This is a genomic window from Okibacterium endophyticum, assembly GCF_054780075.1.
Window position 1 is genome coordinate 114,478 of sequence record NZ_BAAGXA010000005.1, and the last position, 56,653, is coordinate 171,130.

A 56,653-nucleotide genomic window follows, 5' to 3' on the forward strand; every position below is an offset into this window, starting at 1 on the left:
CGACACTCGTGGTGAACAAGATCCGCGGCATCTTCAAGTCCGTCGCCGTCAAGGCGCCGGGCTTCGGCGACCGTCGCAAGGCTCAGCTGCAGGACATCGCCATCCTCACCGGTGGCCAGGTCATCAGCGAAGAGGTCGGTCTCAAGCTCGAGAACGCCACACTCGACCTGCTCGGCCGCGCCCGCAAGGTCGTCATCACCAAAGACGAGACAACCATCGTCGAGGGTGCCGGTGACAGCGAGCAGATCGCCGGACGTGTCGCTCAGATCCGCAAGGAGATCGAGAACACCGACAGCGACTACGACCGTGAGAAGCTGCAGGAGCGTCTCGCCAAGCTCGCGGGCGGCGTCGCCGTCATCAAGGCAGGTGCGGCGACCGAGGTCGAGCTCAAGGAGCGCAAGCACCGCATCGAAGACGCCGTTCGCAACGCGAAGGCGGCTGTCGAAGAGGGCATCGTCGCCGGCGGCGGCGTTGCGCTGATCCAGGCCGGAAAGGGAGCGTTCGCGAAGCTCTCGCTCGAGGGTGACGAAGCGACCGGGGCGAACATCGTCAAGGTCGCCATCGACGCCCCGCTCAAGCAGATCGCTCTCAACGCGGGTCTCGAGCCGGGTGTGGTCGCCGAGAAGGTGCGCAACCTTCCCATCGGTCACGGCCTCAACGCCGCGACCGGCGAGTACGTCGACATGCTGGGCGCCGGCATCAACGACCCGGTGAAGGTCACCCGTTCTGCGCTGCTCAACGCTGCGTCGATCGCCGGCCTGTTCCTCACCACAGAGGCCGTTGTCGCCGACAAGCCCGAGAAGTCTGCTCCGGCCATGCCGTCAGACCCGACAGGCGGCATGGACTTCTAAGTCCCGCCTCGGCACACAGTTTCACCAACAGAGGGCGTCTCCGAACGGAGGCGCCCTCTGCTGTCGGTGCCGTGGCTGATCTCGGGTGGCGGTCAGCCCACTCTGAAGAGGTCGGTGTTCACCCGCTCGGCCTCTCGATAGTGTTCGCCGGCCCGAGCGAGTGCCTGATTGATGTTCTCGAGGCTCTCTTCGACCCGATGCTGCGTCTGCCGCCAGTCAGAGATCACGGCCTGGAACGCGCTCGCGGCGTTTCCGGTCCATGAGCTCTGCAGCGACGTCAGCTGATTGAGCAGTGCATCGACATCGCTCTCGATGTTGGCGATCGTCGATCGCACGGTTGCGGTCGCTTGCGAGACGAGGTCGCTGTCTACCTGATACTTCATGTGATCCTCCACTACTGCCGGCGCAGGGAGCGTCGGCCTGTCCCGAGGCTATGAGACCGGCAGAGCGCAGAGCCTCGGGGGAGAAGACCAGTGGAGAACGTCAGAGCGACACTTCCCCTGTGGAGGACTCTTCGACAGGGGAGGTGTCGAGCAGCGGCAGTTCCACTCTGAAGGTCGCCCCGCCGCCCGGTGTCTCGGTGACCGAGACCTTTCCGCCGTGGGCGGCCACGATCGACGACACGATCGCCAGGCCCAGACCGCTTCCGCCGGTTTCGCGCGTGCGAGACGAATCGGCGCGCCAGAACCTCTGAAAGATCTTCTCTCGAATCTGCGGGGGGACCCCCTCGCCGTGATCGATGATCGCGATGGTGGCGATTCCCGTGCGACGCGAGGCTGAGACCCCGATCTCGATCGGGCTGTCGTCCGGCGTGAACCGCATGGCGTTTCCGATGAGGTTGGTGACGACCTGTCGGAGTTTGTTCTCTTCTGCCAGCACGATGGCGGGCACCTCCGGCTCGGGGGCCGGCATGATGAGCCGCGGGTCGACGGTGGGCTGATCGCCCGTATCGCCTTTGCGTCGCCGTGACCTGAGCCTGGCGAATGTCGCCCCGGCGAACGCGATCGGTCCGGTCGGAGCGGAGTCGTCACGTGCGGGCTTGGCCGTCTGGTCAAGGGGGAGAGCCCCGGCGGGCGGTGTGTCTGCGGGCGGTTTGTCCGCCACAACGGTGACGGTGCGGCCTGGAGCCTGGGCATTGGCGTCGAGGGCGGCGTCTCTCGCGATGGGCAGCAGGTCGACAGGTCCGAGCTGCAACGGTTTGGTCTCGTCGAGCCTGGCGAGTTCGAGCAGGTCCTCGACGAGACCACCCATCCTGATGGCTTCCTTCTCGATCCTCTCCATCGCCTGGCCCACGTCATCGGCAGACTGGAGCGCTCCCATGCGGTAGAGCTCTGCATACCCGCGCACGGTGACGAGAGGGGTGCGGAGCTCATGGCTCGCATCGCCCACGAATCGTCTCATCTGCTCGATCGTTCGTGCGCGGTCGGCGAATGCACGGTCGATCCGGGCGAGCATGGTGTTCAGCGAGCGGTTGAGCCTGCCGACCTCGGTGTTCGGCGTCGACACAGACAGCCGCTGGCTGAAGTCCCCGTCTGCGATCGCCGCGGCCGTGTGCTCGACCTCGCGAAGCGGCCAGAAGGTGCTCGTGACGAGGACACGCGTCAACACGGCGCCGATGATGATGACGCCGAGCCCGAGACCGAAGAAGATGGTGAGGTATGTCGCGATGATGGCATCCGTCGCCGATGTCGAGACGGCCACGAGAGCGACGCCCATGCCCCCGTTGAGATCGACGGTGACGGGGGTCGCGACGGCGCGGTATGAGACGTTGCCCGCGGCATTCTGCATGCTGAACGGATGACCGCCTCGTGCGTTCGCCTCTGCCCAGGTGAGTGCGTCCGGCAGCACCGGAAGAAGCCGCCTGTCGACGTGCGGCCAGTTCAAGTCGAGCCGCTCGCCGTCGAGGTCGTAGATCACGACCAGGTACTCCCACGACCTGGACGCCTCGGGGAGGGGTGTGATCCTGCCGGTTTCCTCATCGATCGCCAATGCCCCCGTCAAGGTCTCCGACTGTGCGAACGACTGAAGCCTGGCATCGAGTTGCCCCTCGAGCGCCGGTTTGAGGATCGCCATGGTGCCCACACCGGCGACGAGCAGGCCGAACGCCAGCACGAGCACGGTGACACCGGTGATCTTCGTGCGCAGCGAGATCGAGTTCCACCACTCGTTCGGTCTGTCGTGCATCGAGCCGCCCGCCGCGCCTAGGCTTTGGCGGTTTTGAGCATGTATCCGAACCCTCGTTTGGTCTGGATGAGGGGTTCGGACGAGAACTGGTCGAGCTTGCGGCGAAGGTACGAGATGTAGCTCTCGACGATGCCCGCGTCTCCGTTGAAGTCGTATTCCCAGACGTGATCGAGAATCTGCGCTTTCGACAGCACGCGGTTCGGGTTCAGCATCAGGTAACGCAGAAGCTTGAACTCCGTCGGGCTGAGCTCGATGGGGGTGTCACCGACGAGAACCTCGTGGGTGTCCTGGTCCATCGTCAGTTCTCCCGCCCTGATGATCGCGTCTTCGTCTGCCTGCATCGTGCGCCGCAGGATCGCCTTGATGCGGGCGACGATCTCGTCGAGGCTGAACGGCTTGGTGACGTAGTCGTCTCCACCGACGGTGAGACCCGTTATCTTGTCTTCGGTGTCGTCTTTCGCCGTGAGAAAGAGGATGGGCGCCGTGTATCCCGCGGCCCGAAGGCGCTTGGTCACGCCGAAGCCGTTCATATCGGGCAGCATAACGTCCAGGATGATGAGATCGGGCTCCTCTTCGAGGACAGCCGAGATCGCCTGCGCGCCGTTTCCGACGGCGCGCACGGCGAATCCCGCGAATCGCAGACTCGTGGTGAGCAGGTCGCGGATATTCGGTTCATCATCGACGATAAGGATTCGAGGTCCAGTCATGCGCCCAGTATCTGCGTGTTTCCTGTGGTTCGTCTGAGAGTGACTCGAAGGTCGTGGCGTCGCCGATCGGATAGCGTGGCTATGGCGTCGGCCTGGCGCCAGATCAACCGGAAGGGATGCCGTCGTGACCGAATCGAGGCAGGCGCAGGTGAGACGGATCGGCGACCGGTCCTTCGACTTCTCGCGTCAGGTCGCCGTGATGGCCATCGTGAATCGAACGCCCGACTCGTTTCACGACAGGGGATCGACCTTCTCCCTCGACAGGGCGGTCGCGGCCGCGGAGCAGGCTGTCGCGGACGGCGCGGACTGGGTCGACGTGGGGGGTGTGCCGTTCGGTCGTGGTCCGGCCGTGAGCGAGTCAGAAGAGATCGACCGGGTTGTGCCCGTCGTCGCCGCCCTGGGCGCTGCGTGCGACACCGTCATCTCTGTTGACACCTTCAACGCAGAGGTGGCTCGCCTGTGCATCGATGCCGGCGCCGGCGTCATCAATGACACGAGTGGCCTGTTCGATCCGCGGATGGCCGGTGTGGTCGCTGCCTCTGACGCGACGTTGGTGCTCACCCACAGCCTTCAGCCTCCCCGAAGCGCTCCGCCCCGACCGCACTACGATGATGTGGTTCGCGAGGTGCGCATGTTCCTCGAACAGAAGGTCGAGATCGCGACAGCGGCGGGGATCTCACGGGAGCGACTGATCGTCGACCCCGGGCACGACCTCAACAAGAACACGATGCACTCACTCGAGATCACCCGTCGCCTGAGCGAGATCGCAGAGATCGGCCTGCCGGTGCTCGCGGCCGTGTCGAACAAGGACTTCATCGGTGAGAGCATCGACAGGGCCCAGCACGATCGGGGCGAGGGCTCGATCGCCGCTGCCGTGTTGTGCATCGCCAACGGTGCGAGAATCATTCGTATGCACGACGTACGCGCGGCCGTCGCGGCCACCCGCATGACCGAGGCCGTTATGGGCTGGCGGGAGCCGGCGAATCTTCGACACAATGTCCGGTGAGCACATGCCAGGTGAGCACATGCCCGGTGAGGTGAGGATCGACCTGTCGTGGCCGGCGTCGTCCGGGCCCCTGACCGACGACGAGATCCTCGACCTCTATAAGACGCCAGACAGGGCATCTGAGCATCTGCGGGTGAACTTCGTCTCAAGCGCGGATGGCGCCGCGACCCACAACGGGCTTTCCGGTGATCTCGGCTCGTCCGCTGACAAGCGGGTGTTCGACCTGCTGCGCAGGCTCGGCGATGTTGTGCTCGTCGGGGCGGGGACCGTGCGAGCAGAGGGGTACGGGGCCATGGTGCTCGACGAGCGCTCGGTCGCCTGGCGTCAGAAGCGTGGGCTTGCTCCCCAACCGGTGTTCGCCATCGTCACCGCCTCTGGTGATCTCGACCCGCGCTCGTCGGTGTTCACCGAGGCTCCTGTGCGACCGGTCGTCGTCACGACGGCTCGCGTCGAGCGTCTCGGCGACTTCGACGGTGTTGCGGATGTTCTGGCCTGCGGCGCTGAGACCGTCGACCTCGATGCCATGGTCGCGGCATTCCGTGAGCGCGGGCTCAACCAGGTTCACTGTGAGGGCGGACCGACGCTGTTCGGGTCGCTTCTCGCCGCCGATCGCGTGGATGAGCTGTGCCTGACCCTGAGCCCCCGCCTCGAGGGCGGCGGCGCGCGGAGGATCGTGACCGGGGAGCTGTCACAGCCGCGTGCCCTGGAGCTGGCCCACACGCTCGTCGCCCAAGACGGAACCCTGCTGCTGCGCTACACCCGCCGCTGACGGCGGGTGCGCCCGACAGGCGGTGCAGCTCACAGGCGAGTACAGTGGAATCCGTGCAGGGAAGGATCGTCGCCGTCGCGCGAGATGACGCCCACGGGTTCGCGAAACCGGTAGCTGTCGAGATCACGCTGCTCGAGGGGATCGGCGTCGAGGGTGATGCTCACGCCGGCCGGACCGTGCAGCATCGCTCGCGGGTGCGTCGTGATCCGAGCGAGCCCAATCTGCGGCAGGTGCACCTGATTCACTCGGAGCTCTTCGACGAGGTGGCGGAGGACGGCTTCGAGGTTGCTCCCGGGATGCTCGGCGAGAACGTCACAACGCGTGGCATCGACCTGCTTGCGCTCCCGGAGGGCACGGTGCTCCGGCTCGGGCAGAGCGCCGTTGTGCGGGTCACCGGCCTTCGCAATCCCTGTGCGCAGATCGACGGTGTCGGAACCGGGCTGATGAAGCGGTTGTCGCCTCGAAAGCCAGAGGGTGGCATCCGGCGTCTTGCCGGTGTGATGAGCGTCGTCGTCGCGGGCGGACCGGTGCGGGCGGGCGACACGATAACTGTGGAGCTCCCGGTCGGGGAGCATCGCCCGCTCGAGCCGGTCTGACGCACGAGGCCGAGCCGACGGCGCGAGGAACGGCCGGGGGACCTCGCCGATCTCCGGGGCGAGTGCATCTTTCTCTCAGCCGTTTTCCGGATTCAGGCCGTTTTCGGCATTCGGGGCCGTTCCCACACTCAGGGTGCTGTTCGAACACTCTCGGGTGCTGTCCGGATGCTCTCGGCGTCGAGGATCGTATAGCTGTAACCCTGCTCGGCCAGAAAACGCTGCCGGTTCTGCGCGAAGTCCTGATCGACCGTGTCGCGAGCCACAAGCGTGTAGAAATTGGCCGAGAGGCCCGACTCCTTCGGGCGAAGCAGCCTGCCGAGTCGCTGCGCTTCTTCCTGCCGGGATCCGAAGGACCCTGACACCTGGATCGCCACCGTCGCCTCGGGAAGGTCCACAGAGAAATTGGCCACCTTCGACACCACGAGAACCTGCTCACGACCCTCCCTGAACGCCTGGAAAAGCCGCTCGCGCTCATCGACGGGTGTGGCACCGGTGAGCCGGGGAGCATGGAGTGTGTCGGCGAGCTCGTCGATCTGGTCGAGATACTGGCCGATCACGAGAATGCGCTCGCCGCGGTGCTTCTGAACCAGTCGGCGCACAACATCGAGTTTGGCCGGCGCTGTGGCCGCCAGCCGATAGCGTTCGTCATCGGCCGCCGCAGCGTACGAGAGGCGCTCACCCTGGGGCAGATCGATGCGAACCTCATAGCAGGTCGCCGGTGAGATATAGCCCTGGGCTTCGATCTCTTTCCACGGTGCGTCGAAGCGCTTCGGGCCGATCAGGCTGAACACGTCGCCCTCTCTGCCGTCTTCACGAACGAGCGTGGCGGTGAGACCGAGCCGGCGCCTGGCCTGCAGCTCGGCTGTCAGTTTGAAAACCGGCGCGGGCAAGAGGTGCACCTCGTCATAGATGACGAGTCCCCAGTCCATGGCGTCGAGCAGTGCCAGGTGGGCGTACTCGCCCTTCCGCTTCGCCGTCAGGATCTGATAGGTCGCGATCGTGACCGGCTTGACCTCTTTGGCCTGGCCGGAGTACTCGCCGATCTCATCGGCGGTGAGCGATGTGCGCTTCAGCAGCTCGTCACGCCACTGGCGCGCAGAGACCGTGTTGGTGACGAGAACCAGTGTGTTCGTCTTGGCCGTCGCCATCGCACCGGCGCCCACAAGGGTCTTGCCCGCACCACACGGCAGCACCACAACTCCCGAACCGCCGTCGAAGAAGTTGTCTATGGCCTTCTGCTGATAGGTGCGCAGACTCCAGTCGTGCTGCCGCAGGTCGATCTCGTGCGGTGTTCCGGGGGTGTACCCGGCGAGGTCCTCTGCGGGCCATCCCAGTTTCACGAGCTCCTGTTTCAACTGCCCTCGAGCCCAGGGCTCCACGAGATAGACATCGGGTGCCGGGTGGCCGATGAGCAGGGGAGCTATGCGCTTCGCATTGGCCACCTCGGTCAGCACCGCTTCGTCACGGGAGCGCAACACCAGGTCGGTGTCATCGTTCCGCTCGATGACGAGCCTGCCGTAGCGGCCGACGGTCTCGGTGATGTCGAGGGTGACCGTCGGAGGGATGGCGAACTTCGAGTATCGCTCGAGTGTGGTGACCATGTCGGCGGCGTCGTGCCCCGCGGCACGCGCATTCCAGAGCCCGAGCCTGGTGATGCGATAGGTGTGGATGTGCTCCGGCGCGCGCTCGAGCTCGGCGAAGACGGCGAGGTCGTGCCGGGCGTCTTCGGCGAGCGGGTGGGCGACTTCGAGAAGAACCGTGCGGTCGCTTTGCACGATGAGGGGGCCGTCAGACATAACTGTCCAGTCTACAGTGGCGAGCGGGGTGATCGGCCCCGAACTGGTTATGCTCGCAGCTCAATGATGCTCGACAACGGCAGGGTGCGCTCGATGTCTGCTGCTCTGTCTCTGCCGCGCAATCGCCCGCCAGACATTCCGGTCGGTTCGAGCGAGAGCGTGACGTCACCTGATCCCGGCACGGCGACCGTCACAACGACTGTGCTCTTCGAGCGGATGGCGACATCGAGTTGTTTCGCGATCCACGCCGACCCGCCGTCTTCGGTAGCTGTGTCCTGCGCCCGCACACGCTGGATCAGCTCATCGAGGGCGGGGGCGGGCACGGCGACGGACTGACGTGACGTGCGGCGGCGCTTCACCTGGATGATGCGGCCGTCACGATCCTCGGCAGCCACCGGATACCTGGCGTCGCTCAGCGTCCAGAAGACGACGTCGTGCTCGAACCTGCTCATCAGCCTGTTCGTGTCGCTCCGGGTGAGCCCGAGCGCCCGGACGGCCTGGTCCACAGCGATCTGCCCGATGATCGACGGGTCATCCGACCGAACGTAACTGCGCTCCCGTTGGTCTGACCCCTCTGGATCGGCCACGCCGACCGAGCCGACGCGTACGAGACCGTATCGTTCTGCCGCCTGCCTGATGAGATAGTCCACCGGCTGGGGAATGCCGGTGAGCGAGAGATCCCCGAGGAACGACAGCATCGTGCCTGCCGTCTCGCCGGCGCCGAGGGCGCGGTTCACGCTCTCGGGGGTGAACCTGTAGGTGGCCGCCTGTGCCCGGCTCTCGAGATGTGTCATCGACCGCAGGCGCAGGTCGGATGCCGCGACGAGAGGTCCGGGGGCGATGACGGTGAGGTCGTGCTGAAGATAGACGCGGTCGACCTCGTGCGGAAAATGGCGGGCGAGCGATTCAGACGCATCCGCTGACCCGCTCTCGAGAAGTGCCAGCCCCGCCGTGCCGACACGCCCGGAGACGGTGACGCCGAGCGCATCGGCCTGCGAGGTGACCCTGGTGAGCGCTCGCCGAATCCAGGAATCGCCTGCCGGATACATCCACTCGGCATAGCGCACGAGCCCATCGCCCCAGACGGCATCCGGTCGACGGGCGAGCATCGTGCGCACCTGCGGGGTGAGAGAGCCCAGCCAGCCGTCCGCCAGCGTTGCCCAACGCTCTGCCGCCGGGGACCGCAGCCAGCGTTCTGACGCTGCCGTCGGCATCCAACCGTGGCTCTCATAGGAAATCAGCCCTGCGTTCGCGGCGAGTTCGAGATGGGTTGCCGCGGCCGCCGGGTCAAGCTGTGTGACCTGCGCCAGTTGCTTCGCATCGGGGGCGGACAGTCCGCCACGCCCGAGTTCCCTGGCCGGACGCACCTGGAGATCGAGCACGATCTCCATCACGGCCCCCACGGCGCCCCAGGCGAGCTCTGACGCGGCGAGGTCCGCCTGTGCGGACAGGCCGTCTGCAGCTCGTTCGAGTGGCGGAGGTTCGGCCGAGAGCAGGGCATCAGCGGTGGGGAGGGCGTCGTCCGCCGCCGCGCCCATGCCGCCGATCACTGCGGACACCGCGTTATAGGCCACCGGTCCGGACCCGGTGTCGTGGAGCAGCGCGAGGACTGTCGCCTCGTGCACGCGCTGGCCGACCTCGTGAGCGCTCGCGTGCAGGGCAGGAGCGACCTCGTGCAGGTGGCCGGTGATGTCGTTGATGGTTCTCGGGCCAGAAGAGAGAACCGTGACGACGGCCAGCCCGAGGCGGTCGAGCCGACCGAAGATCTGTCTGATGCTGCGGGCCGTGAGCAGAAGCTCGGCCAGGTCGAAGAAATCTTCTGCCCGTGCATCGGGCGAGACTCCTCGAACCGCAAGGAGTTCGTGGAGCTGACCGTCGTCTCGAGCGCGAAGCTGGGCGGCGAGCTCGAGGGTGTCTGTCACGGTGCGGGGTCTCGATCTATCGGCGGTTGCGGCGTGATCGACGCACGGCGCCGATCACGATGAGGGCGATGAGCATCACGATCGCGAGCGGGAACCCGAACATGGGCAGCATCAGAACGGCAGGCCACACGCCGGCCGTGAACCCCGCAGCATCCGTGCCCGTCGACGTCGCCACCATCATGGCGATGAAACAGCCGACGGAGAGAAGCACAACGGCGAGCAGCATAAACGCCAGGACGCGTTCGATGCGGCTGGCTTCTGCGGGAGTTGTCTCGATCACATTCCTCAGGATATCGGCAGAAATCTGCGGGACCGAATAAGCTGGTAGCCGTGAGCACGCTGCTCGCACACCACCGGGACATCCCCGGGGGTGCACGCACCACTCGCCCCGACGGATTCGACAAACTCAATCACCGTCTGCGCGACTATCCACAGTGAGGTTTCCCCATGCCCACCGGCAAGGTTAAGTTCTACGACGAAGAGAAGGGTTTTGGTTTCATCGCAAGCGATGACGGCCAGGAAGTCTTTCTGCATGCCTCCGCGCTTCCCGCAGAGGTGACCGCGGTCAAGGCGGGAACCCGGCTCGAGTTCGGCATCGCGGATGGAAAGCGCGGAGCACAGGCACTGTCTGTGCGCGTGCTCGACGCGCCGCCGAGTCTCGCGAAGCTGAAACGCAAGCCGGCTGACGACATGGCGATCATCGTCGAAGACCTGGTGAAGCTGCTCGATGGAATCGGCGGAAATCTGCGCAAGGGCCGTTATCCCGACAACGCCCACAGCCGCAAGGTCGCTCAGGTGCTGCGTCGTGTTGCGGACGAACTCGACCTGTGAGCGAGCGCGAGAGCTCGGAACCCGAGCAGGCCGAACCCGAGCAGGCCGGGCCGCCGCCGGTGACGGCTGAGAGCACGGGGACAACCGCGGAGACACCGCCGGATTCCGTGCAGGAGCCCAGCCGTGCCGACGAGCAGGGCGACACGTCCGAACCTGTTCCGGATGAGGTGTTGATCGCCGCAGCCGACCTTGCGAGAGGCGCGCTGTTCGAGATCACGCCCGAGTCGACGGTCGGAGCGCCGGCCGGGTACACCGTCGAAGACGGAAACGCTGTATCGCTGCTCTTCGAGAACACCTTGCCCGGGTACCGCGGCTGGTACTGGACCGTGACGGTCGCGCGTGTCGAGGGTGAAGAGCCGACGGTGCTCGAGGCGGAACTCATGCCGGGCGACGATGCTCTGGTGGCGCCGGACTGGGTTCCCTGGTCCGAACGTCTCGCTGAGTACCGTGCGTCGCAGGAAGCCGCCGAGGCAGAAGCCCGTGCGCTCGCCGCGGCCGCGGCGACCGATGGCGACGACGTCGTGGACGACGAGGTCGATGACGACGACGTTGACGACGACGACAGTGACGACTACGCGGTGGGGTCGATTCTGCACGCAGGTGATCTCGACGGCGTCGATGTCGATGAGTTCGACGAGTACCGCTCGGACGAAGACGACGTCAGCGACGACGAGCCGGATGACGGCGACCCCGCGTACGACGAGCCGGATTCATCGTCTGCTGAGGCCGACGACGCTGAGGCCGACGACGCTGAGGCCGACGACGCTGAGGCCGACGACGCCTCTCGGGGCTAGAGCGCCTCGACGACGAACTCGATGGACTGCGTCAGCCGGCGCACGTCATCGGGGTCGATGGCGGTGAATGTCGCGACGCGCAGCTGGTTGCGGCCGAGCTTGCGATAGGGCTCGGTGTCGACGATTCCGTTCGCCCTGAGCGCGTGTGCGACAGCGGCGGCATCGATGCTGTCGTCGAAGTCGATGGTGACGACGACCTGGGAGCGATGATCCGAGTCGCTCACGAACGGCGTGGTGTACGAGGTCCGCTCAGCCCACTCGTACAGGTGACTGCTCGATTCGGCTGTGCGCGCCGATGCCCACGCGAGGCCTCCGTTGTCGTTGATCCAGTCCAGCTGGTTCTGCAGCATCACCAGTGTGGCGATCGCCGGTGTGTTGAGCGTCTGATCGAGCCTGGAGTTGTCGATGGCGTTCTTCAGGCTGAGGAACTCGGGAATGTAGCGGTCGGACGCCGCTATCCGCTCGACGCGTTCCAGGGCGGCCGGTGAGAAGAGCGCGCACCAGAGGCCGCCGTCCGAGGCCAGGTTCTTCTGCGGGGCGAAGTAATAGACATCGGCCTCAGAGGCGTCGAAGTCGATTCCGCCGGCGGCGCTCGTGGCGTCGACCACGGTGAGTGCGCCCTCATCGCCCGAGACGCGCCTCACGGGTGCCATCACACCCGTCGAGGTCTCATTGTGCGGCCAGGCGTAGACGTCCACACCAGCGGTCACCTCGACCTCACTGCGTGAACCGGCGGCCGCAGACCGCACGTCGGGTGCCTGGAGCCAGGGAGCGGCGGCTGCCTTGGCGAACTTCTGGCCGAACTCGCCGAACGTGAGGTTCTGGCTGCGGCGCTCGATGAGGCCGAACGACGCGGCATCCCAGAACGCTGTCGAACCGCCGTTGCCGAGCACGATCTCATAGCCATCGGGCAGCCGGAAAAGATCGGCGAGTCCTCGACGGGTCGCTCCGACGAGGTTTTTCACGGGAGCCTGGCGGTGCGAGGTGCCGAGCAGGAGGGAACCGGCGCTGATCAGCGCCTCAACCTGTTCCGGCCTGATTTTCGACGGGCCGCAGCCGAATCGTCCGTCGGCGGGAATGAGCTCGTCTGGAATCGTGATGTCTGGCATGCCCCGATTCTATGAGACACCGGGGCACATCGTTTATGGGAGGAAGCCTCAGCCTGCGGCACTAGGCTGTGAGAACCGCTCAGAATCACACGGGGAGACGTCGATGCCTGACTTGATTGACACCACCGAGATGTATCTCAAAACGATCGTTGAACTCGAAGAAGAGAACATCGTTCCGTTGCGCGCCCGGATCTCTGAGAGATTGGGGCACTCCGGTCCGACGGTCTCGCAGACGGTCGGACGTATGGAACGCGACGGCCTCGTTGTCGTCTCCGGGGATCGTCACCTCGAGCTGACCGATGCCGGCCGCTCGAAAGCACTGCACGTGATGCGAAAGCACCGCCTCGCCGAGCGCCTGCTCAGTGATGTGATCGGCCTCGAATGGGAGTACGTCCACGAAGAAGCCTGCCGCTGGGAGCACGTGATGAGCGAGCAGGTGGAGCGCAAGCTGGTGTCGATGCTGGGCCACCCACGTGAATCGCCCTACGGCAATCCGATTCCGGGACTCGACGAGCTCGGCGATCTGCCTGCTGTCTCTTTCGCTCAGGGCGTCACACGGGTGACCGAGCTCATCAGGGCGAACAATGGGTCGGTCACCGGCTTGATCAGGCGCATAGGCGAGCCCATCCAGGTCGAGCCCGAACTGTTGCTTCAGCTCAAGCAGGCTGGTGTGCTCCCGGGCAACGCGGCGACCTTTTCCACCTCGGGCTCTTACGTTCTTGTCGAGGTTGAAGGTTTCGAGGGCGGGCTCGAGCTTCCGGCCGAAGTCGCCGGCCACATCTTTCTCGCATCCGCGTGACCGTGCGGATGCCGGCCCGTCTGTGTTGAGGGCGCGGTGTGCTGCGACGGTTCGAGCAGAGTTTTTCCGTTACCTATTTGTTAGTTTTCTTCGAAATGATGTGACAAACCACGTTGCCTCCCGTATCCTCGTAAAGTCCGAAGGTCAGAAGCCGGCCGCAGGACCCGACATAAGGCGCCTCAGCTCAACCCGTCTCCTTGTGTCGAGAGCCCAACAATTTGTTGCAGACGGGCAGTTACCTAGAACTGTCGAGGCGCCGGAGGTTCACACTTTGGCCGAAAACGGTAGCCCCGAGTCGATCGACCCCGGTCACGACTCGACTTCACAAGAGATTTCGATCCAGACCCGTCGCAGCCTGAGGACTTCGGCTCATCGCGCATCGACGCGTCCCGCTGCCGCTGTCGCCAAGACGTCGCCGCAGGTCGTCGCCGCCAAGAAGAAGCGTGTGCGGAATGCCAGGTCGACAGTGATCATGGCGCTCGCGGTTCCCGCGCTGTTCGGCACCGTCGCCCTCCCGGCATACGCCTTCGCGCCGACCGACGAGACATCGGCGTCTTCTGAGCTCCAGGTGCTCAAGGAGTCAGGCGCCCAGTCACTCACCGTCGACAGCGATGTGACGGCCTCAGCCGTCAGTCGCGACGGGTATTCGGCGACGACGGCCGAGGAGCTCGCGACAGCGCGAGCTGCCGCAGAAGCCGCTGCCGAGCGTGCAGCCGTTGCGGCCACCTACACCGCCGCCGAAGAAGACGACACCCCGACGGCTTCTGAGCTGCTCGCCGCGCCGCCATACCCGAGCTTCAGCCTCGAGCAGGTCTTCCAGGTCGCGCTGCAGTACCAGGGTGTGCCGTACGTCTACGGCGGCGCAACGCCCGCTGGCTTCGACTGCTCCGGTTTCGTGATGTACGTCTATGCCCAGTTCGGGATCTCTCTGCCGCACTCCTCCACCGCCCAGGGCAACATGGGCACCCGCATCGCCTGGGAAGACGCTGTTCCCGGTGACCTGGTCGTTCGCGCCGGCCACATCGGCTTCTATGCCGGCGACGGCATGATGCTCCACGCCTCGCAGCCGGGTGTGCCGTTGCGGATCAGCCCGATCTACTACAAGTCTGAGTCATGGGTCGTCCGCATCGGGATCTGAGCGGGTTCTGACCGTCGTTCTTACGAACACAGTATGAATTCTGCGTAACGCGTTCCAAGAACGGCGTGCCCTCGTCAGAGGGTGCGCCGTTCTTGTATTAGATTGAAGCTCTGACCTTCTAGAAACGGCTCAAGGGACACATGCACGAGATACCCGGTCTCCACACCACGGACTCACGTGGTCTCTACGTGCTGCGTCATTCCAGCCAAACCTGTGTGTGCTTCGAGCGCACCGACGGACACTGTCACTCGACAGTGTCCGTTTTTTGTTTGGCCGGCGCCTTGCGCCCGATCACGGTCATGAGCACGTCGAATTACCGGTACGCCAAACGGCTGTTCGAGAGGGAAACCAGCAATGCGCACACTCGTGTTGAACGCAGGCTATGAACCGCTTGCGATCGTCTCATTCCGCAGGGCCCTGGTTCTGGTCATGAATCAAAAGGCCCAGGTGGTCGAGATCGATGTCGACCACCCGGTCTGGGGCTCGGCGGGGATCTATGACCGGCCGTCGGTCATCGTGCTCACGAGGTATGTGCGCATCCCGCATTCGAGACGCGTGCCGGTGACGCGCCGCGGCGTGCTGAGACGTGACGCCAACCGCTGCGGATACTGCGGTGGTCACGCGGCGACCATCGACCATGTTCTTCCGCGCTCGCGTGGCGGTGCTGATTCCTGGGAGAATCTCGTCGCCTGCTGCCTGCGCTGCAACAACAGCAAGGGCGACCGGACCCCGGCCGAGATGGGCTGGAATCTTCGCCTGACGCCGCGGATGCCCTACGGCCCCACCTGGGCCGTGCGGGGAGCGGAGCGTGCGGCCCCCAGCTGGGACCGATACCTCGCGCCGTCGGCCGCCGCCTAGCACTGTCAGGGAGTGTGCGGTGGGAGCGCCGTACGATAGAACGACGGCTCCACAGCAAAGGAAGATATGCGCCTGATATTCGTGCGGCACGGTCAAACCCCTTCGAATGTGATCGGTGCTCTCGATACAGCGGTCCCCGGTCCCGGGCTGACCGAACTCGGTTATGAGCAGGCAGAGGCCGTGCCTGCCGCGCTTGCCGAGTACGACATCGATCTGCTGTACGCATCCGTGCAGAAACGCGCCCAGCTGACTGCCGCCCCGCTCGCGAGTGCGCGCGGGCTCGAGGTGCTCGTGAGAGAGGGCCTGCGTGAGATCGCCGCGGGGGAGCTCGAGATGAAGTCGGACTGGGATTCCGTGCTCCAGTACCACGAGACCTCCTTCGGCTGGGCTGCCGGTGATCTCGAGAGGCGGATGCCCGGCGGCGAGAACGGGTATGAAGCGCTCGGCCGGTTCGACGAGGTTGTCGCCGAAGCCGTCGAGAGCGCACGGGATGCGGCGGCATTCGTGGCGCACGGCCAGATCATCCGTACCTGGGTCGCGGCTCGCGCTCGCAACGTGACAACGGGGTTCGCCGAGAAGACCGTTTTGCACAACACGGGTGTCGTCGTCGTCGAAGGCGATCCCGTCACGGGCTGGAATGCTCTGGCCTGGAGCGGAGCGGCCATCGGCGGGCCGCGCGTCGACGAGCCGACGGCGACGACCGGTCCCGGTGGCGAGAGGATGCCGTAGGCGCCCGCAATCCGGCAGTGTTGCTGCGGACGCGGTACACAACTGCGGAGGCTTGGCAGTGCACGTGGGCGCCTGGGCCGAGAACGGGCGTCTGGTCGCCGAATCTCCGAAGTTGTGTACGCAGATGCGGGCGCGTGCGGTTTCGCATGCGTCGAGTTCCGCTAAACTCGACGGGTCAGCCTCTGTAGCTCAACGGAAGAGCACCTCCGTCCTAAGGAGTTGGTTGGGGGTTCGAATCCCTCCAGGGGCACTTAGTGTCCGACGTTCCAACATGTGACCAAATGGATGGTGTTGGGACTTCGGACTCTTGCGTTGTGGCGGCCGTGTCCGCCTGCCAGTCGTCGCGAGCGTCCCCAGGCACGATGCGTGGTTTCGTCAAGAACATGCGCCAAATCGTCAAATCAGCGCGTCGTTGGCGACTCACGCCCAGGTCGCTCGCGATCACCCGTAGAATCTCGCCGCCCTTGTACCGGCGCTCTGCCTCGTCCAGATCTCTGCCGTCAGCCGCGGAACCGGGGCTCGGGAGCGTCCGGGAGGAGCCCGGCGATGCTGCTGTTGGCCTGCGCCGACGACGGATCGCACGATGCGACGAGACCGCCAACTGTATGGATGGGGCAAGGTTCGAGCACTGTCGCGCTACCTCAACCCGCAGCGTGGAGCCGAACTGAGTCACCGACGCCTCTTCCGGGCACGCCAGCTCCCCACCTCGGCCACGCACTTCTGCGATCGGAGCACCCGCCATGGGACAATGTGGACAGACAGACGGGGACGTCGCACCCACCGCCGCTGAAGGACACGAGTTCGGCGGGGTCGGCTGACACCTTCAGCGCATCGTGGCGACCCCTCAATGGGAAGGGAGCGCCGAGGTGCAGGAGAGCACGACGACGCAGTGGCCGGGCTATCCTGCCGCGGTGTGGGGGGACGCTGCCTTGTCGCCCTGCCCCGGCTCGACCGGGCACGCGAGGTGCCAAGGCCGGAGTCAGTGGGCGAGGGAGCAGAGGATCAGCCCGCGACGCGAGGAGGGCGCATCGTGACCGGACCGCAGAGCGAGGGATGGTGGCGGGATCACGGCAGGGTGGTGTCGATCAGCCTCGGCAGGCGCAGCCGCGGCGTCGCCAGGCGGCAGACCGAGGAGTGGGAGGACCGGGCGCGCACCCCGCAGACGCGCGCGGAGATCCGGCGCTGGTCGCGGTGGGAGACCATGTCGTTCTGCCTTCAGCTCATCGGCGCAGTCTGCGGGTTCGCCAGCCCGCTCGTCGGTGTCGGCCTCGCCGTCTGGCATCTCATCCACGGCGAGGCCCCGTGGTTCTGGGGGCTCTTTGGGACAATCGGCGTCACGATGCTCTTCCTGCTGGCAGGGGCGATCCTGGGGTCGCACGCGAAAAACCGGCGTCTGACCGCGCTCTATGCCGACGGGCAGGCATCCACCGGTTGTCTCGACGAGGTCATCACCCACCCGGGCGGGGGCGATGACCAGACCACCTACGAGTTCCTCGTCAGCGCCGAGCTCCCCGGCGAGGTGGTCCTCCGCCGCAGGCTCTACTGGGGCGAAGACAGCAGCCTGCTGTACCCGCGGCGCTGGGTCGGCAGACCGATCCGCTTCCGGCACAACACCCTCGATCCCGATGATCTGTATGACGTGCGGTTCGATGGTTGGGTAGGCAGCACGAAGGGGACGCGAGCATGACGGGACGAGCGGGTAGAGAGCCCCTCCTCGATCGGGTCGTGGAGAAGCTGTTCATCGGCACCGGGCCCCGGGAGCCGTTCCTCATCCGGCACGAGTGGGCGCCCGGTCGGGATATTCGGCGGGTGCGCACTGTTCGGCGGCGGGGCGCTGTGGCTGGCCTGGACGGACTGGGGACGACCGGTGCTGACGTGGATCGGCATCGGGATCGTCGTCCTCACCGCGGTGGTGCTGACTTGCATGTCCATCCATCTGCACCGCGCGACGCGCGGTCCGCTGCCGGCCCTCGACCGGACACCGCGCACCGCACGGGTGATCCTCAGCGCCGACGACGGCGAGGGCCACACGATCCTGCTGAAGTACCGAGGCGTCGATGGCTGCAAGCACTCCGCGCAGCTCGCCGACCACCCCGACGAGAACTGGATCGACAGGTTCGCGCCGGGGAGCACCTGGCAGGTCTACGCCTTCCGGGACCCGGACCTGGCCGACAGCGTCGTGTTCCTCACCGAGGCCCATAACGACGTCTGGCGCGCCGGTTACGTCCTCGATGGCGTCCGCATCGGCGGCGAGGGCGGACCGCTGGAGCCCGCACCGGGTTCGCCGTTCCTTCGCGAGGACTCGAAGTGGAGGTTCGAGGCATGAACCAGCAGACCGAAGAGTGGATGGCCCTGGCGCGGACCCCGCAGACACGGGCACGGAGGGACGCGATAGCCCGCGAGTTCACCCCGCCGCCGATGCCGCGCCCCCGGCCGAGCGCGGAGCAGCTCGCCGAAGGCCACCTCACCGTCGGAACGATCAACGACGCGATCGAGGACGGGCCCGGAGGCGACGTGCAGGGTCCCGACACACTCATCATCAGCGCAGACGTGCCGGGCCACGGGGTCCTCCACCGGAGGGTCCCGTGCCCGCTGTCAATGCCCGGCAGCGGCCGTCGCCTGGTCGGACGGAGGGTTCCCTTCCGCCACACCACCCACGACCCCGATTTCGTCGACGATGCGCTCGTCGTGCAGTGGCCACCAGAGGTGAGCAGAGCCCTGGAGCCGTTCCGGCCCGAGGGCCCAGGCGCACTGCGCGCTCGCGCGTGGAGGCTCCTGGCCAACTGCAGCGCGGTGGTCGCGGTGGGCGGGATCCTGCTGGCGGTGGTCCTGCTCATCGGCGTGGTCCTCACTGGCGGCGAGCTGTTCGCCGACCTCCCCGCATGGTTCCACCCCGGCGTCGCGCTCGCATCGAGCGTCGGTGCCGTGCCGCTGGGGTTCCTCCTGTTCGCCGTCTGCGAGTCACGCGTGGGGCGCGCGCTGCCGGACGGATAGCAGCCGCGCCCGACGACGGCCGGTCGCCGGGCTTCGACGTCCTCATGCCACCCACACAGTTCGTGCGCCAGGATCACCGTGTGAGCGATCTCGCAACTACAGCGTGGCAAAGATCATTGGTGCGACGAGAAACCGTTCCCAACGCCTGCGGTCTTGTGCAGCGTTCCGGTGCCTGCTAACGTACAACCAAATGGTTGTAGAAATGCACACACAAACAGAAGAGCTCAGCGAAGCAGAGGTGGATGCTGTTTTCCAGGCACTGGCCCACGCCACAAGACGCGACATCATCAGCAGGGCACTCGTCGGCGAGCAGTCCGTCTCTGTGCTCGCCACGGGATACGACATGAGCTTCGCCGCCGTGCAGAAGCACGTGGCGGTGCTCGAGCGAGCCGCGCTCGTGACGAAGGAACGACGCGGAAGGGAGCAGATCGTGCGCGGAAACCTTGTGACGGTTCGCAGGGCCGCCCGGCTTCTCGACGCGTATGAGGAGCTCTGGCGTGAGCGTTCACAACGCATTGAGGAAATCCTGGCCGAACACTAATGAGGGAATGGAACCATGACGGTAGTGAGCACTCAGAAGGACCCCGAGAACCTGACGATGACCATGGTCGCCGAGTTCGACGCCGGCGTCGAACGAGTGTGGCAGGTGTGGGAGGATCCGCGGCAGCTGGAGCGCTGGTGGGGCCCACCGACCTGGCCGGCCACCTTCGAACTGCACGACTTCGTCGAGGGTGGGCGCGCACAGTACTTTATGACGGGTCCAGACGGTGAGAAGGCCAGAGGATGGTGGCGCTTCACCACGATCGAGGCACCGCGCCGCCTCGAGATCGACGACGGCTTCGCCGATGACAACGGCGATCCGATGGACTCGATGGGCACAACGCACATGCGGATGACGCTCGACGACATCGGCGGTGGAACCCGCATGACCGTCCTCTCGACGTTCGAGAGCCAGGGGCAGCTTGAACAGATGATCGAGATGGGCATGGAAGAAGGCATGACGGAGGCGATGGGCCAGATCGACGCGCTGCTCTCCGAGAGCCAGGCAGCTCGATAGGCGGCGTCCGCACAACTCGGCTGGGCCGCACCGCGGCGCTCACAACTCCTGCAGGAGCGTGGGAATCCGCTCTTCGGGCGCGACCACAGGCATCCCGGCCACAAGCAGCCTGAGCTGTGCGCAGGTGCTCACCGCGTGGGTCGGCTCTCGATCTGGTGGATGATGCGGCGCAGGCTGAAGAGCACTGTGCCGAGGGCTTGGTTCGTTCCGGCATCAGGCTGGGCGCGATCATCGTTCAACATGGCAATGAGCGCCCTGACACGAGCCTCGGCGTTGGCCTGTGCTTCTGCCTCACGCGTGCGCTGGCTCCAGGCGTGCAACGTGTCGGCGACACCTTGGATCGCGTCGCTGAGCGGAACGCGCAGGCTGCTCGGCATCTCGACATCGACCGGGTCACCCCAGATCGCGCTGCTCAAGACGTCGCTCAGATCGTCGATGTGGGCACTGATACTGCGCAGGGCGACAAGGTCGTCGTAGTCCTCGTTCAGATCATGCTGCTGACGCCGGGAGCGCGGATTGATCCGACGGCTCTCTGCTGCCTCGTCGAGCAGGCTCCTCGCACGGGCGGTGGCCTGCCGGAGGTCGTCCTCCTGTCGCTGCCAATCGGCTCGGTCCGGCGGCCAGTCACCGGCAAGGGCGGCCGCCATCTCGTCGAGCGCCCGCGCCGCGGTGGTGCGCAGCCGCGAGACCTCGGCGGCGGCATCGCGAATATAGAGCGGGGGAACGACGGCGAAGTTGACGCCGACGCCGACGACCATGCCGATGGCCATCTGCGCCAGGTATCCGAGCGAGTACTCCTCGGCGTCCGACCCGCCGATGATGAGCACGAAAAGCGCCGAAACGGCCACATAGTCGCGGCCGGTGCCCAGCATGCCGATGCCCCCGAGGATGACCCCGATTCCGACGGCGAGCGGCACGATGAGCGGGCCGGGGACCGGGCTGAACACAACAGCCCACGCGATCAGGATGCCGAGGGCGAGTCCGGTGACCGTCTGGAGGGTCGATCGGACAGAGCCCATAAGCGTCGGGGTCATGCTGAGGATCGCCCCGAAAGGCGCGTAGTACGAGTACTGGTCGACCTGACCGGGCAGGAGCGAGCCGAGCCACCACGCGATCGCCGCAGCCAGCGCGCACTTGGCGGCGAGCAGCATCCGCCACGGTCTGAACGCCGGTGCGATCGTGTCTGCGATTCTTCTCCACACAGAAGTGGGGGCAGAGAACGTCGAGCGTTCATCGTCCGGCTGCATGGTCCCATAATGGGCTGTGCGGCACGGGATATCGAGCACCGGTGCCGCCGTGGTGTGGTCTCGAGCGCGGCGCCGGACCAGACCGCTACTGTCAGATCATGAGTCTTCGCACAGACCGAGCTCGGCGCCGGACGCTCGGGCGCTACAGCGAGAGCACCACGCTCGCCCGTCGTGGCAGGCGGGGCAAGACTCCGCAGGTCAGCGTCACGGTGAGGCGTGCGTTCGTCATCGGCTTCGTGGGTGCGCTGGGTGCGCTGGGCGCATTCGCCCTCGGGGATGCCCTCGGATCGATCTCGACGATTCTCATCTACATCACTGCCGCCCTGTTCGTCGCACTCGCACTCGACCCGCTTGTCTCGTGGCTCGAACGTCGCAGGATCGCGCGTCCCGTCGGCATCGCCATCGTTTTCACCGTGTTCGCTGCGGCCGTAGCCGGCGCCATCGTGCTGGTGATCCCCACACTCGTTCGTCAGGGGAGCGAACTGGTCGACGCGGTGCCCGGCTACGTTGCGAACCTGCAGTCAGAGGGCTGGTTCGTCGATCTGAACACGCAGCTATCGGGTTTCGTCGACCTCGACAAGGTGCTCGATGCCGTGCAGGCCTTCGTCAGCGATCCGAACAACTGGCTGGCGGTCGCCGGCGGCGTGTTCCGTGTGGGGGAGGGGATCGCGAACGGAGTGCTCGGCACGGTGACCGTGCTGATCCTCACGCTGTACTTTCTGGCATCGCTCGACGGCATGAAGCAGGGGGCGGCCTCCCTGGTTCCCCGGTCGAGCAGAACCGGTTTTCTCACCGTCACCGACCAGATCATGGATTCGGTCGGCGGCTACGTCAACGGAATGATCATCCTCGCCGCGATCAACGCGGTTCTCGGCTTCATCGTGATGACGATCGTCGGCGTCCCGTTCGCAGCGCCCCTGGCTCTCGCAGTCTTCGCGCTCGCCATCGTCCCGCTTGTGGGAAGTGTGCTCGCCACGGTGCTCGTCACCGTCGTGGCGCTTTTCAACTCACCGACGACGGCCGTCATCATCCTGATCTACTACCTCGTCTATATGCAGATCGAGGCCTACGTGATGACGCCGAGGATCATGAACAAGGCGGTGTCGGTGCCCGGCGCGCTTGTGGTGATCGGTGCCCTGGCCGGCGGCACCATGCTCGGCATTCTCGGCGCTCTGATCGCCGTGCCGGTGACGGCATCCATCCTCATCATCGTCAAACAGGTGGTCGTTCCGCGACAGGATGCACGCTGAGGCACGGCCGCGGCGCGCCGACTCCGCGAAAATCCGTGGACGCTACCGGGTTTTGCCGTCTGCTGCGCTTAGGGTGTGGATGTGTGGCGGCTTGACAGAAAACAAGAGGCGGCCGATCTCGAGCCAGGGATCGGTGACGTCGCGGTCGTCGGTGAGCCCGGAACGGGCAGTCGTGCGAACCCGTCGACACGCCCGAATCCGATCGCTCTCAGCGACGGCTCAGACGGCCGTTCCGAGTCACCCCGGCCGTCGTCGCTCAGCACGGGCGACCCGAGCTATCCGGTCGGCAACATCGCAGAGACCGAGCGCGACCGCTGGCGTGAACAGCTGGGCGGCATCGGGGGTCGTTCCCCGCTGCTGCACTTCGTCGACCAACCCCGCACTCGCATCGAGCTGAGCTCCACTCACCCCGGAGGGCTTCCGCAGTTCATCACAGGCCATTCGACACTGCTCTCGAACCTGATCAGAGACGAACTCGCCCTGCGCAGTGCGCGCGGAGCCGCTGACCTGATCACCACGAAGGGCATCGAGCTGCGCACAGTGCGCGGCATCGAATCCGTGCACCTGGCGATCGGGCTCGCGCAGTGGCGTTATGCCTCAGAGGACTACTGCGCTCCCGTGCTTCTCCGGCCCGTGGCCATCAGGCGATACGGCCGGGACTTCGAGCTGAAGCTCAAGGGCGCTCCACGTCTCAATCCCGAACTCGCGCGCGCGCTGTCAGAGCAGTTCGGCATAGCGCTCGACGCAGAGGCGTTCGAGGCGCTCGCCGTGACCAATGGCGTCTTCAAACCGCAACCCGTCATCGACCGCCTTCGCGGCCTCACCCATCATCTCGAGTGGTTCAGCGTTCAGCCGCGTCTTGTGGTGTCGTCGTTCGCGGCCGTCGGATCGTCGATGCAGCGAGACGCCCGCCACCTGGATCACCCGGTGCTCGACGCTCTCGCGGGCAACCCGGGCGCGAGGCGCCTGGTCGAGGGGCTGTTCACCCCGGTGGACGCCATCGGCCAAGACGAACGGACGCCCACAACCGACACCCTGCTGCTCGACGCGGACACCGAGCAAGAGAACGTGATCGCGCAGATCGCCGCCGGTCATTCAGTTGTCGTCACGACCCTGCCGGGCACGGGCGGCACCCAGACCATCGTCAACGCCATCGGCTCGCTCGTCTCGCAGCACAAGCGTGTGCTCGTCGTGAGCGCGCGCCGCTCAAGTCTCGACGGCATCCGTCACCGTTTCACCCGGGTCGGCGTTCCCGGAATCGCCGTGGGTGCGGCAACCATGCGCCGGGACCTCGTGCAGGCCATCAGCCGCAACGAGCGCGCCACCGCTCCGAAAGTGGCCGAGGTCGACGAAGCCCTCGTGCGGTTGCGCAAGGTGCTTCTCGACTACCGCGGATCGCTCGGGCGCCGCGACAGGACTCTCGGAGTGAGCGTCATCGACGCGCTCAACGAACTCACCCGCCTCGGCAACCTGCCGAACCCGCCCGCGACGCAGGCCAGGCTCGACATCGTCTCTTTGGAGAAGCTCGCGGGTGACCGCACAGAGGTCGCTCAGAAACTTGCCACAGCCGCTGCGCTCGGCGAGTTCCAGTACGGCCCGGACGACTCGCCCTGGTACGGGGCGACGTTCGCGACAACGCGCGAGGCCAAGGCGACACACGATCTTGCGAAGAGGCTGCATCGCAGTGAGCTTCCGAGGCTGCTTGAACGCGGATACGAACTGATCGGGCAGACGCGAATGCGTGCCTTCGAATCGATCGATGAACTGGGCATCTATCTCAGGCTGCTGCTCGACGTCAGGGACACCCTCGACAAATTCACGCCCGCCGTGTTCGACCGGTCGCTCGGTGAGCTCATCGCTGCAACGAGTTCACGCAGAGACGCACCGACGATGTCGGCGGCGAACCGCCGCCGGCTCAAGAAGCTTGCACGTGAGTACGTCAGGCCGGGAGTGCACATCGGCGACATGAACGCGGCACTCCGCCGCATTCAGCAGCAGCGCACGCTCTGGCAGCGTTATGTCGCCGCCGGTGTCACGCCCGAGGTTCCGCTCGGCATCGCCGACGTACAGGTGGCCTACCAGCGGGTCGTCGAAGACCTCACCCGGCTGGATGTGCCGCTCGGCCACACCGACAAGTCGGCAATGCTCGTCTCGCGTCCGGTGAAAGAACTCGTCCGCCTGATGTCGGGGCTCGCGGCCGATTCCGAGGTCATGGAGAACCTGCAGGAGCGCACGACCCTCATCAACGAGTTGCGTGCGAAGGGTCTCGGGCCACTCATCACCGATCTGAGCGTGCGCCATGTTCCAGAGGAACGTGTCGCGGACGAACTCGAACTCGCGTGGTGGCAGTCGGTGCTCGAGCACATGCTCGCGACGGACAAAGCCCTGCTCGGCGCCAACACGGGTGTGATCGACCGCCTCGAAGCGGACTTCCGGCTGGTCGACGAAGCGCACGCCTCGGCATCCGGTGCCCTGCTCGCCTCGCTGCTCGCCGAGAACTGGAAGATCGGTCTCGTGGACTGGCCGGACGAGGCGAGCGCCATGCGGCGCCTGCTGCGGGCAGAAGCAGTCAGCCCCACCCAGCTCGAGACGTCGGCGCCGCATCTGCTCAAGGTGCTCTCGCCCGTGTGGGTGGCTTCGCCGTACGACGTCGCCCAGATACCCGAGTCCGTGCGCTTCGACGCGGTGTTCGTTGTGGATGCCGGTGCGACGACGCTCGCAGAGGCCGCGGGAGCGATTCGCCGGGCCAGGCAGGTCGTGGCGGTCGGCGACCCGGTGACGCAGAGCCCGACCCCGTTCACCGTGGCTGTCGGCACAGTGGCAGACGTCTCGACGGATGTCGATGTCGATGCTCTGCATGCGGATTCCGCACTCGCCCGTCTCTCTGAACTGCTGCCCACGCTCACCCTGACCCGCAGCTATCGCGCCGGGGGAGAAGACCTCGCCGAGCTCGTGAACCAGCGCTACTACGGTGGTGAGATCGACTCGCTGCCGTGGGCGGGATCGTTCCTCGGGCACGGAAGCCTCACACTCGACTACGTCTCGAACGGCCACGGCATGCCCGACCCGGAGACCGGCGGTGTCGAGAGCGTCGACCCCGAGGTCGCCCGTGTTGTGAACCTCGTTCTCGAGCACGCTGTGAACCGCCCGCGTGAGTCGCTGATGGTGATCACTGCGAGCACCAAACATGCGATCAGGGTGCACCAGGCCGTTTTGTCGGCGTTTGCCAGCCGCAGCGATCTGTCTGACTTCATTCTCAAAGAGCGCGCCGAGCCGTTCACGGTGCTGACGTTGGAGCAGTCCGTCGCCGAAAGCCGCGACCGCGTGATCTTCTCGCTCGGCTATGGAGTCACTCCGCACGGTCGTGTGCTGTCGAACTTCGGTTCCCTCGGCGAACCCGGGGGCGACCGCCTTCTCGCCGTCGGCATGACGCGTGCTCGCCGCTCGATGGTGATCGTCTCGTGCATCAGGCCGGAAGACATCGATCCGACCCGCATGCAACACGGGATCGCTGCCCTCGCAGAGATTCTCAAGCAGCCCGACCAGCACGTTCCTGCGCCGCCGGTCACCGAGGGTGCCGAGCCGATGCTCATCGACCTGGCCGAGCGGTTGTATCGTCGAGGGCTGTCGGTCGAGATCGGTTACCGCGGCAAGCTCGCCCTCGTCGCCGCGTGGGACGGAAAAGCCATAGCCATCGAGTCCGACCCAGAGGTGAGCGCCGATTCCCTGCGCGAGTCACTGCGGCTCAGACCGGATGTTCTGAGGCGCCTCGGATGGCACTACCTGCGTGTGCACAGCTTCGACCTGTTCAGCGACCCGCAGGGCGTTGCCCGCAAGGTGATGTCGATGCTCGGGGTTCCGGATGCCGAACGTGAAGCCGGATCCGGTGACGCCACCGGCGAGTCCGATGCAGACCTCGGCATCGCAACCGGGCCGATCTCGATTCGGGACGCCCGCGTACACTAGCCGTGTGACAGACGATCCGCCCTCGGAGCGACCTCGCGTGCGACGCGTCGCAGGGGCACGCCGTGCCGTGCTGCCCGCTGTCGAAGGAACGGACGTGTCGCCTCAGTCCGCCGTGCCGACGCGCGCCGATGAAGACACGGAAATCGCCTGGGGTGACAGGCCCGCGACGACCGGCAACGAGGAGCAGCTGCGGCGCGATGTGCCGCCGCACTGGGGGTAGGAGCGCCCCTCCTCCCGCACGGGCGCCAGCAGTGCGAGGCTTCGCCCCGCAGGCCAGCCGATCGCCCCGTGCACACGAACGAGGCCGTCACGCGCTACACCTTTTGTGAAGCGCCATCCGAAATAGGCCCGCGCGTCACAAAGGGTGTAGCGCGTGACGCGGCTACTTCTCGCGCTGGGCGTTCTGGGTGTTCTGGGTGTTCTGGGCGTTCTGGGTGTTCTGGGCGAGCAGGTCGCGGATCTCGGTGAGCAGGTCGAGCTCAGTGGTCGGCTCAGACTCTTCGACGACACCCGCGTTGCGACGTGCTTCAGCGCGTTCTCGCAGCTTGTTGACGGGCAGCACGAAGACGAAATAGACGACGGCGGCGACGATAAGAAAGTTGATGGCAGCGCCGACGACGACACCGAACTTGATCACGGCATGGTTCTCGGGATCAAGCGTGGGGAGGGGCAGGTTGAGAGCGTCGTTCAGGCTGTTCGCATTGAACACGGCGCCGATCAGCGGGTTGATGACGGCCTCGACAAGCGCGGTGACGATGAGCGTGAATGCGCTGCCGATGACAACGGCAACCGCGAGGTCGATGACGTTGCCCCGCATGATGAAGTTCTTGAACCCGGTGAGCATATCGATCCCTAACTCGTGGCCGAGCCTGACCCGTTGTTGCTTGCGGATGCCGCTGCTGCGGGCTGGGCGGCAGGGGGCGACTTCGCCTCCGACGCGGCAGGTGACGACGAAGACGAGGGTGACGATGCGGACTGCTGAGCCCGTGAATCAGTGCGGTAGAAACCCGATCCGTTGAACGTGATGCCGACGGCGCTGAAGAGCTTGCGAAGGGGGCCGTCGCAGCTCGGGCACTGCGTGAGAGACGAGTCTGTGAACGCCTGGTGCACGTCGAATGCGTCGCCGCACACCGTGCAGCGATAAGAGTATGTGGGCATGTGGTCCTCGTGAAATGTCGGTGGCGCGCTATACGCGACGGGAGAAGTCTAAGATGCGCAGCTGTGTGACCGCGCCGTCGACGGGCTGGTCGTGCACGTCGCGAGGCACGTCATCGACGATCTCGGTGTCGAAGACGACCGCGTAGACCGGCGGGCGCCGCTCCATGGAGCCCAGCGTCTTGTCGAAATATCCGCGCCCCCACCCCAGTCGCATGCCGTCTGCGCCGACGGCAGCGGCCGGGACGATGATCAGGTCGACGTCGTTGACGGCGATCGGGCCGAGCAGCTCACCCCGCGGCTCCGGCATGCCGTACAGGCCCTCGACCTCTGTGCCCTCTTCGCCGACTGTCCAATCGAGCAGGCCGTCTTCACGGCTGACGGGGAACAGGATCCGCACGTCGTTCGACATCGCCCACGAGATGAACGGGCGGGTGTCCGGTTCGTTCGGCGCCGAGAGGTAGCACGAGATGCTGCGGGCGTCGAACGTCGTGACCAAAGCGATGAGGTTGTCCGTGAAACCGACGGAGGCCCTTTCTCTCTCGGTCGCCGTCAGGTTCTGGCGGCGCTCGCGCAATTCGGCCCTGAGCGCACGTTTCTGATGGTCCTCGTCGGTTGCCATGGACTCATTCTATGAGGAACGTCAGTGTCGACGGCCCGGCGGTGGCCGGGGAACGGCTTCAGTCGGTGGGCTGGTCGTGCCGGGCCGGTATTGTATGAGGCATGCCACGACCAGTGAAGAAAGCCGTGATTCCCGCCGCCGGGCTCGGCACCCGGTTCCTGCCCGCGACGAAGGCCCTTCCGAAAGAGATGCTGCCCGTCGTCGACAAGCCCGCCATCCAGTACGTGGTTGAAGAGGCGGTGACGGCGGGACTCAACGATGTGCTGATGATCATCGGCCGCAACAAGAACGCGTTGGCGAACCACTTCGACCGGGTCACAGAGCTCGAGCTGAACCTGGCGAAGAAGGGCGACAAGCAGCGCCTGGAGCGGGTGAACGAATCAAGCGATCTCGCCGACATCCATTTTCTGCGGCAGGGTGACCCGAAGGGGCTGGGTCACGCGGTGCTACGTGCCCGGCGCCACATCGGCGACGAGCCTTTCGCCGTGCTGCTCGGCGACGACCTGATCGACGCTCGCGACCCGCTGCTCACCCGGATGATCGAGGAGCAGGAGTCGAGGAACGCGACAATCGTCGCGCTGATGGAGGTCGAACCCGAGAACATCTCGATGTACGGGGCAGCGACCGTCGAGGCGACCGACGACCCCGATGTTGTGCGAGTGTTGGGCCTTGTCGAGAAGCCGGCCCCCGAGGACGCACCGTCGAATCTCGCCATCATCGGGCGGTACGTGCTCCGCCCCGAGGTCTTCGGCATCCTCGAGACGACGGAGCCGGGCAAGGGCGGCGAGATCCAGCTCACCGACGCGCTCGAGGTGCTCGCGGGCGACCAGTCGATCGCCGGTGGCGTCTATGGAGTCATCTTCCGTGGGCGACGCTACGACACCGGTGACCGGCTCGATTACATCAAGGCGATCATCCAGCTCGCGGTCGATCGTGCCGACCTCGGCGCCGATCTGAAACCCTGGCTCAAGGAGTACGTCGCAACACTCGACGATTCTGCAGACGAGTCGGCGGGCTGAGCCGCAGGAGAGTGGCTGTGCCACCGAACATCCCCGTGCTGGCCGACGGCGACATCACTCTTCGCCCGGTGCGCCTGAAAGACGCGAAGCAGATGGAACACGAGCTGCTCGCGAACCGATCGTGGCTTCAGCAATGGGAGGCGACGAGCCCGAACATGGCGCGATCATTCGACCTGAGGGGAAGCATCCGATCCCTCCAGCAGAATGCGCGGCAAGGGGCAGGGCTTCCGTTTGTGATGGAGTATCGCGGCGAGCTCGCCGGTCAATTGAACGTGTCTGGCATCACCTACGGGTCGCTCTCGTCGGCGACGGCCGGGTACTGGGTCTCTGAACGGTTCGCCGGGCGCGGGATCACACCGACAGCTGTCGCCCTGGCGACGGACTACTGCTTCAACGATCTGAATGTGCACCGGATGGAGATCTGCATCCGACCCGAGAACACGGCCAGTCTTCGAGTGGTCGAGAAACTCGGGTTTCGATATGAAGGGCTTCGGCGGCGGTTCATCCACATCAACGGTGACTGGAAGGACCACTTCTGCTTCGCTCTCGTCGCAGAAGAAGTGCCGCACGGGGTTCTGCGACGTTGGCGTGAGGCACGCGTTCCCGCGGATGCCTGTGTGATTCCCGAGTCCGATCGTCGCGCGGCGCGGGTGCCGCTGCTGCCACCAACGGTTGCGCCGGGGTCGCGGGCAAACGGTGCCTGGTGACGGGAGCAGCGCTGACAGCACTATCGACCTTGAGTGACACACCGGCCGAATCACCCTCGGATCGCGCGCGCTCTCGTACGCTGACACCATGACGGGTGGACTGCTCAGCGGGGGGATCATCTTCGTGCTCGCCGCTGCCCTCTGGCTGGTCTATCTGGTGCCCACCTGGTTTCGCCGCAGCGAGTACCTCGCGACGGAGCGAAACGCGGTTCGCCTGCAGCAGACCATGCGCATCCTTGCCGAAACGTCGGAGATTCCCGACGAGGTCCGTCTCGAGCTGACAGCGCGCGAGGTCGCCGAGAAGCAGCGTGTGCTGCGAGAGCTGCGTGCCGCACAGTTGAAGCGGGTGCGAGCGGATGCCCTGGCAGAGGCCACCGCGCGGCCGACGGTCGTCGTCGAGCCGGTGCCCACCGTCGAGAAGAGCGGCCGTCCGGCTGTCACTGCGTCGCCGGCCCCCGCCGCCAGGACCGCCACGACTGTTTCGAAGCAGTCGGTGGTTTCATCAGTTGCCCGCTCCCGACGTCGTGCCCGGTTGTCGACCACGTGCGTGATGGTCGTGTCATTTGTGCTCGCAGTCGTCGGCGCCTCGGTGTGGGCGTCGACCGGAGCCGCCGTTCTCTTCTCCGCTTCGGCGATCACCTCGGTGGCGTGTGTCGCCCTTCTCACCCGTATGGCACGCATCGGCACGCGTACGCCTGTCGCGAGCGTCACACCCGTCGCAGCTCCTGTGCAGCAGGCCTTTGAGCCTGTCGCGTTCGACGAAGCGGAGCAGCCGGCAATGAGATGGACTCCCACTCCGCTGCCGCGCCCGCTGTATCAGTCGCAGGGTTCGGCTGCAGCGGATGCCATGGCTCAGGCAGACGCGCACGCCGAGTTGCGTCGTGCAGCGCTGGCCCAGGTCATGGCGCAACGCGCCGCCGAGCTCGCACCGCCGGTGCCCACGATCGCTCCCCGGCCGTCGGTCGAGGAGCCTGCGACGGCATCCGTCGAGCCGATGGTTCCCGTTGCCGAGGCTCCGAGCCGGTTCGCCGGGATGGGTATCGTCGACGAGTCAGAGATCGCCCGGACGACGAATGTCTCCGACCTCATGCGGCGGCGGCGTCTGGCCAGCTGACGGTGCGCCCGTCAGTCTGCCGGCACACGTGGTCTGTGCCACGTTGATCCGTCGCTTAAGCATGTTTTGGCGCGCCAAAACATGCTTAAGCGACGGCCGAACACTCGGGCAGACCCCATACGTGATCGATTGTCGTGTCGCGGGCTGAGCGACCGAGCTGGAACGAAGCCGGGCATCTGTCGTGATAATCTAGCTGAGCACTTGGGCCTATGGCGCAGTTGGTAGCGCGCTTCGTTCGCAATGAAGAGGTCGGGGGTTCGAATCCCCCTAGGTCCACCCTTGTGATGTCTCAGGACATTGTGAACGGCTGAACCCGCGATTTGTCGGGTCCAGCCGTTTTCGTTTTGGCCGGAGCTGTGGGTGGGGTCGATGTGGTGTTGTGCTTCGGCGTCTGAGGATGCACGGCGGCCACAAGGTCACCTCTGAGAGGCTCGAGCACGCCCCGGAGAAGATCGACCACTGGTTCACCGAGGTGGGGGTGACCTCGATATATAGTTACTTCATGGAAGTAACTAGTGTGGTGTGGAAGATCATCCATGATTTGCATCGTGTGGCCCAGCTGCAGCGCAGGGGAGCGGCCACGTCGCCGCTCGGGCCGGTGCCGCTGGGGGTGCTGAACCTCGCGGCACAGTCGCCCGTGCGGCCGAGTGAGGTGGCGGCGGAGCTGGATGTGCCGGCGCAGTCCGTGACCCGTGCTGTCGCGCAGCTGGAGGAGAAGGGCTTGGTGCGCCGGGTGGGGGATGCCTCTGACGGCCGCTCGTATGTGATCGAGCTGACGCCGGAAGGGCATAAGACGCGGCGCGAGTTCCAAGAGGAGCTGATCGCGCGGTTCGCGCGGCATCTGGCCGACTGGGATCCGTCAGAGGTCGAATCGTTCGCGGATCAACTCGGGCGGCTCGTGTCTTCTCTTGCGGCAGACGTGTCTCAATCGTCGCGTGCCGCGACGCCCAATCCGTGGAGGGGTCGGCGATGAGGGCACACGAGGAGCGATACGACGTCGTCGTCATCGGGGCCGGTTTGGTTGGACTTGCCGCGACGGCATTCCTGTCGCAGCAGGGATTGCGTGTTGTGACGCTCGAGCGGCACCGCTCGACCTCGACGCATCCGAAAGCCCGTCTGGTGACCGTGCGCTCGATGGAGTTATACAGGTCTCTCGGAATCGAGGAAGAGGTTCGCGCAGCCGGGGAGGCGAACAGCGGCTTCAGTGTCGTCGACACGCTCGCCGGAGACCTCGAGACGTGGATCGCGCCTCCGGAGGACGAGGTGGCCGCGGTGGGGCTGAGCCCCACCATGCCCTATTCCTGCGATCAGCATCGGTTGGAGCCGATCCTGTTGCGTCGCGCCATCGCGCTCGGGGCAACCGTGCGATTCGGCGTGAGCGCCGCGTTGCAGCACGTCGACGACGAGGGCGTGGTGGTCGAACTGGACGCATCGGGCGAGACGAGTGAGGTTCGGGCGCGGTACCTCGTCGCCGCTGACGGCAGCCGGAGCGGCGTGCGGGAACAGCTGGGGATCCGGCTTCACGGCGAGCCGGTGGAGGGCGAGTCTGTCAGCGCGGTGTTCCGCGCCGATCTCGACCCGGCGCTGCGGGGGCGCGAGATCAACGCGGTCATGTGCAGAACGGCTGGTGCGTTCCTCTTCGCCCGTGGCAATCGGGAGGACCGCGGGTGGCAGGTCGGAACCTATCTGCGCCCGGGATGGGCGGACCTGGACGATGAGGGCCTGAAGCTCAAGCTGGTCGATGTGATCCGCGAGGCGACGGGGCTGGCCGACCTGAACCCGGTGATCGAGGATGTCGCGACCTGGAGCACCGGCGCATACGTCGCGGACCGGCTGCGGTCTGGGCCGGTCTTCCTGGTCGGGGATGCCGCCCACATCATGCCGCCATACGGCGGCTTCGGCGGGAACACCGGTGTGCAGGATGCCCATAACCTCGCCTGGAGGATCACGGCGCGGTGCCGGGGGGCCGCACCCGAGAACATCCTCGACGGCTATGAGCGGGAGCGGCTTCCCCTGATCGAGCTGACCGTCGCGCAAGCGCTGCTTCGCTCGAGAAAGAAGCCGGGCCAGGCACCGCCCGCGGACGAGATCGACGCCCAGCGGCTTGTCCTGGGATTCCGGTATCCTCTCGGGGGCGGCGCGTCGCCTCATGACCTGGTGGAGGACCCCGCCGAGCCCAGCGGCGGCCCCGGAACCCGGGCGCCGCACGTGCTCCTGGCAGACGGGCGAAGCACACTCGACCTGGTGGACCCTACCCGTTTCACGCTCATCGGGCCCGGGGCCAACGGCCTCCCTCCCGTGCACACCGACCTGACGGCGGCCCCTGTGCGGACCATACCGGTGTCTGAAGACGCCGTTGACTCGCGGCACAGAGAGCGTTGGCGCGCGACATACGCTGCGCCAGGTCGCTCAGGGCTCCTCGTTCGACCCGACGGTGTCGTCGCCGCACAGGTTCCGGCAGGCGAGCCGCCCTCGGTCATCGATGCGGTTCACGATGGATAGGGGATGACATAACCCCGGTTGTAACCCACACGCTTCAACGCTGCCCCGTCATCACTCTCTCGTCCGAACGGCAGGCAGGCGCGATCGGAACGGTCGGCAGGCGCGAGCGGATCGGGCGGATGGGCTACGGGCCCCGAGCCCGGGCCCCGAGCCGGGCAGTGGCGCGAGACGGTTCTCATCGAACGACGCAGTGAGCTCGATTGATGCCGAAGGCTCTCGCACTCATCGTGTCATCCCTCGGAGGCGTTCGTTTCGTGCGTCGAGGGCTTCCGAGGTGGCGGGGACGATGAGGTCGCCGCCGGGACCGGCGCTGTTCTGTGCAAGGGTGACGTATGGGCGCAGGTTGCCTTCGTACTCCTCGAAGGCGGCGTCCAGGTCACCGGGGTGGTCGCCCAATGACTGGGCGAGAAACCAGGTGCCGAGGATGGCCAGCGACGCGCCGCGGCCGGAGAGGCCGGAGGCGCAGTGCGCGGCGTCTCCGACGAGGACGACGCGACCCTTGTGCCAGGTGGGCATGTGGATCTGGCTGACGGAGTCGAAGTACAGCTCGGGGTCGTCGCGGACCGCGTCGAGAATGTCGCGGACACGCCACTCGTCGTGGCCGCGGAATGCCTCGAGGAGGATCTGCTTCTGCGCCTCGAGGTTGCGGTAGTCGTACTCGATCCACGGAGAGCGGAAGTTCATCACTCCGAGAGCGGTGTCGTTGTAGCGGGTGATGCCGATCAGGTGGCCTGGCCAGTTCAGAAAGTGGCCTTTCCGCTCTGTGCTTGCCTCGGCGGGCAGCTCGGTGAGAGCGATGTAGAAGCCGAGGTGCCTGAGATAGTCCTTCTCGGGCCCGAACACGAGCCTGCGGGTAAGGGAGTGCATCCCGTCCGCCCCGACGACGAGGTCGAATCGATCGCTCCTTCCCGAGACGAAGTCGACGTCGACGCCGTGGCCGTCGTCGTGCAGCCTGGTGATCGACTCGTCGAAGATCAACGACGTCGGAGGGCGCAGGCCCTCTCGCAGCACGTGCGCGAGATCCTCGCGGGGAATCTCGATGTCCTCGTCGGAGTCACTGACCTCTGCGCCGGGAAGCTCGGCGAGGACGGTGCCGTCGCTGTCGACGAACTGGGTCAGCTCGGTCATCGAGACCCGTCGGTTCTCCACCGCCTTGAGGATGCCCATCCTCCGGGCGATCTCGATGGCATCGCCTCGGATGTCGATCGGAGAGCCGTTGGTCCGAAGGTGGTCAGCGCGTTCTATCACGGTGACGTCGTGGCCCTCGGCGCCGAGGGTTATTCAGGCGGCGAGGCCGGCCATGCCGGCTCCGGAGACGAGGATGCGCATAGGTGCCCTTTCATCGAAGAGGGATCAGGATCGTCTGGTGACGGGTTCAATAAGAAACTGCTGGTACTCTAATTTCCTACTGGTACCCTAACTGCCGCCGGGTGCACGATGCAACCTTTAAGGAACTGGAGGTTTCCTATGGATACCGAGGTGACCAAACGCCGCCGCCGCGGAGCCACCCTGGAGGCTGCTGTTTTGGATGCCGCCTGGGCAGAGATCACCCAGCACGGCTACGCAGACTTCACCGTCGACGCCGTCGCCGCCCGTGCCGGGACCAGCAAGGCGGTGCTCTACCGGCGCTGGCCGGGCAAGCCGGAACTCGCGCAGGCCGCGATCGAGCGCGTCCTCGCGAAGGACCCGATCACCGTTCCCGACACGGGGAGCCTGCGCGGTGACACGATCGAGCTGCTCCGACAGGCCAGTCAACGTCGCGTCGGCATCGCAACTCACATGATCGCGAGTCTCGGGGAGTTCTACCGGGAGACCGGGAACAGCCTCGCCACCCTCCGCGACACCGTTGCCGCCGGACAAGAGAGCGTTATGGTCCCCATCGTCGACCGAGCCGTCGAGCGTGGGGAGATCGGCCCCGACAAACCCACCCGGCGGATCATCCGTCTCCCCATCGACTTGCTGCGCCTCGAACTCCTTATGACGTCAGAACCACCCACCGACGACGACATCATCGAGATCGTCGACACGGTCTTCCTCCCGCTCGTTATGTCGTAGTGCGCTGAACGTGCACGATCGGTTGCCTCAGAGCGACCAGGGTCGAATCTTCTCCCGCCTGTTGGATTCCTGGGGCCGCAGGTCCGGTGACGTCGGGGCGCTCGCTCATTCGCCTGTGCGGGGGCCGACGAGGTCAACCTGAGCAGAACTCTGACCGGGTGGGGAAACGCAGTTCGAGTGCGGTGGGGAGCCATCGCTCGTGCTCGGCTGCGAGAATGGCCGGGTGAGCACACCGATCGACGCAATGGTCCGCCTCGCGACAGCAGACTCGGGGAGACCGCTTCTGCGCGCGCTCGTGGCACAGCTGGCACGTGTCGATGCCGACGACGTTCTCATCGAGGCCAGCTGCCCCGACTGCGATCGTCCGCATGGTCGGCCCTACGTCGTGGCGCCGCCCGCCGCCGTGCACATCAGCGTCAGCCTGAGCCATGTCGGTGAGACCGTCATCGCGGCCGCGTGTGCCGGGGGAGCCGTCGGGGTCGACGCAGAAGCCACGAACGCCCTCGCCGACCCGCGACGTGCCGCCGAGACGAGAGAGGCGATCGGCCACAGGGGCAGCGACGTACTGCGCGCGTGGACACGTGTCGAGGCCGTGCTCAAAGCAGACGGGCGAGGGCTCCGCGTCGACCCCCGCGCCGTGTCGTTGGCAGACGAAGACGGCCTGGTCATCGCCCGTGTGCCGGGGGATCCCCGCCGCTACCAGGTCTTCGAGGTCGACGCAGGGCCCGAGATCGTCGTCAGTCTCGCTCGGGAGCTGTGACCGGGGCGACGCGTGAGACGGGCAGGCTGGGCAGTGGTCTCTGGCACAGCCAGGCGTCGAAGAGCGGATCGAGGTCCGTTCCGGCCTGCTCAGCTCGGATCTGCTTATGGGCGAGCGCTCGGAAGTCGGCGGTTGCGACGATTCCGAAACGGTACTCGCCCGTCCACGCGCGCAACAGGTCGAAGAACGGGGCATCTCCGATGGTGAGGCGCAGCGCGTGCAAGGTGAGCGCGCCTCTTTTATAGAGACGATCGTCGAACATCAGCGCAGGGCCGGGATCCGCCGGCACAAGATCCTGGGGGAGCGCACGAAGCAACGAATGGTGCCGGACGGCGAGGGCATCCGCCGTCGCGCCTCCGCTCTGCTCGGACCAGAGCCACTCGGCGTAGCACGCGAAACCCTCGTTGAGCCAGATGTGCTGCCAGCTCGAGACACCGACACTGTTGCCGAACCATTGATGCGCGAGCTCGTGGGCGATCAGGCGCTCAGAACCTCCGGCACCGTCGACGTGGTTCTCGCCGAAGATGGCCGCGCCCTGCGCCTCGAGCGGGATCTCGAGTTCATCGGCGGTGACGACGGCGGTGTACCCGGCGAACGGATACGGGCCGAAGACCTCGGCGAAGTAGTCGAGCATGGGGCGCAGCACGGCGAAATCGGCCTCGGCCCGCCGGGTCAGATGCCGCGGAAACGCGAGGTGTATCGGCACCGGTGTGATGTCGGGAACCAGAACGGCGGGCGCATCGACATCGCGGCGCACGTAACGGCCGATCTGCACGGTCGCGAGATAGGTGGCGGTCGGCACATCGCACTCGTACGTCCAGATGCAACGCCCAGAAGACACCGTTCGGTCCCTCAGAACACCCGTCGCGACCACCGTGTACGCCTGCTCCGCAGACACACGGATGCGATACCGCGCCTTGTCGGAGGGATGATCGTTGCAGGGGAACCACGTGGGCGCGCCGTTGGGCTGGGCGGCGACGATCACACCGTCGGCCAGTTCCTCCCAGCCGAGAAGACCCCAGGGGCTGCGTCGCGGGCGGGGAGAGCCTGAGTAGTCCACAGTGACGGTGAATCCCTCTCCGGCGGCGATCGGCCGCTCGGGAACGACCGTCAGCCTGGTGGAGCTCTGCGTGAATCGAGCCCGCCTGCCGCCCGCGGTCCGCACCTTCGACGCCTTCAGCCCCACGAGGTCGAAGGAGACTGTCGACAGGTCCCGTGTGCTGGTCGCGATGATCACGGCGGTCGCGTCGAGCCGGTTCGTGGAGACCCGATAGCGAAGGTCGAGGTCATAGGAGTCGACGGCGTATCCCACGTCTTCCGACGGCGAGAGGTACGGGTCGTGCACACCGGTCATGCCCTCCACCGGGCCCCGCTGTGGTAATCGGCAACGGTGACGTCGCGCCAGGGGCCGATGGGGTTGCCGCTCCATCGGCTGCGGTCGGGAACCACCTCTCCACGCATCACGAGCGATGCAGGGCCGACGGTGGCGTGCTCGCCGATGCGGGCGGCGGGCAGAATGACGCTGTGCGGCCCGAGCGTCGCGCCGGTGTCGAGGGTGACGGTATCCATGCTCATGATTCGATCATGGAACAGGTGTGTTTGCACAACACACCCGCGGTTGACGGTGGAGGCGTCGCCGAGCCTGACCAGGTCCGCCTCCGGCAGCCAATAGCTGTCGCACCAGACGCCGCGCCCGATCGACGCGCCGAGGCTCCTCAGCCACCACACGAGCGCGGGAGTTCCGGCAGCCGCCCGGGCGAACCACGGTGCGGCCACCATCTCTGTGAACGTGTCCGAGACCTCGCTCCGCCAGACGAACGACGACCAGAGCGGGTGCTCATCCACGCGGACGCGACCGATCAGCGCCCATTTCGCCGCCGTGCTCACGGCTGCTGCGACACCGCCGGCGGCGAGCATCACCACACCGCTCAACAGCACCGCGACAGCGAGCCCCCAGCTCTCGACCACGGCGGCGAGCGCGAAGAGCACACCGAGCCCGATGACGCAGGTGACGAACACCGGGATCACTCGGCCCATCTCCCAGAGCGCACGGGCGAACCGCAGCGAGGCGGGCGGATTGTACGTGCGGTCGTCGTCGGCCGTCGCCGTCTGGCGCCGCAGCCGCACGGGCGGCGAACCGAGCCAGGAGGAGCCCGGCTTCGACTTGCGCGGTGCCGACGACAACACGGCGACGAGGCCGTCGCGCGGGACCTTGTGCCCCGCCGCCGTCATACCGGAGTTGCCGAGGAAGGCCCTGGCGCCGATCTGGGCCTCGGCCACACGAACGCGTCCGCCGCCGAGCTCGTATGAGGCGACGAGTGTGTCGTCGGCGAGAAAGGCGCCGTCTTTCACGGTGGTCATGCTCGGCAGCAGAAGCACCGTGGACGCCTCGACGTCCCGGCCGACGCTCGCCCCGAGCATCCGGAGCCAGACGGGAGTGAACAGGCTCGAATAGAGCGGGAAGAGCAGCGTCCGGGCGAGGTCGAGAACTCGTTCCGTCGTCCACACCTGCCAGCCCACCCGGCTGCGCACCGGATAGATGCCGGCGCTGACACCCATTCCGAGCAGGCGAACGACAAGCACAACAGCAGCAGCGAGCACCAGTCCGGTGACGAGGGCAGCCGGAATCACCGCACCGATCGAGTGGACAGCGGCTTCGCCGAGCGAACCAGAGCCGGCGATCGCGGCCGCGACGACACCTCCGCCACAGAGGAACGCGACGATCGGCAGAAGGGCGATGCCGAGAGCAGAAGCGGCGTACGCCACAAGCCATCGGGTGCGTCGATGCGGGCGTTCGCTCTGCCACCACGCCGACGCCGGCCCGACGCGGACCGCAGGCGAGCCCGCCCACCGCTGACCGGCTCGCACGCGGCCGAACACAGACGAACCGGGAGCGATCTCGGCGTTCTTGCCGATCCGCGCGCCGGGAAGCAGTGTGCTCCGTGCGCCGACCGTGCTGTTCGCCCCGATGCGGATGGCGCCGATGCGGAGCAGGTCGCCGTCGATCCAATAGCCGGAGAGGTCGACCTCCGGCTCGATGGCGGCGCCTGAGCCGATGCGAAGCATCCCGGTCACCGGCGGCAGCGAGTGCAGATCGACATCCTCGGCGATCCGGGCACCGAGAGCGCGCGCATAGTAGGTGATCCAGGGTGCGCCGGCGAGACTGACGGCGCTCACCTGATGGGCGACCTGCTCGGCCAGCCACAGACGCAGATGCACACCTCCGCCACGTGGGTAGTCGCCGGCCGTCACCCCGGCGAGCAGCAGGCGGGCGCAGACCACCGAGATCGCCATCCGGCCGAACGGCGTCGCGAAGACGACGAGCCCGATCACCAGGAGCCACAGCGGCGCCTGCGGAAGAAAGTCGTATCCGTCGAACTGACCGAGAACAGCGCTCGCCGTGAGCAACCAGAGCAGCCAGCGAAATCCGCTGAGCACAAAGAGCGGCACGCCGATCAGCGTCTGGATCCACTGCATCGCGGCGGGTGTCGGTCGAACGGTGTGTGTCGACTCCGGCGACGCGCTCTCGTCCGACTCGCGTGCGGCGAGGGCGGCTGCCATGGCTCCGAGCCGCGGGTGTGCATAGATGTCGGCGACGGTGAACTCGGGATCGCGGCGTCGGATGCGGGTGACCAGCTGGGCGGCGGCGAGCGAACCGCCCCCGAGGTCGAAGAAGTTGTCGTCGGGATCGCTGACCGGGATGCCAAGCACAGCCCGCCAATCGGCGGCAAGCTCCGGATCGATGACGCCGAGGCGCCCCTCGGCCGAGTCGTGCTCAGGAAGCGGCCAGGGAAGAGACGCTCTGTCCACCTTGCCGGAGGTGCGCGTCGGCAGATCGTCCACGACCGCGAGCAACGGCACGAGCGCGAGGGGCAGCTCCTCCCGAAGTCGTCCAAGGGCAGCGCCACGGTCGAACACAACCGTGTCTTCTACGGCGACATAGCCGACGAGCACCTGGTTACCGGCATCCGTTGTGCGAACCGCCGCGGCCGCAGCCCTCACACCGGAAAGCTGTTGAAGCGCCGACTCGACCTCACCGAGCTCGATGCGCCGGCCACCCACCTTCACCTGGTCGTCTGCACGTCCGCGGAAGATCAGCCCGTCGCGGTCGAACCGCACCAGGTCGCCGCTCCGGTAGGCGCGGTCCCAGCCGAGGGACGGGAACGGGGCGTACTTCTCCGCGTCCTTCTGCGGGTCGAGGTAGCGGGCCAGGCCGACGCCTCCGATGATCAGCTCCCCGACGCCGTGGGCGGGGACAGGCGTTCCCTCCGCATCGACGACGGCGAGATCCCAGCCGTCGAGAGGCAGCCCGATTCGCACGGTCTCACCGGGTCGGAGGCGGGCTGCGCAGGCCACGACCGTCGCTTCGGTGGGGCCGTAGGTGTTCCAGACCTCGCGACCGTCGACGGCCAGCCGGTCCACGAGCTCTGGCGGGCACGACTCGCCGCCGAAGATGAGAAGCCGCACGTTCTCGAGCGATTCGGGGGGCCACAGGGCGGCGAGGGTGGGAACCGTCGACACGATCGTGACGCCCCTCGTTGTGAGCCACGGCCCGAGATCGACGCCGCTGCGGACGAGTGAACGCGGGGCGGGCACCAGGCAGGCTCCGTGGCGCCATGCCAGCCACATCTCTTCACACGACGCGTCGAACGCGACGGAGAGCCCGGCCAGCACGCGGTCCCCAGGCCCGATCGGCTCGTCCTGCACGAAGAGGCGGGCCTCTGCATCGACGAAGGCGGCTGCCGATCGGTGACTGACGGCGACGCCCTTCGGAGTCCCGGTGGAGCCCGAGGTGAAGATGATCCAGGCATCGTCATCCAGGCGCGGCGCGGTGACGATCGGCGTCGACGAGGTGCTCGGGTGGGCGGGGGGCCCCGAGAACAGCTCCTCGTCGGCCGCAGTGGCCTCGAGCGTCTCTGTCGCTCCACGGGGCCGGTACTCGCCAGCGCCCGAGATCACCCCTCTCACGGCGGCTTCATCGAAGACGAGTTGCGCGCGTTCGTCCGGATCATCGGCATCCACGGGAACATAGGCTGCTCCAGCGGCGAGCACCGCGAGGATCGAGAGGTAGAGCTCACGGCTCCCGGAGGGGAGGCGGATCCCCACGCGATCACCGCGCTGAACGCCCGCCAGGGTCAGACGTGCCGCCAGCGTGACCACACGCGCCATCAGCTCGCGATAGCTGAGAGCGCCCCGTGCGTCTTCGAGCGCCGACGCGTCTGGATGCGTCGTCACCGTCTCGCGCAGCACATCCAGCAGGGTGCGCGCCTCGGGTGCGAACACTCCTCCAGGCATAACGCCCGGCTGAAGCTCAGTCACGTGTTGTCTCCGGTCGTCCTGTGAGCCATGCCGCGCCCCGTGAAGGCGTCGAACTCGTGTGCCACAGGCTAGCGAGCGAGGGTAACCGGCAGGTGAACGGGCGGTGCATCCCGGTACGACGGCGGCGGGCCGGACGCGCCTCAGCGACGGCTACGGGAGGCCGGCTGTCGCACACCACTCCGTGACGTAGCCGTCCGCCGAGGCGGGTACGACGTCGCGATCTCGCAGGAGCACGGATATCTCGTCGCCACGAGCGGCGCAGGCGGCCGCGAAAGCTTCTTCTCCGTTGTCGGTGTACTCGATCTCGATCACGTGACGACCGTAGACCTCGGTGTACTCATCGCATTCGTCGTAGACCTGGCATTCCTCGACGATCGCGAAGTCCAGGTGGGCATCGTCCCGGCCGCGAGAGCCGATCTCTCCCGCGTTCTTCTGCGCAATCGCCATGCCGCGGCTGTGCGCTCGCTCGGCCAGGAGCGCGGCGAAGGCGATGTTGTCCGCCTCATCGAGCACTCCGTGTGATCGCGTCCACGAGTCAAGGTTGTCGGGTTCGACGGCGTCGAAGCCCGCCCGTGCGCAGCTGTCGATGTCGTGCCAGGCGATCTCGGCGAGGAGGGAGCGGTTCGCCGCGGTCGACGTGTCGAGCAGCACCTCGTCCGGCCAGTCAGGATCGACGACGACGTCGCCATCGTGCCTGAGGAGGAGTTGCGGGTGCTCGGATTCCCATTCTTCGTGTGTGCCGGGTTGCGTTTGGAAGGCATTCACATAGCAGATGTTGTATCGTCCGGGAACGGGTTCCTGGGTCACGTCGCGCGCCACGACCTGCACTGAATCATCTGGGGTGTATGCACCGCCGAGCTGATAGTCGAAACGAGCCGCGAGCGGGGGGAGCTCGGCCGCCGACGCGGTGGCCGGGCTCGGCGAATCCGACGCCGGCGGCTCGACCGGCCCCGTGCATCCCGTGAGCCATGCGATGGCGAGCGCCGTCACAGCGGCCGCGATGCCTCGTGTGGTCCCACTGGTCTTCCGATGCCTCATCGATCTCCGTACCCTCACTGGCGCAGGTCGGCCAGGATTCGCTCCACGCACTCGACCACGAGGGCAGGGGCGGTGCGCGGCGGGGTGCCGGCCACCCACACCGCGCTCACGCTGCCCTCGGCTCCGTGCCCGTTCGTCAGTGGAGCGGCGATCCCGGTGGCTCCGGGCAGAAGGTCGCCGACGCTCACCGCGTAGCCGCGTGCACGCGCCCCGACGATCTCCGGGCGCTCGTTAGGCTCAGGAGGATTACCGGCCAGGACCGCAAGGCCCGCGGCGCCGCGACTGACGGGGTGCCGATGGCCAGGTGGGTAAGACACCCGTAGGACCTGCTCGCTGGGCTCGGCCTTGGCGATCATGACCATCTCTGCGCCATGCCTCACGTTCAGGGCCGTGGTTGCGCCGACCTTCTCGGCCAGCCAGCGCAGATGGCCTTCAGCGACCCGCCGCAGCTGCGGCTCGACCAGGCTGGCCAGCTCGACGAGGCCGTAACCGAGGACGTAGGCCCCGCGCCCTGTCCTCCGAACCAGCCGCGCATCGACGAGCGGGTTGAGCAAGCGGTAGACCCCGGCCCGATGCGAGTCGAGCGACGCGGCAATCTCAGTGATGGACAACCCGTCCGGGCGGGTGCCCAAGAGCTGCAGCACCGTGGTGGCGCGGGCCACTGTCGAAGAATAGTTGGCGGCCGTCATGACATATAATCGTACACCGAGCATGAGATATCGTACGCGTTCCACGATTCCCGTATGCGACCCAAAGGCTGAGCAGGACACACCGACCGACACGGTCCGACGACGAGGAGGTCTCGATGAAGTACATCGCCGACTCCTCGCGGTATCCGTCGATCACCGTGGACACCGCGTTGAAACTGCCGGCGCTCCGCGCAGCGCTCCCTCGCGTGGTCGCCGGGGCCGCTTCGCTGCAGCGTTCGATCCGGTGGGTCCACGCCAGCGATCTTCCTGACATCACCCCCTTTCTGCGAGGGGGAGAACTCATCCTGACGAGCGGGAGCGGGATCGGCGAGCGGCGGCCGGAACAGCGCCAGTTCGTCACCCGCCTGGCTGAGGCGGGCGCCGCCGGCCTGGTCATCGAACTGGGCACGCGCTTTGCCGCCGGGCTGCCGCCCGGCATCGTCGAAGCGGCTGACGAATCGGGTCTTCCCCTTGTGGAACTCCATGCCTCGACGGCCTTCGTGGACGTGACGGAGTCCATCCACACCCAGATCGTCAACCACCAGTTCGAGCTGCTGCAGCGTGCGGAGCAGCTTCAGCACGACTTCACCTCGGCGATGCTGGACGGCGGCAGCATTCCAGCTGTGCTCTCCGTGCTCGCCGACGCAGTGGGAAACCCGGTGTTCTTGGATGACGACACCGGCCGGCTGCTCGGGTACGGCGCGCCGTCTGACGTGCAGTCGACCGACGAGGTGCTGCGGGCCTGGACGGAGGCCCGACACCACGCCGACCACGTCGGGCTCACGGCGCGTGTGCCGACGCAGGCGTCCGGAGGCTCGGGGCGTATAGTCCTCCTTCCGCTCCTGTGCCCCGTCAGCAGTTTCGCGCCCTTGGCGCTCAACCGCGCCGCGCAGATCGTCGCCCTGGCGCTCCTGCGCTCTCGGCAAGAGGAGGAGCTGCTCGCACTGGGGCGAGGCGACCTTCTCAGCGGCCTGGCGTCTGGGCGTTTCGACGCGACCTTCGCCGTGGCACGGGCCCAGGAGATGGGGTTCGACGATCGGAATGTCGTTGCCCTTCTCCCCGTGGCCGCCAGGCTCGTGGCGTCGGAGGACGCTCAGGCCTTTCGCGGGTCCGCTGCTCACGTCGAGATCGATCGATGGATCACATCTCTGCGAGACCTGGAGTCCAGGGTCTCGACGCTGTCGGTTCCCACGCTCATCGGCGTGGACTCCGTCCGCGGCGATCTCCTTCTGGTTCTGGGACTGCGCAGCTCGAGCGACAGGGAGCAGCTGGCCGATCGAGTGGCGGCGCTACTGCGCGATGTGGCGGCGCACAGAGGATCATCCGAGATCGTTGTGGCCGTGGGCGCCGCAAGCGAGTGGGCGACCCTGGGCGAGGGTCTGCGCGAGGCGACCGAGGCGACCGCCGTCGCCGCCCTCATGCCATCGCGAGCATGGTACGACGCGGCTGCCATGCCGCTCGACAGGCTGCTGTGGCGACTCAACGACAACGAGGACCTGCGTCGCTACGCGGAGCGGATGCTCGGTCCCCTGCTGGCGCACGACGCGAAGAGCAAAAACGCCCTGCTGCCGACGCTGGCGACGCTGTGCGGCAACGGTGGTCGCAGAGCAGAGACGGCGCGCGCCCTGTACCTCAACCGCCAGGCGCTCTACGACCGGATCGCCAGAATCGAACGCGTCTTGGGCACGGACCTCTCAGACTGGGACACCCTCCTGGCGCTGTATCTCGCGATCCGCATCCGCGCCACGAGCCCACATGCCCCAGCTCGGTGAGAGGTGCACCGTTTATGCCTTCGTCGGCTGAACGATCGACGTCTGCGCCTCCGCCTGTTCCCCGGCGAAATGACAAGCTGCGCGGTGGGTGTCGCCGACACCGACCATGGGCGGTTTCGTCGTCTCGCACAGGCCGACAGCGAGCGGACACCTATCGCGGTACGGGCATCCGACGGTCTGAAGCTCCACGACCGGGATCTCTTTCGTGCGCGTCACCGCTGGAGCTGCCTGCCTCCGGTTCCGCCCGGGCTGAGCGGCCATCAGCCCGATCGTGTATGGATGAGCCGGACGCGCGAACACATCCGCGACCGTGCCGGTTTCCACGATCCGACCGAGATACATCACGGCCACGCGGTCCGCGATGTGCGAGACCACCGGCAGCTGGTGGGAGACGAACAGCAATGAGATTCCGAGCTCGTCGCGCAGCTCGGTGAGGAGGTTGAGAATCTGGGCCTGGACCGGAAGGTCCAGGGCGCTGACCGCCTCGTCCGCGATCAGCAGTTCGGGCTTCACCGACAGGGCGCGAGCGATCGCGACCCTTTGCCGCTGTCCACCCGAGAGCTCACGCGGCAGGCGGTCTGCGAGACGCGCCGAGAGTCCGACGCGTTCCAACAGCGCATGGGTGTGCGCATCGCTCGTTCGCCCGTCCAAGGTCTGATGAACTATCGCAGGCTCGCTGACGGCCTGGCCCACCGTGCGCCTCGGGTTCAGCGAGGCGTAGGGGTTCTGGAAGACCATCTGCACACGGCGGCGAAATGCGGTGAGCTCTCTTCCTCGCAGCGTCAGCACGTCGCGATCGTCGAATCTCACTGTTCCGTGGTCGGGCTCGGTGAGACGGGTGAGCACGCGTGCGAGCGTGCTCTTGCCGCTACCGGATTCACCGACGAGAGCAAGGACCTCTTGCCGCTCGATGTCCAGAGAGACGGCGTCGAGAGCCTTCGCCTGCGGAATCCTTCGGGCGAAGACGGCTTGTCGTTTGCCCGCATAGGTCTTGGTCAGGTCGTCGATGCGCAACAGCTGTGCGGTCATGCGGTGTCCCTCTCGTTCTGTCGCACGAGGCAGGCTGTGCCGTGCTCACCGAGCGCGCGGTCCACGCGCATGTCGAAGTCCCCGCACTCCGGCTGTGCGTACTCGCAGCGAGGGGCGAAGGAGCATCCCTTCGGCAGTTCGGCGAGCAGCGGTGGCTGTCCTCCGAGAGCGTGCAGCAGAGAGCGTCCGCCGACGCCGGGGCCCTCCGCAAGCTCGGCATGCGTGCGCACCAGCGCTTCCGTGTACGGATGCTCAGGACGATCGAGCACCTCGTCGACATCGCCGCGCTCGATGACGCGCCCCGCGTACATGACCGCCACGTCGTCGCAGAGCTGGGTGATGACGCCGAGATCGTGAGACACGATCACGGTGGCCATGTCCATCTCAGCACTGAGATCGGCGAGGAGGCTCAGGATCTGGTCTTGAATGGTCACGTCGAGCGCTGTGGTCGGTTCGTCCGCGAGCAGAACACGGGGCCGGGCAGCGACAGCCATCGCGATCATCACCCGTTGCCTCATGCCCCCGCTGAGCTCGTGCGGAAAGGCCTTCAGCTTCTGGCGCGGTGAACGGATTCCGACCTGGTCGAGCAACTCTGCCGCCGCTGCGGTCAGGCGTGCTCGCTTCACGCCGCACTTCAGGCGGAGTGTTTCGCTGAGCTGGTGTCCAACCGTGAAGGTGGGGTTCAGCGACGTGGTCGGATCCTGGAGGACCATCGCGATCTCCTGACCGCGGATGCGCTCCCATTCCCTCGGTGAGAGTGTCAGGAGTTCGCGTCCCTCGAGCCGGACGCTGCCGCTGACAACCTGCCCGGGATAGGGCACGAGTCCGAGCAGAGCGCGAAGCGTCACGCTCTTGCCAGAGCCGGATTCTCCGACGATGCCGAGGGTCCGCCCGCGACTCACCGCGATGGAGACGTCGCGTGTTGCGTACGACACCTCGCCCGACGACGTCGGGAACCCGACTGACAGTCCAGTTGCCTCAAGCATCACGTCGCTCTTCGTCATCGCTCCACCAGTGACAGATCGCGTCCCATCAGGTCAGCGACCGCATCGCCGATCAGGCTGATCCCGACGCCGAGCACCACGACGAGCGCCCCTGGAAGGATCGAGATCCACCAGGCTGTCAGCAAGTACTGCTGACCGTCTGCGATGATTCCGCCCCACTCGGGAGTCGGAGGCTGCACTCCCAGACCGAGATAGGACAGCGATGCGATGAGCAGCACGTTCAGCACAACGTCGACGATGCTGAACGCCAAGGCTCCGCGCCCGACGTTCGGGAGGGCGTGACGGAGCATCGCTCGCCGGCGAGAGAATCCCAGCACCTGAGTCGCCTGCATAAACTCCTGCTCGCGCACGACCAGCATCTCGGCTCGGGTGAGCCTCGCATACACCGCCCATCCGACGATGGGGACCCCGATGATCACGCCGGTCAAGCCGGGACCGGTGATCGCGATGATCACGATCACGGCCACGAGGAACGGAAAGGCAACCACGACATCGATGGCGCGAGTGATCACGGCATCCACCCAGCCGCCGAAGAACCCGGCGAGTGCGCCGAGCACGAGCCCGATCGACGAGGAGAGCACTGTGACGAGCAGTGCGACGGGCAGATCGATCCGCCCGCCGGCCAGCGCGCGACTGAGAACATCTCGGCCCAGGTCGTCGGTGCCCATGGGGTGCTCGAAAGACGGAGGTTGCAACAATGCGTCGTAGTTCTGCTCGATCGGCGAAGGGAGTGGCAGCAACGGGTGCGCGAAGCACAGCAACACGATCACCCCGACGATCCCGACCCCGCACGCGAGCGTCACGCGCACCCACCGCCGCTCCCTGGCCGCCCGGCGGTTTGCCTTCTGGAGACGCGCGAGAGCGACACGCTCGATCAGTGCAGCTTGTGACGTCATAACCGGATCCTGGGATCGAGCGCGCTGCAGACCAGGTCGGTGAGCAGACTCGACAGCAGCACGGCGGCGGCGAAGGTCATGATCAGGGCTTGGATCATCGGGTAGTCGCGACCGTTCACCGACCCGACCAGCAGAGTTCCCAGGCCGGGAATCGAGAACACGTTCTCGACGATAACGGTGAAACTGAGCGATGCGCCGATGGAGAGGCCGAGGAGCGTGACGGTGGGCAACATCGAGTTGCGCAGCGCGTGTTTGAACACCACCCGCCGCTCTGACAGTCCGCGTGATCTAGCGGCCTCGATGAAGTCCTGCGACAACGTCTCGAGCATCGCGGCTCGAAGTGTCCGCACGAGCAGAGGGGCCAAGGTGATGCCTACGGTGATGGCGGGCAGTGTGAGACTCGCCAGGCGATCGCCGAACCCCTCTCCGTAGCCCAGCACGGGGAAGATCCTGAGATGCACGCTGAAGATCAGCACCAAGACGAGCCCCGAGAGGAACGGCGGAGCCGCGTAGCAGACCGTTCCCACCAGGCGGACCAGATGATCGGCCGCGCGGTTGCGATACCTCGCGGCCAGAACGCCGAGCGGGAGCGCGAGAACCACAGCGACCAGCGAGGCATAGAGCACCAGGAAGACGCTGGGACCCAAGCGCTCGCCCAACTGCTCCGAAACGGTTCCCTGCGAGGTCAAGGAATCGCCGAAGTCGAAGCGCACCGCGCCGCCGACGAAGTCCAGGTATTGCTCCACGACCGGGCGATCGAGTCCGAGTTGTCCCCGCAGCGCGGCAATTCGCTCCGGGGTCGCATTTCCGGGACCGAGGATCATCTCGGCCGGGTCCCCCGGCACCAGCCGGGGGACCGCAAAAGCCAGTATCGAGATGACAAAGAGGGTCAGCACCGCCTGAAGTGCACGACCGAGAAGATAACGGGGCATGATTTCCGTATGATCGTCGCGGTTACTGACTGAGCCAGGTGTCGGTCAGATAGAGCCAGTTGAGGGGGTTCATAACAAAGTCGTTGACCCCGCTGCTTCGCGCGATGGTGACCTCCTCGAACAAAATGGGGATGATCGGCGGATCGTCGAGCAGCATCTGTTGGGCCTGGGAGAAGAGCTCGGTCCTCTCCGACTCGTCCCACGTGCTCGACGCCTGGGCCATCAGATCGGTGAGCTCCGGATTGTCGTACTGGAAGAACTTGGCGATGTGGGGCGTGGCCCAGTTGCCTGCGAACTCGTCCTCTGTCGGGATGTGGCTGGCCATGCTGCCAGGCCCGAAGAGGATGATCTCCCAGTCACCGTTGGTATTGCGCTCGTACACCGAGGCCTCGTCCAGCGCACGGACGTCCACTACGACGCCGATCTCCTTCCACGCCTCCTGAAGGATCTGTGCCGTCTGAAGAGCGATGCTGTCTCCGGAGACGATGAGCATCTCGACCTCGAACCCATCGGGCGTGGGAGACCCACTCAGGAGCTCCTTGGCCTTCTCGATGTCGTAGGGGACCGGGTCGATCGACTCGTCCCAGTAGAGCATTGGCGGGATGGCGCTGTTCGGGATCTCACCGGTTCCTCCGAAGACGACCTTCTGAATCGATTCCTTCGGTGTGGCGTAGTGCAACGCCTGGCGAACTTCCGGCGACTCCATGGGACCGGTCGAAGCGAGCCACGGTCCGAACACTGAGGCGACAGGTGTCTCCTCGACGATCAAGTCGGTGCCCTTGAGGCTCTCGATCTGTGAGTACGGCACCGATTCGACGACATCGACGTCCCCAGAGCGGGCAGCCAGCATTCGCGAGTTGTCGTCGGGCATCGTACGGATTTCCACGGCATCCAGATAGGGCTTGCCCTGCTCACGATAATGACTGTTGCGCTCGAACCGGATCACCTGGCCGCGTTCCCAGCTGACGATCTTGAACGGGCCGGAGCCTGCGTCAGTCGGCAACTCGGCGAGACCGTCGGTGCCGAGCTTCTCAAAGGCCTTCTGGCTGATGATGGAGGCACCGGGAAAGGTCAACCAGGCCGTCAGCGCGGGCTGCGGGCCGTCGAGGAGCAGGACGACGGTCTTCTCGTCCGGCGTCTCGATCCCTGCGATCTGCTGGGAGTAGATGGGGGCGAAGTTGGGGCTGACCTCTGGATCCATCAGGCGTTCCAACGAGAACTTCACGTCTTCCGAGGTGACGGGCGTGCCGTCTGAGAACGTCGACGCCCGCAGGTGGAAGACCAGCTCCGTGCGGTCCTCGTTCAACTCCCATGACTCGGCCAGCCCGGGCACGATCTCGGTGGAGTCCGGTGCCACCTCGACCAGACGCTCAAAGGCGAGGATCACCGGACGCTGAGAACTGACGTCGGTCCTTCCGACGGCCGGATCCAGCGAGACGGGATCGCTGCTGGAGCCGATCGTGAGCGTGCCGCCCTTCTGGGGACTGTCGCCGTCCGCACGACCGGTGTCGGGCTCACCACCACTGCACCCAGCGAGTGCGACCACGAATGCGAGAGCGACGACGGCCGCACCGCGACGCCGGTAGCTCCGGCCAGGTTTCTTGAGTTCTATCACGAGAAACACCCCAAACGTTTGTTGAACAAGGTAGAGAAACGTCGCGCCGGACGGGCAGTGTCCGTCGAATTTCTTTCGGGCGCCCCGACATGCCGCGGGTCGGACGCGGGCCTGTCCGCAGAGGGCGCATCCCTCGACATCCGTCCGTGTCGTGCGTTCACCGCTCGACCCCACTCGTGGCTCGGATCGGGAGCGCCGCCCGATGCAGCTCCAGGATCTCGCGGATCGATCGCGGCTCCTTGCCCGTGAGGAGTCTGTAGTCGTCGGTCACCAGCTCGAGCTCACCCGCCTCTTGGGCGTCGAACTCCGAGAGTCTCCAGGTGATCTGGTCCTGATTGAGGTGCTGCTCGTGGTATCGCGAGACCCAGAGCTCTCGGCTGCCAGGCTCGTAGCGGTAGGGAACTCCCGCGACCTCGGAGGCGATAGCGGCTACCTGGTCCATGGTCACCGCCTCTGACCCTGTGACATTGTAGATGCGGTTCTCGTGACCGTCCGAGAGGAGGGCCACCGCTATCGCCTCAGCGAGTTCGGCCCGGTAGGACCATGAGATCCGAGACGTGCCGACCGGTACCCGGGTGACCCCGTCCGCGTCGAACCACTCCGGAATGTCGTCGGAGTACATCGCATTCCGGATGGCGACCCAGGGCACGCCCGAACTCCGAAGTTTGTGCTCCGCGATGTAGTGGGACCGGGCATGATGAAAGACCGCGTCCGGCGCGGGGTTGATGAACGAGAGATACACGATACGGTCGACCTGCGCCGCCGAGGCGGCCTCGACAAAGCTCCCCTGCAGGGCGATACGCACCTCGGGCGGTTGGGGCAGGGAGACCATAAAGACCCGATCTCCCTCGCGGAGAGCGGAGGCAAGTGCCTGTCGGTCATCCCAGTCGGCGACCACGATCTCTGCTCCGGGGATCGCCGGTGCTCGTGCCGGGTCGCGGACCACGAGCCGGATCGGGCCAGCGTGTCGTCTGGCCACCTCCTCTGCGACGTGCCGCCCGACCAGCCCGGTGGAACCCGTGATGACGATCGCCATTTATATCTCCTCTTCTTCTGTCGACGGAGCGCTTCCGTGCGTTCCTGTTAGGCTTCGACGCCGGCGCGGGCGTTGAACGGCCGACGCTCAGGGGCGTCGAACCAGGGGCGGAGCTGCTCGACGGCGGCTCCCACCCTGAAGACGATGGCGTCGTCGAAGGTCGGTCCCACGATCTGCAGGCCCGTCGGAACACCGTTGTCTGCGAAACCGGATGGCACCGAGAGGGCGGGGCACCGGCTCATGATGTTGAAGGGCATCGTCATCATGGCGTCGAACGGGCCCTCGAGCTTCTGTCCGTCCACCTCCACGCTGAAGTCGTCCGGGTAGTCCCGATCGGCGAGCAGACCGCGGGTGGCCACTGTCGGACAGATGAGGACGTCGTAAGAGCGGAAGACACCGGCCAGCGCAGAGTACAGGCGGGCTTCGATCTCCCAGCCGTCATCGATGCTCGCGCCTTCGCCGTGTTTACGGTGGCGAGATGAGGTCCACAGGAGCTCGTTCGAGACCGCGTCGGCGTTCGCCGCGAGGAACGCGTCCCAGGACCCGTCGGTCAGGCGAAGGCTGCTGACATGGATGCCGGCTGCCCTGTTGACGTCGTCTCGCGGCAGGACGAGGTCAACCTCGTCGACGGTGGCGCCGGCGGCTCTGAGCGCCTCGGCGACCTCAAGCGTGTTGCGTCGCACCTCCGGGTCGACCGCCCACCCGCCGAAGTCGAGTGAGAGCGCTATGCGCAGACCGGCCGCGCCCTCGTAGCGAAGCGGCAGCTCGAGCTTCGGGCGGAGCGACGTGATGTCAGAGTCGTCTGGGCCGGCGATGACGTTCTGGAGCAGGATCGTGTCGACCACGGTGCGGGCCATCGGCCCGTAATGCAGGTAGGTGTCCTGATTGCCGGTGGGCTCAGACGGAACCCTCCCGTATGGCGGCTTGTATCCGACCACCCCCGTGAAGGACGCGGGGATGCGGATCGAACCCCCCATGTCGGAGCCGCTGGCGAGTGTGGCCGTGCCGGCCGCCAAAGCGGCACCGGAACCGCCGGAGGAGCCACCGACGTCGTATTCCGGGTTCCAAGGATTTCGGGTGGGGCCCCAGAGACGCGATCGGGTCACCACCGCAGCCCCGTACTCCGGTCCCGTTGTGCGCGCATGCACGATCGCACCTGCGTCGATCATGCGCTGAGCAAAACACGAGGTGCTCGTGGCCACCTCGTCCCGGTGCAGGAGCGAGGCCTGTGTCCACGGCTGACCCGCGATCGGCTCGTGCTCCTTGACAGCGAGCGGGATCCCTTCCAATGCTCGGGGCGGCGGGCCCGCCCGTCCGTATCGCGCCTCGGCCTCGCGCGCCGCGGCGAGTGCCTGGTCGAAGAACGTGTGGCAGAGGGCGTTGACGATCGGCTCCACCTCTTGGGCGCGCTCGATGACGGCCGTCATCAGCTCGACGGGGGAGAGTTCTCTGGAGCGGAACATCCGCAGCGCGTCGGCGGCGCTGAGGTAGTGGAGGTCGCTCATGCGGGAGACCCGACCGAGTCGTCCGCTGACGAGCGGCCATGTGAGTGGGGGACGTGGAGCATGGGGGATTCCTTTCGATGCTCGTCGACGGCGACCACGCTGAGGGCCAGGGCGGATGCCGAGAGTCCTCCGGTGACCACGCTCTGTTCGTTGGTCACCGCAGTGGTCGCCAGCCACGGATTCTCGTCGCTGCCCGGGTGCGGCAGATATCGCGGGAAGTCACTCGAGGTCAGATGCAGGCGAAGACGGTGCCCCTGACGGATGCGGTAGGCGGTGTGACCGAGCGAGAGCTCCACGTCGGTCTCCTGGTCGGGCGACTCGAGCTCGACCTGGCCGCGGAGGACCATGTGGGACGTGCCGTCAGGCGCCTCGTCGACGAGCTTGGCGAACAGGTGCATGGAGGGGCCGCTTGTGGCGACTCGCACCCGAAGAATCACCCGGCCGGTGATCTCGATCGGCACATTCATCGGCTCTGACCGGAACGTCAGCACGTCCGGACGCTCGAGGAGGTAGCCTTCGTCCGGAAGCTCGAGGACGAACGCGAAAGGGTTGGCCCCCGACGACGGCACCAGGTCTGCGGGATCATGTGTCCAGCTGATCGTCCGCACGCCGGCTCGCGGCTCGGGAACCAGGTGGCCGTGATGCTCGGGCTCGCCGGCAGCTGGCGGTGCCAGATAGAGGGTGAGGGTCTCGGTCCCGGGCGGAGGCCAGGTCTCGGCGTCGTGCCAGCCGCCGTGTCCGGTCATGTAACGCACCCGCGGGGGCATCGACGTCCCCTGCAGCACGGCGTCGAAGAAGTCGAGGGCGGGATCGAGGTAGCGCGGGATGAGCCGCGCAAGTGCCTGATCGTCGGTGTCGTGGTCTGATTCCGGGTCGATCGGAGCCTCGGAGAGGTGATAGTTCTCGTGATCGATCGCGTCGGCCAAGAGGTATTGCAGCGGGGCTTGGACCGGGTCGGAGACGAGACGCTCGTAGTCGCGCATGTGGGCGGGCAGGACGTTGTCGAACCACCCCACGCGGTGCAGCACGGGCACGGTGTTGACCTCGAACGGATGTGTGTGCCACGTCGCGCCGCGCGCCTCGTCGTCGTCCCAGTTGTCGAGGATCGCATCGAACGCGGGCGAGCGGCCACCGATCTCGGCGAAGACGTCGTCGAAGACCTCGGCCAGCGGACGGTGCGACCAGTCGACGTCGAAGTCGTAGATGTCGTTGTCCAGCCAGACCGTCGATACGTACTGTGTCTGCCCGAGCAAGAACACGGCGCCACGAGGCTGTCGGCCGGTCAGGTGCATCTCGGCTGTGGTCACACCCGGTGCGATGGCGCGGAGCGCGGGATGCCGGCTGGCAACGGCAGCCCACTGTGTGTAGCCGTAGTAGGAGTCGCCGATCATAACAACGGATCCGTCGCACCACGGCTGCGTGACGAGCCATTCGAGTGTGTCGTATGCATCCGTCACCTCGTGCGGCTGGCAGGGGAGCGTGATGCCTCCTGACCGGAACTTCCCCCGGACGTCCTGCGCCACGAGGATGTAGCCCCGGTCGTTCGCCCTCTCCGCGAGCTGGGGCATAAAGGTGTAGCGACCCGACTTATCGTAGGGCAGCCTGACCAGGATGACGGGGCGCGGTCGCACCTGGCCACCCAGATAGGCGTCGGTGGCCAAGCTGACGCCGTCGGACATCGGAACCATCGCGGACGTGGCGCGCTCGTCCACAGCAGACGGACCGGTCCGGAGCACCTCGACGCCACCCTGCTCCGTGCCCGATGACATGGCGTGGTCGTTCATGCGCCGCCGCCCACGACCACCGCGCTCATGCCCTTGAGCGCTTCGGTCCGCTCGATCGCGGCGGTCATCAGCTCGTCGATCGCGATCACCCCGCCCCGGAACCGGGCCAATGCGTCAGTGGTGGACAGGTCATGAAGGTCGTTGCTCACACGTGCTCCCTTGCTCGTGAGTGGCGCGCCGCATCGTTGCGGGCGCCGGGTGACTCGATTGTTCCACGACGACACGACGGCGTGGGTGGTCAGAGTGTCGGGGTTCCGCGCGTGAATTGCGACTCACTGTAGGTTGTTGGGCGCTGGCGAATCCGGGCGTTCCACGGACTATCGTGACGATCTTGTGCGCGATGTCCGTCACGGCATCTGTTGCTGACAGTCCGAGTCAGGAGCCTAGGCTGGCTCGTGACCTAGCCTGCCCTCGGGGGAGTCCGCGCCGGCGCTCCCGGGGGCTGTGGCCAGCGCCATATCGATGATCGCGCTGGTGGCGGCGTCCACGTTGAAGGCGGGGTCTTCCAGCCAGGCGCCGATCGTGGCGTCGACGGCTCCCGCCAGGATGACGGCACGGATGCGCGCGGTGGCGGGATCGAGGTGAAGGGCGTCGCTGAGCATGGAGGTCAGCGCGTTGTGCCGCCGCGGAGATACGGGAGAGTCGTTGATGCCCGTGTCGGGCGTCGCCAATGCTTCGACGATGAGCCGGGCGTGATCGCGGTGATCGCGAAGCCAGCCGGTCTGCGCCTGCAGGTATGCGACGACAGCGGCTGTGGGATCGGATGCCGCTTCGACCTGGCTCGCGATGTGGCCGATGTAGCCGCCGAGCACGTACTCGTAGGTTTCACGCACCAGCTGCTGCTTGGTGCCGACGTGGTAGACCACCGCGCCTTTTGTGATCCCCACGGTGTCGGCGACAGACTGCAACGAGAGCCTCGCGGCACCCTGCTCTGCGATGACGGCGATCGTCGCGTCGAGGATCTGTGCCCTCCGCATCACCTCGGCGGCTGTCGGGGTGCGTCCCGGCGCCTCGCGAACACGGCGGGGTCTGGTGGGCATGGATTCAGTCTTGCAGACCGTCGAGGAATGCGTTCACATCGTCTGCGATGCGCTGCGGCTCCTCTCCGATGATCGCGTGTGAGGCGCCCTTATAGATGCGCACCGTCCCGTTCGCGAGCGAGTGTTCTGCGACCTCTGCGCCCGCCTGGGCGTCGTGCATCACCGAGGCTCCCGCCATGATCACGAGCACGGGGACCCGTACTCCCGTGAGTTGCTCCTCCGAGAAGCGGGCCGGGGACGGTGTGCCGAGTCGATAGTGCTGCATGCCGGCCTCGATCATCTCTGCGATCGGCACGTCCTCCACAGGCGCACCGTTCGCCGTCCAGCTGGAGAAGTCGTCGCGCCAGGACCGCGGCAGCCACGGGACCGAAGCCGGGATCGAACGGATGACCGCCTCCAGCGAGAGATCGCCGAAGGTCTGGATCGGGTCGAGCACGGTGATGCTCGCGGCGGCGTC

General features: G+C 66.3%; 53 protein-coding genes, 2 tRNA genes and 1 pseudogene (2 of these 56 running past the window's edge). 29 read left to right on the forward strand and 27 right to left on the reverse strand.

The genetic code is table 11. The annotated features are described in order from the left end of the window. Positions 1-851 carry the 3' portion of a chaperonin GroEL gene (groL, locus tag ACYVF5_RS04715; RefSeq protein WP_460943858.1) on the forward strand. Its footprint begins 772 nt before the window's first position, so only the last 851 of its 1,623 coding nucleotides appear in the window; its start codon lies off the left edge, out of view; its stop codon occupies positions 849-851. Between the two features lie 92 nt (positions 852-943). Here groL and ACYVF5_RS04720 read toward each other — a convergent pair whose 3' ends face one another. The 3 genes from ACYVF5_RS04720 to ACYVF5_RS04730 all read right to left on the reverse strand — a co-directional run bounded on the left by ACYVF5_RS04720 (position 944) and on the right by ACYVF5_RS04730 (position 3,742). Continuing rightward, positions 944-1,234 (reverse strand): WXG100 family type VII secretion target, encoded by a 291-nt coding sequence (locus ACYVF5_RS04720; RefSeq protein WP_460943860.1) that lies wholly within the window; start codon positions 1,232-1,234, stop codon positions 944-946. Between the two features lie 100 nt (positions 1,235-1,334). Continuing rightward, on the reverse strand, positions 1,335-3,035 hold the full coding sequence (locus ACYVF5_RS04725; RefSeq protein ID WP_460943862.1) for a sensor histidine kinase: 1,701 nt from the start codon (positions 3,033-3,035) through the stop codon (positions 1,335-1,337). Positions 3,036-3,052: 17 nt separating this feature from the next. After that, on the reverse strand, positions 3,053-3,742 hold the full coding sequence (locus ACYVF5_RS04730) for a response regulator transcription factor (protein WP_460943864.1): 690 nt from the start codon (positions 3,740-3,742) through the stop codon (positions 3,053-3,055). Between the two features lie 199 nt (positions 3,743-3,941). Here ACYVF5_RS04730 and folP point away from each other — a divergent pair, with 199 nt between their 5' ends. From folP to ACYVF5_RS04745, 3 genes are read left to right on the forward strand one after another with little or no spacing between them, the layout of a single operon-like run. Then, positions 3,942-4,748, forward strand: a complete 807-nt coding sequence (gene folP, locus ACYVF5_RS04735; RefSeq protein ID WP_460945273.1) for a dihydropteroate synthase — start codon at positions 3,942-3,944, stop codon at positions 4,746-4,748. A 4-nt stretch (positions 4,749-4,752) separates the two neighbouring features. Then, the gene (locus tag ACYVF5_RS04740; protein WP_460943866.1) at positions 4,753-5,517 is read left to right on the forward strand and encodes a pyrimidine reductase family protein; all 765 of its coding nucleotides are present in this window, start codon (positions 4,753-4,755) and stop codon (positions 5,515-5,517) included. A gap of 44 nt (positions 5,518-5,561) precedes the next feature. Continuing rightward, positions 5,562-6,113 (forward strand): MOSC domain-containing protein, encoded by a 552-nt coding sequence (locus tag ACYVF5_RS04745; protein WP_460943868.1) that lies wholly within the window; start codon positions 5,562-5,564, stop codon positions 6,111-6,113. Positions 6,114-6,241: 128 nt separating this feature from the next. Here the strand turns inward: ACYVF5_RS04745 and ACYVF5_RS04750 are convergent, their stop codons facing one another. Genes ACYVF5_RS04750 through ACYVF5_RS04760 form a run of 3 tightly spaced genes read right to left on the reverse strand, consistent with a single transcriptional unit; the run spans position 6,242 to position 10,111 of the window. Continuing rightward, entirely contained in the window at positions 6,242-7,909 is a 1,668-nt protein-coding gene (locus ACYVF5_RS04750; protein ID WP_460943870.1) for a DNA repair helicase XPB, read from the reverse strand. Positions 7,910-7,956: 47 nt separating this feature from the next. After that, positions 7,957-9,831: a helicase-associated domain-containing protein gene (locus tag ACYVF5_RS04755; RefSeq protein WP_460943872.1), complete on the reverse strand. Its 1,875-nt coding sequence runs from the start codon at positions 9,829-9,831 to the stop codon at positions 7,957-7,959. Positions 9,832-9,847: 16 nt separating this feature from the next. Next, entirely contained in the window at positions 9,848-10,111 is a 264-nt protein-coding gene (locus tag ACYVF5_RS04760; protein WP_460943874.1) for a multidrug ABC transporter ATPase, read from the reverse strand. 167 nt (positions 10,112-10,278) lie between these two features. On the opposite strand from ACYVF5_RS04760, the gene ACYVF5_RS04765 reads away from it, so the two are divergent. Both ACYVF5_RS04765 and ACYVF5_RS04770 read left to right on the forward strand, forming a co-directional pair. Then, the gene (locus ACYVF5_RS04765; RefSeq protein ID WP_460943876.1) at positions 10,279-10,662 is read left to right on the forward strand and encodes a cold-shock protein; all 384 of its coding nucleotides are present in this window, start codon (positions 10,279-10,281) and stop codon (positions 10,660-10,662) included. Then, positions 10,659-11,456 (forward strand): DUF3027 domain-containing protein, encoded by a 798-nt coding sequence (locus tag ACYVF5_RS04770; RefSeq protein ID WP_460943878.1) that lies wholly within the window; start codon positions 10,659-10,661, stop codon positions 11,454-11,456. The genes ACYVF5_RS04765 and ACYVF5_RS04770 overlap by 4 nt, the downstream gene beginning before the upstream one ends. Here the strand turns inward: ACYVF5_RS04770 and serC are convergent. Beyond that, positions 11,453-12,565, reverse strand: a complete 1,113-nt coding sequence (gene serC / locus ACYVF5_RS04775; RefSeq protein WP_460943880.1) for a phosphoserine transaminase — start codon at positions 12,563-12,565, stop codon at positions 11,453-11,455. The two genes, ACYVF5_RS04770 and serC, sit on opposite strands and share 4 nt — an antisense overlap. A 103-nt stretch (positions 12,566-12,668) precedes the next feature. Between serC and ACYVF5_RS04780 the strand changes: the two genes are divergently transcribed. The 10 genes from ACYVF5_RS04780 to ACYVF5_RS04825 all read left to right on the forward strand — a co-directional run bounded on the left by ACYVF5_RS04780 (position 12,669) and on the right by ACYVF5_RS04825 (position 20,140). Beyond that, on the forward strand, positions 12,669-13,364 hold the full coding sequence (locus ACYVF5_RS04780) for a metal-dependent transcriptional regulator (RefSeq protein ID WP_460943882.1): 696 nt from the start codon (positions 12,669-12,671) through the stop codon (positions 13,362-13,364). A 271-nt stretch (positions 13,365-13,635) separates the two neighbouring features. After that, positions 13,636-14,502: a C40 family peptidase gene (locus ACYVF5_RS04785; protein ID WP_460943884.1), complete on the forward strand. Its 867-nt coding sequence runs from the start codon at positions 13,636-13,638 to the stop codon at positions 14,500-14,502. Between the two features lie 354 nt (positions 14,503-14,856). After that, positions 14,857-15,360 (forward strand): HNH endonuclease, encoded by a 504-nt coding sequence (locus ACYVF5_RS04790; protein WP_460943886.1) that lies wholly within the window; start codon positions 14,857-14,859, stop codon positions 15,358-15,360. Positions 15,361-15,426: 66 nt separating this feature from the next. Continuing rightward, a complete protein-coding gene (locus tag ACYVF5_RS04795) occupies positions 15,427-16,089 on the forward strand; it encodes a histidine phosphatase family protein (RefSeq protein WP_460943888.1) in 663 nt (220 codons plus the stop codon). Between the two features lie 178 nt (positions 16,090-16,267). Next, positions 16,268-16,339: transfer RNA gene (locus tag ACYVF5_RS04800), tRNA-Arg, on the forward strand. Between the two features lie 780 nt (positions 16,340-17,119). Beyond that, positions 17,120-17,776: a hypothetical protein gene (locus ACYVF5_RS04805; protein ID WP_460943890.1), complete on the forward strand. Its 657-nt coding sequence runs from the start codon at positions 17,120-17,122 to the stop codon at positions 17,774-17,776. Positions 17,777-17,956: 180 nt separating this feature from the next. Then, positions 17,957-18,415 (forward strand): hypothetical protein, encoded by a 459-nt coding sequence (locus ACYVF5_RS04810; protein ID WP_460943892.1) that lies wholly within the window; start codon positions 17,957-17,959, stop codon positions 18,413-18,415. After that, complete coding sequence (locus ACYVF5_RS04815) at positions 18,412-19,083, forward strand: hypothetical protein (protein ID WP_460943894.1); 672 nt, start codon at positions 18,412-18,414, stop codon at positions 19,081-19,083. The genes ACYVF5_RS04810 and ACYVF5_RS04815 overlap by 4 nt, the downstream gene beginning before the upstream one ends. A 202-nt stretch (positions 19,084-19,285) precedes the next feature. Beyond that, the gene (locus ACYVF5_RS04820; RefSeq protein ID WP_460943896.1) at positions 19,286-19,624 is read left to right on the forward strand and encodes an ArsR/SmtB family transcription factor; all 339 of its coding nucleotides are present in this window, start codon (positions 19,286-19,288) and stop codon (positions 19,622-19,624) included. Positions 19,625-19,639: 15 nt separating this feature from the next. Next, entirely contained in the window at positions 19,640-20,140 is a 501-nt protein-coding gene (locus ACYVF5_RS04825) for an SRPBCC family protein (RefSeq protein ID WP_460943898.1), read from the forward strand. Positions 20,141-20,268: 128 nt separating this feature from the next. Here ACYVF5_RS04825 and ACYVF5_RS04830 read toward each other — a convergent pair whose 3' ends face one another. After that, complete coding sequence (locus ACYVF5_RS04830; RefSeq protein ID WP_460943900.1) at positions 20,269-21,387, reverse strand: FUSC family protein; 1,119 nt, start codon at positions 21,385-21,387, stop codon at positions 20,269-20,271. Positions 21,388-21,485: 98 nt separating this feature from the next. Between ACYVF5_RS04830 and ACYVF5_RS04835 the strand changes: the two genes are divergently transcribed. The 3 genes from ACYVF5_RS04835 to ACYVF5_RS04845 all read left to right on the forward strand — a co-directional run bounded on the left by ACYVF5_RS04835 (position 21,486) and on the right by ACYVF5_RS04845 (position 26,823). Beyond that, the gene (locus ACYVF5_RS04835) at positions 21,486-22,637 is read left to right on the forward strand and encodes an AI-2E family transporter (RefSeq protein ID WP_460943902.1); all 1,152 of its coding nucleotides are present in this window, start codon (positions 21,486-21,488) and stop codon (positions 22,635-22,637) included. A gap of 81 nt (positions 22,638-22,718) precedes the next feature. Further along, complete coding sequence (locus tag ACYVF5_RS04840; protein ID WP_460943904.1) at positions 22,719-26,603, forward strand: AAA family ATPase; 3,885 nt, start codon at positions 22,719-22,721, stop codon at positions 26,601-26,603. A gap of 4 nt (positions 26,604-26,607) precedes the next feature. After that, on the forward strand, positions 26,608-26,823 hold the full coding sequence (locus tag ACYVF5_RS04845; RefSeq protein ID WP_460943906.1) for a hypothetical protein: 216 nt from the start codon (positions 26,608-26,610) through the stop codon (positions 26,821-26,823). A 162-nt stretch (positions 26,824-26,985) separates the two neighbouring features. Here the strand turns inward: ACYVF5_RS04845 and mscL are convergent, their stop codons facing one another. Continuing rightward, positions 26,986-27,447, reverse strand: a complete 462-nt coding sequence (gene mscL / locus ACYVF5_RS04850) for a large conductance mechanosensitive channel protein MscL (RefSeq protein WP_460943908.1) — start codon at positions 27,445-27,447, stop codon at positions 26,986-26,988. A gap of 15 nt (positions 27,448-27,462) precedes the next feature. Between mscL and ACYVF5_RS04855 the strand changes: the two genes are divergently transcribed. Beyond that, positions 27,463-27,585, forward strand: a complete 123-nt coding sequence (locus ACYVF5_RS04855) for a hypothetical protein (protein WP_460945335.1) — start codon at positions 27,463-27,465, stop codon at positions 27,583-27,585. A 35-nt stretch (positions 27,586-27,620) separates the two neighbouring features. On the opposite strand, the pseudogene ACYVF5_RS04860 reads toward ACYVF5_RS04855, so the two are convergent. Both ACYVF5_RS04860 and ACYVF5_RS04865 read right to left on the reverse strand, forming a co-directional pair. Beyond that, positions 27,621-27,761: pseudogene (locus ACYVF5_RS04860) on the reverse strand (FmdB family zinc ribbon protein); the annotation flags it as partial. A 28-nt stretch (positions 27,762-27,789) separates the two neighbouring features. Further along, positions 27,790-28,380, reverse strand: a complete 591-nt coding sequence (locus tag ACYVF5_RS04865) for a 5-formyltetrahydrofolate cyclo-ligase (protein WP_460943910.1) — start codon at positions 28,378-28,380, stop codon at positions 27,790-27,792. A 101-nt stretch (positions 28,381-28,481) separates the two neighbouring features. On the opposite strand from ACYVF5_RS04865, the gene galU reads away from it, so the two are divergent. From galU to ACYVF5_RS04895, 6 genes are all read left to right on the forward strand, one after another. After that, positions 28,482-29,399 (forward strand): UTP--glucose-1-phosphate uridylyltransferase GalU, encoded by a 918-nt coding sequence (galU, locus tag ACYVF5_RS04870; RefSeq protein ID WP_460943912.1) that lies wholly within the window; start codon positions 28,482-28,484, stop codon positions 29,397-29,399. Positions 29,400-29,410: 11 nt separating this feature from the next. Beyond that, positions 29,411-30,106, forward strand: a complete 696-nt coding sequence (locus tag ACYVF5_RS04875; RefSeq protein WP_460943914.1) for a GNAT family N-acetyltransferase — start codon at positions 29,411-29,413, stop codon at positions 30,104-30,106. A gap of 88 nt (positions 30,107-30,194) precedes the next feature. Beyond that, entirely contained in the window at positions 30,195-31,220 is a 1,026-nt protein-coding gene (locus ACYVF5_RS04880) for a hypothetical protein (protein WP_460943916.1), read from the forward strand. 203 nt (positions 31,221-31,423) lie between these two features. Further along, positions 31,424-31,496: transfer RNA gene (locus ACYVF5_RS04885), tRNA-Ala, on the forward strand. Between the two features lie 103 nt (positions 31,497-31,599). After that, the gene (locus ACYVF5_RS04890) at positions 31,600-32,193 is read left to right on the forward strand and encodes a MarR family winged helix-turn-helix transcriptional regulator (RefSeq protein WP_460943918.1); all 594 of its coding nucleotides are present in this window, start codon (positions 31,600-31,602) and stop codon (positions 32,191-32,193) included. Continuing rightward, positions 32,190-33,722 carry an FAD-dependent monooxygenase gene (locus ACYVF5_RS04895; RefSeq protein WP_460943920.1) on the forward strand — a complete coding sequence of 511 codons (1,533 nt, stop codon included), beginning with the start codon at positions 32,190-32,192 and terminating at the stop codon, positions 33,720-33,722. Before ACYVF5_RS04890 ends, ACYVF5_RS04895 begins: the two co-directional genes overlap by 4 nt. A gap of 222 nt (positions 33,723-33,944) precedes the next feature. On the opposite strand, the gene ACYVF5_RS04900 is transcribed toward ACYVF5_RS04895, so the two are convergent. After that, a complete protein-coding gene (locus ACYVF5_RS04900) occupies positions 33,945-34,970 on the reverse strand; it encodes an FAD-dependent monooxygenase (protein ID WP_460943922.1) in 1,026 nt (341 codons plus the stop codon). Positions 34,971-35,201: 231 nt separating this feature from the next. On the opposite strand from ACYVF5_RS04900, the gene ACYVF5_RS04905 reads away from it, so the two are divergent. Together ACYVF5_RS04905 and ACYVF5_RS04910 are read left to right on the forward strand one after the other, a co-directional pair. Further along, the gene (locus tag ACYVF5_RS04905) at positions 35,202-35,777 is read left to right on the forward strand and encodes a TetR/AcrR family transcriptional regulator (protein WP_460943924.1); all 576 of its coding nucleotides are present in this window, start codon (positions 35,202-35,204) and stop codon (positions 35,775-35,777) included. 223 nt (positions 35,778-36,000) lie between these two features. Next, positions 36,001-36,537 (forward strand): 4'-phosphopantetheinyl transferase family protein, encoded by a 537-nt coding sequence (locus ACYVF5_RS04910; protein ID WP_460943926.1) that lies wholly within the window; start codon positions 36,001-36,003, stop codon positions 36,535-36,537. Here ACYVF5_RS04910 and ACYVF5_RS04915 read toward each other — a convergent pair. The 4 genes from ACYVF5_RS04915 to ACYVF5_RS04930 form a co-directional block, all read right to left on the reverse strand. Continuing rightward, positions 36,515-37,891, reverse strand: a complete 1,377-nt coding sequence (locus tag ACYVF5_RS04915; RefSeq protein WP_460943928.1) for a M1 family metallopeptidase — start codon at positions 37,889-37,891, stop codon at positions 36,515-36,517. The genes ACYVF5_RS04910 and ACYVF5_RS04915 overlap by 23 nt on opposite strands. Beyond that, entirely contained in the window at positions 37,888-41,832 is a 3,945-nt protein-coding gene (locus ACYVF5_RS04920; RefSeq protein WP_460945275.1) for a Pls/PosA family non-ribosomal peptide synthetase, read from the reverse strand. The genes ACYVF5_RS04915 and ACYVF5_RS04920 overlap by 4 nt, the downstream gene beginning before the upstream one ends. 174 nt (positions 41,833-42,006) lie before the next feature. Next, positions 42,007-42,894 (reverse strand): endo alpha-1,4 polygalactosaminidase, encoded by an 888-nt coding sequence (locus ACYVF5_RS04925; protein ID WP_460943930.1) that lies wholly within the window; start codon positions 42,892-42,894, stop codon positions 42,007-42,009. A gap of 14 nt (positions 42,895-42,908) precedes the next feature. Beyond that, positions 42,909-43,583 (reverse strand): IclR family transcriptional regulator, encoded by a 675-nt coding sequence (locus ACYVF5_RS04930; protein WP_460943932.1) that lies wholly within the window; start codon positions 43,581-43,583, stop codon positions 42,909-42,911. 116 nt (positions 43,584-43,699) lie between these two features. Between ACYVF5_RS04930 and ACYVF5_RS04935 the strand changes: the two genes are divergently transcribed. Continuing rightward, positions 43,700-45,355 carry a PucR family transcriptional regulator gene (locus ACYVF5_RS04935; RefSeq protein WP_460943934.1) on the forward strand — a complete coding sequence of 552 codons (1,656 nt, stop codon included), beginning with the start codon at positions 43,700-43,702 and terminating at the stop codon, positions 45,353-45,355. Between the two features lie 12 nt (positions 45,356-45,367). Here the strand turns inward: ACYVF5_RS04935 and ACYVF5_RS04940 are convergent, their stop codons facing one another. The 11 genes from ACYVF5_RS04940 to ACYVF5_RS04990 all read right to left on the reverse strand — a co-directional run. Next, positions 45,368-46,384: an oligopeptide/dipeptide ABC transporter ATP-binding protein gene (locus ACYVF5_RS04940; RefSeq protein WP_460943936.1), complete on the reverse strand. Its 1,017-nt coding sequence runs from the start codon at positions 46,382-46,384 to the stop codon at positions 45,368-45,370. Next, positions 46,381-47,388, reverse strand: a complete 1,008-nt coding sequence (locus ACYVF5_RS04945) for an ABC transporter ATP-binding protein (protein WP_460943939.1) — start codon at positions 47,386-47,388, stop codon at positions 46,381-46,383. Before ACYVF5_RS04945 ends, ACYVF5_RS04940 begins: the two co-directional genes overlap by 4 nt. After that, on the reverse strand, positions 47,385-48,284 hold the full coding sequence (locus ACYVF5_RS04950) for an ABC transporter permease (protein WP_460943940.1): 900 nt from the start codon (positions 48,282-48,284) through the stop codon (positions 47,385-47,387). Before ACYVF5_RS04950 ends, ACYVF5_RS04945 begins: the two co-directional genes overlap by 4 nt. Beyond that, a complete protein-coding gene (locus ACYVF5_RS04955; RefSeq protein ID WP_460943942.1) occupies positions 48,281-49,216 on the reverse strand; it encodes an ABC transporter permease in 936 nt (311 codons plus the stop codon). The genes ACYVF5_RS04950 and ACYVF5_RS04955 overlap by 4 nt, the downstream gene beginning before the upstream one ends. Positions 49,217-49,238: 22 nt before the next feature. Continuing rightward, positions 49,239-50,831, reverse strand: a complete 1,593-nt coding sequence (locus ACYVF5_RS04960) for an ABC transporter substrate-binding protein (RefSeq protein ID WP_460943944.1) — start codon at positions 50,829-50,831, stop codon at positions 49,239-49,241. A 157-nt stretch (positions 50,832-50,988) separates the two neighbouring features. After that, positions 50,989-51,867: an SDR family oxidoreductase gene (locus ACYVF5_RS04965; RefSeq protein WP_460943946.1), complete on the reverse strand. Its 879-nt coding sequence runs from the start codon at positions 51,865-51,867 to the stop codon at positions 50,989-50,991. A gap of 47 nt (positions 51,868-51,914) precedes the next feature. Then, positions 51,915-53,372, reverse strand: a complete 1,458-nt coding sequence (locus tag ACYVF5_RS04970) for an amidase (protein ID WP_460943948.1) — start codon at positions 53,370-53,372, stop codon at positions 51,915-51,917. After that, a complete protein-coding gene (locus ACYVF5_RS04975) occupies positions 53,369-55,156 on the reverse strand; it encodes a CocE/NonD family hydrolase (RefSeq protein ID WP_460943950.1) in 1,788 nt (595 codons plus the stop codon). Before ACYVF5_RS04975 ends, ACYVF5_RS04970 begins: the two co-directional genes overlap by 4 nt. Next, positions 55,153-55,305: a hypothetical protein gene (locus tag ACYVF5_RS04980; RefSeq protein ID WP_460943952.1), complete on the reverse strand. Its 153-nt coding sequence runs from the start codon at positions 55,303-55,305 to the stop codon at positions 55,153-55,155. The genes ACYVF5_RS04975 and ACYVF5_RS04980 overlap by 4 nt, the downstream gene beginning before the upstream one ends. A gap of 234 nt (positions 55,306-55,539) precedes the next feature. Then, complete coding sequence (locus ACYVF5_RS04985; protein WP_460943954.1) at positions 55,540-56,196, reverse strand: TetR/AcrR family transcriptional regulator; 657 nt, start codon at positions 56,194-56,196, stop codon at positions 55,540-55,542. Between the two features lie 4 nt (positions 56,197-56,200). After that, positions 56,201-56,653, reverse strand: partial view of an alpha/beta fold hydrolase gene (locus ACYVF5_RS04990; RefSeq protein WP_460943956.1) — the end only. It continues 564 nt past the right edge of the window; the window shows 453 of its 1,017 coding nt (coding positions 565-1,017); the start codon falls outside the window, past its right edge; its stop codon occupies positions 56,201-56,203.

Bases quoted from the DNA above. Each gene is read 5' to 3' on its own strand.
- ACYVF5_RS04720 (WP_460943860.1), bottom strand. From the start codon at position 1,234: ATGAAGTATCAGGTAGACAGCGACCTCGTCTCGCAAGCGACCGCAACC.
- ACYVF5_RS04725 (WP_460943862.1), bottom strand. From the start codon at position 3,035: ATGCACGACAGACCGAACGAGTGGTGGAACTCGATCTCGCTGCGCACG.
- ACYVF5_RS04730 (WP_460943864.1), bottom strand. From the start codon at position 3,742: ATGACTGGACCTCGAATCCTTATCGTCGATGATGAACCGAATATCCGC.
- folP (WP_460945273.1), top strand. From the start codon at position 3,942: ATGGCCATCGTGAATCGAACGCCCGACTCGTTTCACGACAGGGGATCG.
- ACYVF5_RS04740 (WP_460943866.1), top strand. From the start codon at position 4,753: ATGCCAGGTGAGCACATGCCCGGTGAGGTGAGGATCGACCTGTCGTGG.
- ACYVF5_RS04750 (WP_460943870.1), bottom strand. From the start codon at position 7,909: ATGTCTGACGGCCCCCTCATCGTGCAAAGCGACCGCACGGTTCTTCTC.
- ACYVF5_RS04765 (WP_460943876.1), top strand. From the start codon at position 10,279: ATGCCCACCGGCAAGGTTAAGTTCTACGACGAAGAGAAGGGTTTTGGT.
- serC (WP_460943880.1), bottom strand. From the start codon at position 12,565: ATGCCAGACATCACGATTCCAGACGAGCTCATTCCCGCCGACGGACGA.
- ACYVF5_RS04780 (WP_460943882.1), top strand. From the start codon at position 12,669: ATGCCTGACTTGATTGACACCACCGAGATGTATCTCAAAACGATCGTT.
- ACYVF5_RS04790 (WP_460943886.1), top strand. From the start codon at position 14,857: ATGCGCACACTCGTGTTGAACGCAGGCTATGAACCGCTTGCGATCGTC.
- ACYVF5_RS04795 (WP_460943888.1), top strand. From the start codon at position 15,427: ATGCGCCTGATATTCGTGCGGCACGGTCAAACCCCTTCGAATGTGATC.
- ACYVF5_RS04815 (WP_460943894.1), top strand. From the start codon at position 18,412: ATGAACCAGCAGACCGAAGAGTGGATGGCCCTGGCGCGGACCCCGCAG.
- ACYVF5_RS04820 (WP_460943896.1), top strand. From the start codon at position 19,286: ATGCACACACAAACAGAAGAGCTCAGCGAAGCAGAGGTGGATGCTGTT.
- ACYVF5_RS04825 (WP_460943898.1), top strand. From the start codon at position 19,640: ATGACGGTAGTGAGCACTCAGAAGGACCCCGAGAACCTGACGATGACC.
- ACYVF5_RS04830 (WP_460943900.1), bottom strand. From the start codon at position 21,387: ATGCAGCCGGACGATGAACGCTCGACGTTCTCTGCCCCCACTTCTGTG.
- ACYVF5_RS04835 (WP_460943902.1), top strand. From the start codon at position 21,486: ATGAGTCTTCGCACAGACCGAGCTCGGCGCCGGACGCTCGGGCGCTAC.
- mscL (WP_460943908.1), bottom strand. From the start codon at position 27,447: ATGCTCACCGGGTTCAAGAACTTCATCATGCGGGGCAACGTCATCGAC.
- ACYVF5_RS04865 (WP_460943910.1), bottom strand. From the start codon at position 28,380: ATGGCAACCGACGAGGACCATCAGAAACGTGCGCTCAGGGCCGAATTG.
- galU (WP_460943912.1), top strand. From the start codon at position 28,482: ATGCCACGACCAGTGAAGAAAGCCGTGATTCCCGCCGCCGGGCTCGGC.
- ACYVF5_RS04880 (WP_460943916.1), top strand. From the start codon at position 30,195: ATGACGGGTGGACTGCTCAGCGGGGGGATCATCTTCGTGCTCGCCGCT.
- ACYVF5_RS04895 (WP_460943920.1), top strand. From the start codon at position 32,190: ATGAGGGCACACGAGGAGCGATACGACGTCGTCGTCATCGGGGCCGGT.
- ACYVF5_RS04915 (WP_460943928.1), bottom strand. From the start codon at position 37,891: ATGACCGGTGTGCACGACCCGTACCTCTCGCCGTCGGAAGACGTGGGA.
- ACYVF5_RS04920 (WP_460945275.1), bottom strand. From the start codon at position 41,832: ATGCCTGGAGGAGTGTTCGCACCCGAGGCGCGCACCCTGCTGGATGTG.
- ACYVF5_RS04925 (WP_460943930.1), bottom strand. From the start codon at position 42,894: ATGAGGCATCGGAAGACCAGTGGGACCACACGAGGCATCGCGGCCGCT.
- ACYVF5_RS04930 (WP_460943932.1), bottom strand. From the start codon at position 43,583: ATGACGGCCGCCAACTATTCTTCGACAGTGGCCCGCGCCACCACGGTG.
- ACYVF5_RS04935 (WP_460943934.1), top strand. From the start codon at position 43,700: ATGAAGTACATCGCCGACTCCTCGCGGTATCCGTCGATCACCGTGGAC.
- ACYVF5_RS04940 (WP_460943936.1), bottom strand. From the start codon at position 46,384: ATGACCGCACAGCTGTTGCGCATCGACGACCTGACCAAGACCTATGCG.
- ACYVF5_RS04945 (WP_460943939.1), bottom strand. From the start codon at position 47,388: ATGACGAAGAGCGACGTGATGCTTGAGGCAACTGGACTGTCAGTCGGG.
- ACYVF5_RS04950 (WP_460943940.1), bottom strand. From the start codon at position 48,284: ATGACGTCACAAGCTGCACTGATCGAGCGTGTCGCTCTCGCGCGTCTC.
- ACYVF5_RS04955 (WP_460943942.1), bottom strand. From the start codon at position 49,216: ATGCCCCGTTATCTTCTCGGTCGTGCACTTCAGGCGGTGCTGACCCTC.
- ACYVF5_RS04965 (WP_460943946.1), bottom strand. From the start codon at position 51,867: ATGGCGATCGTCATCACGGGTTCCACCGGGCTGGTCGGGCGGCACGTC.
- ACYVF5_RS04970 (WP_460943948.1), bottom strand. From the start codon at position 53,372: ATGAGCGACCTCCACTACCTCAGCGCCGCCGACGCGCTGCGGATGTTC.
- ACYVF5_RS04975 (WP_460943950.1), bottom strand. From the start codon at position 55,156: ATGAACGACCACGCCATGTCATCGGGCACGGAGCAGGGTGGCGTCGAG.
- ACYVF5_RS04985 (WP_460943954.1), bottom strand. From the start codon at position 56,196: ATGCCCACCAGACCCCGCCGTGTTCGCGAGGCGCCGGGACGCACCCCG.